This is a genomic window from Serratia sp. 25CWL12 (assembly GCF_055790885.1).
On the sequence record NZ_CM147698.1, the window covers coordinates 1,901,299 to 1,958,969 of the forward strand.

General features: G+C 48.4%; 45 protein-coding genes and 8 pseudogenes (2 of these 53 only partly in view). 27 read left to right on the forward strand and 26 right to left on the reverse strand.

Translation table 11 applies throughout. The features are described 5' to 3' along the window. On the reverse strand, positions 1-597 hold the beginning of the coding sequence (locus ACX9GV_RS08255) for a formate C-acetyltransferase/glycerol dehydratase family glycyl radical enzyme (protein WP_473197699.1). It extends 1,836 nt beyond the left edge of the window; 597 of the gene's 2,433 nt are visible here — the first part of the coding sequence; its start codon is at positions 595-597; its stop codon lies beyond the left edge, outside the window. 4 nt (positions 598-601) lie between these two features. Continuing rightward, complete coding sequence (locus ACX9GV_RS08260) at positions 602-1,504, reverse strand: glycyl-radical enzyme activating protein (RefSeq protein WP_473197700.1); 903 nt, start codon at positions 1,502-1,504, stop codon at positions 602-604. 157 nt (positions 1,505-1,661) lie between these two features. On the opposite strand from ACX9GV_RS08260, the gene fsa reads away from it, so the two are divergent. Further along, a complete protein-coding gene (fsa, locus tag ACX9GV_RS08265) occupies positions 1,662-2,327 on the forward strand; it encodes a fructose-6-phosphate aldolase (protein ID WP_023491674.1) in 666 nt (221 codons plus the stop codon). A gap of 71 nt (positions 2,328-2,398) precedes the next feature. Here the strand turns inward: fsa and ACX9GV_RS08270 are convergent, their stop codons facing one another. From ACX9GV_RS08270 to pspF, 7 genes and pseudogenes are all read right to left on the reverse strand, one after another. After that, positions 2,399-4,333, reverse strand: coding sequence for an exoribonuclease II (locus ACX9GV_RS08270; protein ID WP_473197701.1), 1,935 nt, complete (start codon positions 4,331-4,333; stop codon positions 2,399-2,401). 184 nt (positions 4,334-4,517) lie between these two features. After that, positions 4,518-5,330, reverse strand: coding sequence for a putrescine export ABC transporter ATP-binding protein SapF (gene sapF / locus ACX9GV_RS08275; protein WP_473197702.1), 813 nt, complete (start codon positions 5,328-5,330; stop codon positions 4,518-4,520). Position 5,331: 1 nt separating this feature from the next. Beyond that, the gene (gene sapD / locus ACX9GV_RS08280; RefSeq protein ID WP_023491677.1) at positions 5,332-6,324 is read right to left on the reverse strand and encodes a putrescine export ABC transporter ATP-binding protein SapD; all 993 of its coding nucleotides are present in this window, start codon (positions 6,322-6,324) and stop codon (positions 5,332-5,334) included. Then, entirely contained in the window at positions 6,324-7,214 is an 891-nt protein-coding gene (gene sapC, locus ACX9GV_RS08285; protein WP_023491678.1) for a putrescine export ABC transporter permease SapC, read from the reverse strand. The genes sapD and sapC overlap by 1 nt, the downstream gene beginning before the upstream one ends. Next, positions 7,201-8,166 (reverse strand): putrescine export ABC transporter permease SapB, encoded by a 966-nt coding sequence (gene sapB / locus ACX9GV_RS08290; RefSeq protein ID WP_023491679.1) that lies wholly within the window; start codon positions 8,164-8,166, stop codon positions 7,201-7,203. Before sapB ends, sapC begins: the two co-directional genes overlap by 14 nt. Continuing rightward, positions 8,163-9,823 (reverse strand): annotated as a pseudogene (gene sapA, locus ACX9GV_RS08295) (ABC transporter substrate-binding protein SapA). Before sapA ends, sapB begins: the two are co-directional and overlap by 4 nt. A gap of 142 nt (positions 9,824-9,965) precedes the next feature. Further along, positions 9,966-10,967 (reverse strand): phage shock protein operon transcriptional activator, encoded by a 1,002-nt coding sequence (gene pspF / locus ACX9GV_RS08300; RefSeq protein WP_473197703.1) that lies wholly within the window; start codon positions 10,965-10,967, stop codon positions 9,966-9,968. A gap of 333 nt (positions 10,968-11,300) precedes the next feature. On the opposite strand from pspF, the gene pspA reads away from it, so the two are divergent. The 7 genes from pspA (at position 11,301) to ycjG (ending at position 17,994) form a co-directional block, all read left to right on the forward strand. Then, positions 11,301-11,966 carry a phage shock protein PspA gene (pspA, locus tag ACX9GV_RS08305; protein WP_473197704.1) on the forward strand — a complete coding sequence of 222 codons (666 nt, stop codon included), beginning with the start codon at positions 11,301-11,303 and terminating at the stop codon, positions 11,964-11,966. 59 nt (positions 11,967-12,025) lie between these two features. Continuing rightward, on the forward strand, positions 12,026-12,253 hold the full coding sequence (gene pspB / locus ACX9GV_RS08310; RefSeq protein WP_473197705.1) for an envelope stress response membrane protein PspB: 228 nt from the start codon (positions 12,026-12,028) through the stop codon (positions 12,251-12,253). After that, a complete protein-coding gene (gene pspC, locus ACX9GV_RS08315) occupies positions 12,253-12,693 on the forward strand; it encodes an envelope stress response membrane protein PspC (protein WP_473197706.1) in 441 nt (146 codons plus the stop codon). The genes pspB and pspC overlap by 1 nt, the downstream gene beginning before the upstream one ends. 148 nt (positions 12,694-12,841) lie before the next feature. After that, a complete protein-coding gene (locus ACX9GV_RS08320) occupies positions 12,842-14,239 on the forward strand; it encodes a YcjX family GTP-binding protein (protein WP_473197707.1) in 1,398 nt (465 codons plus the stop codon). Next, positions 14,236-15,297 carry a TIGR01620 family protein gene (locus ACX9GV_RS08325; protein ID WP_473197708.1) on the forward strand — a complete coding sequence of 354 codons (1,062 nt, stop codon included), beginning with the start codon at positions 14,236-14,238 and terminating at the stop codon, positions 15,295-15,297. Before ACX9GV_RS08320 ends, ACX9GV_RS08325 begins: the two co-directional genes overlap by 4 nt. Positions 15,298-15,442: 145 nt before the next feature. After that, entirely contained in the window at positions 15,443-17,026 is a 1,584-nt protein-coding gene (gene tyrR, locus ACX9GV_RS08330) for a transcriptional regulator TyrR (protein WP_473197709.1), read from the forward strand. Positions 17,027-17,028: 2 nt separating this feature from the next. Beyond that, complete coding sequence (ycjG, locus tag ACX9GV_RS08335) at positions 17,029-17,994, forward strand: L-Ala-D/L-Glu epimerase (protein WP_473197710.1); 966 nt, start codon at positions 17,029-17,031, stop codon at positions 17,992-17,994. Between the two features lie 51 nt (positions 17,995-18,045). Here the strand turns inward: ycjG and mpaA are convergent, their stop codons facing one another. Next, positions 18,046-18,753: a murein tripeptide amidase MpaA gene (mpaA, locus tag ACX9GV_RS08340; RefSeq protein ID WP_473197711.1), complete on the reverse strand. Its 708-nt coding sequence runs from the start codon at positions 18,751-18,753 to the stop codon at positions 18,046-18,048. Between the two features lie 165 nt (positions 18,754-18,918). Here mpaA and ACX9GV_RS08345 point away from each other — a divergent pair, with 165 nt between their 5' ends. The 4 genes from ACX9GV_RS08345 to ACX9GV_RS08360 all read left to right on the forward strand — a co-directional run bounded on the left by ACX9GV_RS08345 (position 18,919) and on the right by ACX9GV_RS08360 (position 24,403). Next, positions 18,919-20,553 (forward strand): peptide ABC transporter substrate-binding protein, encoded by a 1,635-nt coding sequence (locus ACX9GV_RS08345; protein ID WP_473197712.1) that lies wholly within the window; start codon positions 18,919-18,921, stop codon positions 20,551-20,553. A gap of 168 nt (positions 20,554-20,721) precedes the next feature. Beyond that, positions 20,722-22,056 (forward strand): vWA domain-containing protein, encoded by a 1,335-nt coding sequence (locus ACX9GV_RS08350; RefSeq protein ID WP_473197713.1) that lies wholly within the window; start codon positions 20,722-20,724, stop codon positions 22,054-22,056. 99 nt (positions 22,057-22,155) lie between these two features. Continuing rightward, positions 22,156-23,649 carry a sensor histidine kinase gene (locus ACX9GV_RS08355; RefSeq protein WP_473197714.1) on the forward strand — a complete coding sequence of 498 codons (1,494 nt, stop codon included), beginning with the start codon at positions 22,156-22,158 and terminating at the stop codon, positions 23,647-23,649. A 52-nt stretch (positions 23,650-23,701) separates the two neighbouring features. Continuing rightward, positions 23,702-24,403, forward strand: coding sequence for a response regulator transcription factor (locus ACX9GV_RS08360; RefSeq protein ID WP_023491696.1), 702 nt, complete (start codon positions 23,702-23,704; stop codon positions 24,401-24,403). A 148-nt stretch (positions 24,404-24,551) separates the two neighbouring features. Here ACX9GV_RS08360 and ACX9GV_RS08365 read toward each other — a convergent pair whose 3' ends face one another. The 6 genes and pseudogenes from ACX9GV_RS08365 to ACX9GV_RS08390 all read right to left on the reverse strand — a co-directional run. Then, on the reverse strand, positions 24,552-24,776 hold the full coding sequence (locus ACX9GV_RS08365; RefSeq protein ID WP_023491697.1) for a helix-turn-helix domain-containing protein: 225 nt from the start codon (positions 24,774-24,776) through the stop codon (positions 24,552-24,554). 10 nt (positions 24,777-24,786) lie between these two features. Continuing rightward, entirely contained in the window at positions 24,787-25,380 is a 594-nt protein-coding gene (locus tag ACX9GV_RS08370) for a DUF2975 domain-containing protein (RefSeq protein ID WP_473197715.1), read from the reverse strand. A 640-nt stretch (positions 25,381-26,020) separates the two neighbouring features. Next, complete coding sequence (locus ACX9GV_RS08375) at positions 26,021-26,428, reverse strand: VOC family protein (RefSeq protein ID WP_023491700.1); 408 nt, start codon at positions 26,426-26,428, stop codon at positions 26,021-26,023. A 234-nt stretch (positions 26,429-26,662) separates the two neighbouring features. Beyond that, positions 26,663-29,776, reverse strand: a complete 3,114-nt coding sequence (locus ACX9GV_RS08380) for a sialate O-acetylesterase (RefSeq protein ID WP_037383288.1) — start codon at positions 29,774-29,776, stop codon at positions 26,663-26,665. Positions 29,777-30,157: 381 nt separating this feature from the next. Further along, the gene (gene ttcA / locus ACX9GV_RS08385) at positions 30,158-31,090 is read right to left on the reverse strand and encodes a tRNA 2-thiocytidine(32) synthetase TtcA (protein WP_023490898.1); all 933 of its coding nucleotides are present in this window, start codon (positions 31,088-31,090) and stop codon (positions 30,158-30,160) included. Between the two features lie 48 nt (positions 31,091-31,138). Beyond that, positions 31,139-31,462, reverse strand: a pseudogene (locus ACX9GV_RS08390) (tyrosine-type recombinase/integrase); the annotation flags it as partial. On the opposite strand from ACX9GV_RS08390, the pseudogene ACX9GV_RS08395 reads away from it, so the two are divergent. The 4 genes and pseudogenes from ACX9GV_RS08395 to ACX9GV_RS08410 form a co-directional block, all read left to right on the forward strand. Further along, positions 31,460-31,782 (forward strand): annotated as a pseudogene (locus ACX9GV_RS08395) (NlpC/P60 family protein); the annotation flags it as partial. The pseudogenes ACX9GV_RS08390 and ACX9GV_RS08395 overlap by 3 nt on opposite strands. A gap of 130 nt (positions 31,783-31,912) precedes the next feature. Then, positions 31,913-32,320 (forward strand): hypothetical protein, encoded by a 408-nt coding sequence (locus ACX9GV_RS08400; RefSeq protein WP_037383304.1) that lies wholly within the window; start codon positions 31,913-31,915, stop codon positions 32,318-32,320. A 53-nt stretch (positions 32,321-32,373) separates the two neighbouring features. Next, positions 32,374-32,959, forward strand: a pseudogene (locus tag ACX9GV_RS08405) (tail assembly protein). A 318-nt stretch (positions 32,960-33,277) separates the two neighbouring features. Further along, positions 33,278-33,448, forward strand: coding sequence for a hypothetical protein (locus tag ACX9GV_RS08410; RefSeq protein ID WP_473197716.1), 171 nt, complete (start codon positions 33,278-33,280; stop codon positions 33,446-33,448). A gap of 481 nt (positions 33,449-33,929) precedes the next feature. Here ACX9GV_RS08410 and ACX9GV_RS08415 read toward each other — a convergent pair whose 3' ends face one another. From ACX9GV_RS08415 to ACX9GV_RS08430, 4 genes and pseudogenes are all read right to left on the reverse strand, one after another. Further along, positions 33,930-35,255, reverse strand: coding sequence for an McrC family protein (locus ACX9GV_RS08415; protein WP_473197717.1), 1,326 nt, complete (start codon positions 35,253-35,255; stop codon positions 33,930-33,932). Further along, entirely contained in the window at positions 35,255-35,917 is a 663-nt protein-coding gene (locus tag ACX9GV_RS08420; RefSeq protein ID WP_473197718.1) for an AAA family ATPase, read from the reverse strand. The genes ACX9GV_RS08415 and ACX9GV_RS08420 overlap by 1 nt, the downstream gene beginning before the upstream one ends. Before the next feature lie 211 nt (positions 35,918-36,128). Next, positions 36,129-37,148, reverse strand: coding sequence for an IS110 family RNA-guided transposase (locus ACX9GV_RS08425; protein ID WP_473195432.1), 1,020 nt, complete (start codon positions 37,146-37,148; stop codon positions 36,129-36,131). Positions 37,149-37,228: 80 nt separating this feature from the next. Beyond that, a pseudogene (locus ACX9GV_RS08430) lies at positions 37,229-38,740 on the reverse strand (AAA family ATPase); the annotation flags it as partial. 946 nt (positions 38,741-39,686) lie between these two features. Here ACX9GV_RS08430 and ACX9GV_RS08435 point away from each other — a divergent pair. Next, positions 39,687-39,854 carry a YnfU family zinc-binding protein gene (locus tag ACX9GV_RS08435; protein WP_255351343.1) on the forward strand — a complete coding sequence of 56 codons (168 nt, stop codon included), beginning with the start codon at positions 39,687-39,689 and terminating at the stop codon, positions 39,852-39,854. 74 nt (positions 39,855-39,928) lie between these two features. Here the strand turns inward: ACX9GV_RS08435 and ACX9GV_RS08440 are convergent, their stop codons facing one another. After that, a complete protein-coding gene (locus tag ACX9GV_RS08440; protein WP_473197719.1) occupies positions 39,929-40,528 on the reverse strand; it encodes a nitroreductase family protein in 600 nt (199 codons plus the stop codon). Between the two features lie 337 nt (positions 40,529-40,865). Then, a pseudogene (locus ACX9GV_RS08445) lies at positions 40,866-41,053 on the reverse strand (thiamine pyrophosphate-dependent enzyme); the annotation flags it as partial. Between the two features lie 198 nt (positions 41,054-41,251). Between ACX9GV_RS08445 and ACX9GV_RS08450 the strand changes: the two are divergent. Both ACX9GV_RS08450 and ACX9GV_RS08455 read left to right on the forward strand, forming a co-directional pair. Continuing rightward, positions 41,252-41,584, forward strand: coding sequence for a DMT family transporter (locus tag ACX9GV_RS08450; RefSeq protein ID WP_023490893.1), 333 nt, complete (start codon positions 41,252-41,254; stop codon positions 41,582-41,584). A 200-nt stretch (positions 41,585-41,784) separates the two neighbouring features. Then, complete coding sequence (locus ACX9GV_RS08455; protein WP_023490889.1) at positions 41,785-42,039, forward strand: putative hemolysin; 255 nt, start codon at positions 41,785-41,787, stop codon at positions 42,037-42,039. A gap of 154 nt (positions 42,040-42,193) precedes the next feature. Here ACX9GV_RS08455 and ACX9GV_RS08460 read toward each other — a convergent pair whose 3' ends face one another. Beyond that, positions 42,194-42,622 (reverse strand): hypothetical protein, encoded by a 429-nt coding sequence (locus ACX9GV_RS08460; protein ID WP_473197720.1) that lies wholly within the window; start codon positions 42,620-42,622, stop codon positions 42,194-42,196. A 105-nt stretch (positions 42,623-42,727) separates the two neighbouring features. Between ACX9GV_RS08460 and ACX9GV_RS08465 the strand changes: the two are divergent. The 4 genes and pseudogenes from ACX9GV_RS08465 (at position 42,728) to hrpA (ending at position 49,888) form a co-directional block, all read left to right on the forward strand. Next, positions 42,728-45,336, forward strand: a pseudogene (locus ACX9GV_RS08465) (YdbH family protein). Between the two features lie 5 nt (positions 45,337-45,341). After that, positions 45,342-45,530 (forward strand): YnbE family lipoprotein, encoded by a 189-nt coding sequence (locus tag ACX9GV_RS08470; protein WP_369794318.1) that lies wholly within the window; start codon positions 45,342-45,344, stop codon positions 45,528-45,530. 8 nt (positions 45,531-45,538) lie between these two features. Beyond that, on the forward strand, positions 45,539-45,862 hold the full coding sequence (locus tag ACX9GV_RS08475) for a YdbL family probable chaperone protein (protein WP_023490885.1): 324 nt from the start codon (positions 45,539-45,541) through the stop codon (positions 45,860-45,862). Positions 45,863-46,000: 138 nt separating this feature from the next. Further along, positions 46,001-49,888 carry an ATP-dependent RNA helicase HrpA gene (gene hrpA / locus ACX9GV_RS08480; RefSeq protein WP_473197721.1) on the forward strand — a complete coding sequence of 1,296 codons (3,888 nt, stop codon included), beginning with the start codon at positions 46,001-46,003 and terminating at the stop codon, positions 49,886-49,888. An 89-nt stretch (positions 49,889-49,977) separates the two neighbouring features. Here the strand turns inward: hrpA and ACX9GV_RS08485 are convergent, their stop codons facing one another. Next, the gene (locus tag ACX9GV_RS08485; protein ID WP_473197722.1) at positions 49,978-50,796 is read right to left on the reverse strand and encodes a trypsin-like serine peptidase; all 819 of its coding nucleotides are present in this window, start codon (positions 50,794-50,796) and stop codon (positions 49,978-49,980) included. 177 nt (positions 50,797-50,973) lie between these two features. On the opposite strand from ACX9GV_RS08485, the pseudogene ACX9GV_RS08490 reads away from it, so the two are divergent. Continuing rightward, a pseudogene (locus ACX9GV_RS08490) lies at positions 50,974-51,186 on the forward strand (autotransporter outer membrane beta-barrel domain-containing protein); the annotation flags it as partial. Between the two features lie 111 nt (positions 51,187-51,297). Here the strand turns inward: ACX9GV_RS08490 and folM are convergent. Both folM and ydgH read right to left on the reverse strand, forming a co-directional pair. After that, positions 51,298-52,020, reverse strand: coding sequence for a dihydromonapterin reductase (gene folM / locus ACX9GV_RS08495; protein ID WP_023490881.1), 723 nt, complete (start codon positions 52,018-52,020; stop codon positions 51,298-51,300). A gap of 218 nt (positions 52,021-52,238) precedes the next feature. Then, entirely contained in the window at positions 52,239-53,189 is a 951-nt protein-coding gene (ydgH, locus tag ACX9GV_RS08500; RefSeq protein WP_473197723.1) for a DUF1471 family protein YdgH, read from the reverse strand. A 389-nt stretch (positions 53,190-53,578) separates the two neighbouring features. Here ydgH and pntA point away from each other — a divergent pair, with 389 nt between their 5' ends. The 3 genes from pntA to pfkB form a co-directional block, all read left to right on the forward strand. Continuing rightward, entirely contained in the window at positions 53,579-55,105 is a 1,527-nt protein-coding gene (gene pntA / locus ACX9GV_RS08505; protein WP_023490879.1) for a Re/Si-specific NAD(P)(+) transhydrogenase subunit alpha, read from the forward strand. A 12-nt stretch (positions 55,106-55,117) separates the two neighbouring features. After that, positions 55,118-56,506 carry a Re/Si-specific NAD(P)(+) transhydrogenase subunit beta gene (pntB, locus tag ACX9GV_RS08510; protein ID WP_473197724.1) on the forward strand — a complete coding sequence of 463 codons (1,389 nt, stop codon included), beginning with the start codon at positions 55,118-55,120 and terminating at the stop codon, positions 56,504-56,506. 291 nt (positions 56,507-56,797) lie between these two features. Continuing rightward, positions 56,798-57,671, forward strand: the 5' portion of a protein-coding gene (pfkB, locus tag ACX9GV_RS08515; RefSeq protein WP_473197725.1) for a 6-phosphofructokinase II. The gene runs 59 nt beyond the window's last position; 874 of the gene's 933 nt are visible here — the first part of the coding sequence; its start codon is at positions 56,798-56,800; its stop codon lies off the right edge, out of view.

Sequence of the window (57,671 nt, forward strand, 5' to 3'; positions counted from 1 at the left end):
GTCATCCCAGTCGGTAAGCTGAAGGCGTTCACGGCGTTCAGATACCTTCTCACGTAGGCCATCCAAGCCTTTCGCCAGTAACAATGGGAAGTTAACCGCCAAGTGAGCATCACCGGAGGTCATATTACCTTCTGCTTTGATGATCCCGGTTGCCAACAGGGCTTTTTGCTCATCAGTGAACATCCCGTAGCAGCGATCCTGAACGGTTTGACCACGCCACCACGGGCATAAGGCATGTAATACTTGTTTGTTCTCTTCGCTCACCGAGAAGCCCGCACCGGGGCGATCTGCCAGTTCGTCAATCTCACTTTCAATCCAACTGACGGTATATTCCGGGAAAATTGGGGCGGCACGTAACTGACTGGCCTGATTACCGATAATCAACTCATCGTTTTTGATCCAGATGGTGCGTTTAGCCAGGTGATTTGCCAGTGCTAGCGCACGTCTGATCGGCAGCGGTTTATCTTGTTGCTGCTGGTAGACTTCCGTGTAATGTTGCGCACGTTCGGTGCAGACCGGGGGTTTGACGATATGAATCAGCGCAAGTTTGTGTGCCCGAGTGCGCTCGGTCAGGGTAGTCAGGTCGAGTGTTGTCATGGTGTTATCCTCGTAAAATAGCAGTCAGACCTTTGTCGTTGGCATAATTTTCGGCATAGGTCAGCAGTTCAGGATCATCAAGAGGGGTACGGGAAGCGTAATAAGGTGCGCCGAGCAGATGGTACTTATTGATACCTAAGGTGTGATAAGGCAAAAAGTGGATTTCTTTGACACCCACTTCGTCAGCGGCAAAGTCGGTAATGGCACGGATAGAGTCGCGGTCAGCATTGAAATCAGGGATCAGCGGGACACGTATGGTGATCTGAGTACCTGCCGCCGCCAAACGGCGGAAATTGTCCATTACGCGCTTGGCTGAGCCATCTGTCCATTGCTTGAAACGCACTTCGTCCACATGCTTGAGGTCTGCCAGCATCAAGTCTAGCCAAGGTAAAGAGGGCGCAATATAGGCCCAAGGGGTGTGCAAGCAAGACTCTACCGCGGTATGGATCCCGGCTTCGCGCCCACGTTTGAGCAACTCAGCGGCGATCTCGGGTTGCATAAAGGGTTCACCGCCTGACAGCGTTAGGCCGCCGCCGGTACGTAAATAGTAAGGCTTGTCTCGCATGACTTCAGCCATAACGGCATCAATGTCGATGAGCGAACCACAGACGCTTAACGCACCGGTTGGGCAGCAATCGGTTAATGCATCATAATCAGCCACAGTCAATTGTGAACGTTGTAACGCTAACGATGTTTCATCAAGGCGGGTAATGGCGTGGGGACAGCACTCACTACAGAGTGTGCATCCCGCAAGGCACAAGCGCTGATCGAACAGTAATTCCTGTTGCCGAGAACGGCTCTCCGGGTTTTGGCACCAACGGCAACCCAGCGAACAGCCTTTCAGGAATACCACACTACGGATGCCTGGGCCGTCATGGGTTGAATAGCGCTGTAGATTAAATAGCATGGGTCACCTTTATGAATGTAGGTCGCTTGGGATCTTCTTACGTAAATTTAATATCTTTCGAATGAAAGTTGGTTTGATTTTAATCAACTAATGAGAGGTTATTTCCATTATCATGTCCACAGCTTGAATTCATCCACAAAAGACTCAGGAGAACGATATGGAGCTTTATCTGGATACCGCTGATGTGACAGCGGTTAAACGTTTGGCGCGTGTGTTGCCGTTGCACGGTGTAACGACTAACCCCAGCATTGTTGCCAAAGCGGGTAAGCCTATTTGGGAAGTTCTTCCGGCACTACGTGATGCCTTAGGTGGCACCGGTAAGTTATTTGCTCAAGTGATGGCAAACAATGCAGAGCAAATGGTTGCGGAAGCCGTGCTGTTAAATCAGCGTGTATGCGGTTTGGTGGTTAAAATACCGACCACCGCGGAAGGGTTGGCAGCTATCAAACAGTTGAAATCCATGTCGATTCCAACACTAGGCACCGCGGTCTATGGTGCCGGGCAAGGATTATTAGCCGCGCTGGCTGGGGCTGAGTATGTCGCGCCTTACGTTAATCGCCTGGATGCTCAAGGGGGTGATGGTATTGAAATGGTACATGAATTGCAGCAGTTACTGACACTGCATGCGCCTCATGCCAAAGTCTTGGCTGCGAGCTTTAAAACTCCCCGTCAAGCGCTGGAGTGTCTGCTGGCTGGTTGCCAGTCCATCACTTTACCGGTGGATGTGGCGGAACAATTCATTACTACACCTGCAGTGCAAGCGGCAGTAGAGAAATTTGAGCAGGATTGGCAAGGGGCTTTTGGTTCGATGCAACTGGGTTAAATAACCTGACAATCAGGGCTCTGTGTAGCGCCCTGATTGTCAAACGACAGGCCTGTCAGCTGGCAGGCTTGTCAGCTGACAGGCTTGGCAACAACGCTGCGGGTTTCCATACGGACTTCAGCAATCTTGACCTGTAAGGTATCACTCTGGCGATAAATGACTTCGCCTTTTACCTGAACCGTGCCAGCTTCCTGGCTACAAACCATTTCATCGCGTACTGCGTGAATAAAAGAGGCGGGAATAAAGGCAACGGCCCCGTTTTCCAACAGACGTACACGCAGGCCACCACGAGTCACATCGATAATTTCCGCATTGAAACGCTGGTCACTACCGGCTTTATCTTTCAAAAAGCGAGCATATAACCAATCACCCACATCACGTTCAGCCATGCGGTTCAACCGTCGACGCTCGGTCAACTGGGCGGGTAGTTCATCTTGTGGTTTTTCAGTCACTTGTTCAGTGATAATACTTTTCAGCAAACGATGGTTGATCATATCGCCATATTTACGGATTGGAGAGGTCCAGGTGGCATAGGCCTCCAAACCTAAACCGAAGTGCGGTCCTGGTGTGGTGGATATCTCGGCAAAAGTTTGGAAGCGGCGGATACGGCCATCAAGAAACTGCGTTGGTTGTGCATCAAGTTTGCGACGCAGTTCGCAGAAACCTGTCAGGGTAAGCAGTTTTTCCCCTTCAGCGGCAATATTATTGGCCTGCAGAACCGTGACCGCTTGCTCGACCAGGGCAGGGTCAAAGCCGTTATGGACGTTATAGATACCAAAGCCGAGATGATCACGCAGGACTCGCGCGGCACAAACGTTGGCCGCAATCATGCACTCTTCAACAATCCGGTTGGCGGTACGGCGTTGCTCACTGACAATCTCCAATACATCGCCTTTCTCGCCTAAGACGAAGCGATAATCTGGATGATCTTTGAACACCAGGGCGTGTTGATGGCGCCAGCTATTACGGCGATCACACACCTGCTTTAGCAAGGTGACCTGCTGGGTAATCGCTTCATTAGGTGGTTGCCAGCCAGCAATACCATCCAGCCAGTCGGAGACCTCGTCATAGACCAATTTGGCTTTGGATTCGATCTCAGCAGCGAAGAAGCGGATATCATCACACAATGCGCCATCTGCGGCTATTGTGACACGGCAAGCCAGCACTGGGCGGCGCTGGTTAGGGCGCAGTGAGCAGAGATTGTCTGATAGATCCCGTGGCAACATGGGAATATTGAAACCAGGAAGGTAATTGGTGAAAGCGCGCTTGCGGGCGATATCATCCAGAGGACTGCCTGGCTCGACATAAGCGGTAGGGTCAGCAATGGCGATAGTTAATTGCAGTGATCCGTCACCGTTATCCTGTACCAATAGCGCATCATCCATATCCTCGGTACTGGCGCTGTCAATGGTAACAAAGTTCAGTGCGGTCAGGTCTTCTCGTGGCAGTGTGCGGTCATAATCACCGATGGCGACCATTTCTGGTGCTTCTTTTTCAAGATTATGACGCGCCAGCGTGACCCACCAAGGGGCGAAGTGGTCTTCACCGTCAGTGATAAATTGGGTTACATCTGCGTAAAAACCCCGATCACCTCTTAGCGGGTGACGGCGCATTTCGGCTATTACCCAGTCACCGGTTTGCAAATTATGCGTCAATTCACGTACTGGACGGCACTGGATGGCTTCTTTCAACAACGGGTGGTCAGGGATGATAGCGAGGCGATCATCTTTTTTCTGTATCCGACCAACAAAGCGCGACAGGAAAGGTTCAACCAGTGTTTCCGGTTCGGCGATTTCACGTTCTTTTTCCGTATGTAAAGTGGCGACAATACGATCACCGTGCATCACTTTTTTCATGTGCGGTGGCGGAATAAAATAACTTTTTTGGCCATCAGCTTCTAAAAAGCCAAAACCTTTCTCAGTCCCTTTTACTACGCCTTCAACACGTGGGGTTTGAGAGTGAAGTTGCTGTTTAAGCTGCGCCAGCAGCGGATTATCTTGAAACATATCGTCCAGTAGATAGGTTGTAAGTGGCAATATTTGCGGCAGACATTTTTACGCGAATCATCAGCTGCGGGCAAGTTTAACCTGTCGGTTTTCTCATGTTAATAAACAGACGGCAAAACCGACTTAACCGTTCATTTAATGGTGTTGGCAAAGGCGTGCGGTGACCACGCCTGAAATGCCGTATTTAAAACCGGGCGCCATCACGCCGCCAGGCATCTGCCGTTAATGCCTCACCAAAATGACCGGCAATCAGTCGCTTAGTAAGATCGTGTAACGGTGCAGCCAAGACTTCGGCGGTGCTTCCACGCTCTACCACTTCACCTTCATGCATCACCATCACCTGATCGCTGATATGTTTCATCATTCCGAGATGTTGCGTAACGTAGATATATGAAATCCGATGTTTTTCTTGCAGTTCCAGCATCAGGTTAATGATTTGCGAACGCATCGACATATCTAGCGAAGCCAAGGCTTCATCGGCAATAATCACTTTAGGCTGTAGGATCAGGGCCCGGGCCAGCGCCACACGCTGTTTCTGCCCCGAGGCGAGCATATGCGGATAATAGTAGGCATGATCGGGCAACATGCCCACTTGACGCAAAGTTTGATTGATACGCGCCTCGCGTTCGATGGCATCAAACTCGGTATTCAAACGTAATGGTGCATCAAGGATTTGGCTGATACGCTGGCGCGGGTTGAGCGAAGTACTGGGATCTTGGAAAATCATGCGGATCCGCTGGCTACGGTAACGATAATCACCAAATTCTAGCCGGTGGTCATCAATCAGCAATTCACCGGAAGAGGGCTCAACCATACCGGAGAGCATTTTTGCCAGAGTGGATTTACCGGAACCATTCTCTCCAATAATCGCCAGCGTCTGGCCTTCACGCAGCGTAAAACTGACCGGTTTGACGGCTTCAACATGTTGGCGGCGGAATAACCCGGTGCGGTAACGATAGGTTTTTGCCAGATTGCGCACTTCCAATAGTGTTTCCATATTACTGCTCCTCCATGTTCAATGGAAAGTGGCAAGCAAAGAGACGACCTCTTACTGAGCGCAGGCTGGGGGTTTCAATACATTTTTTCTGTGCGTAAGGGCAACGAGGCCCGAGTCGGCAACCTATTGGCAAGTGCTCCAGCGAGGGAATAGCCCCTGGCAAGGTGTTCAGGCGACTTTTATGAGGCAGTGAACGGCCAAAATCTGGCATGGCACGGATCAGGGCTTGTGTATATGGGTGATGCGGCGCAGCAAGCAAGTCTTCGCATTGCGCGCTCTCAACGGTTTGACCGCAGTAGAGCACATTGACCCGATCCGCCCATTTACTCATCATCTGCAAATCGTGACTGATCAACAAAATGGTGGTGTTATTGTTCTGATTCAATCCAGCCAGTAGGCGGAAGATCTGTGCCTGGGTCGTTGGCTCCATGGAGTTGGTTGGCTCATCGGCAATCAGCAATCTGGGTTGATTGGCTAACGCGATGGCGATCATCACTTTTTGGCATTCACCTTCGGTTAACTCATAAGGAAAACTCCCCATAATATCTTTATGGTCCTTAATACCTACACGATGCAGCAACTCAATCGTCCGGCGTTTACGCCAGTTAAACCGTTGCCACCAACGGCCCTTATAAGTCCAGCGTGGGATCGCCTGCGCTATCTGGCGACCAATGCTTTCAGAGGGATCGAGACAGGATTGGGGTTCCTGAAAAATCATCGATACATCGCGGCCAACCAGCTTGCGTCTTTCCCGCGGAGTAAGTTTCAACAAGTCGATATCGTTAAAGCGAAAGCGGTCGGCAGTAACGTGCCAGTTATCATTGGTGACGCCGCAAATTGCTTTGGCGATCAAACTTTTTCCTGAACCGGATTCCCCGACCAGACCGCGGATCTCACCTTCGGCCAGTGTTATGCTGATGCGATCAACCGCTTTAACCGGCCCTTCAGCCGTCATAAATTCGATGGTTAAATTGCGAATATCAAGCAGCGCCATTATTTCACCCCCGCATTAATTGCACGGCGCATACCGTCACCCAATAGGTTGACCAGCAACACACTGAGCATAATAGCGGCACCCGGTAACATCACGGCCCAAGGAGCCACGTAGATGAGCTCCAGGGAATCGCCTAACATTGCCCCCCACTCGGGGGAAGGGAGTTGCGCACCGAGATCAAGGAATCCCAGCGCGGCAATATCGAGAATAGCCATCGATAGCGCACGGGTGAATTCAGTTGTTAGCACAGCGGCAATATTCGGCATAACGGCATACCACAGGATTTGTAATGTGGAAGCGCCATCTAAACGTGCAGCCACCACATACTCTTTTTCCAACTCATCATGCACGGCGCTGTAGATGGTACGTACCATGCGAGGTAACAGCGCCAGCCAAACCGCCAACATGGCGTGCTCAAGCTTTGGCCCGATAAATGCGACTACGATAATTGCCAATAGTAAGGAAGGGATAGACAGTAATGTATCAAGAATATGGTTCAATACTGCTGAGAGCAGGCCACGGGTCACCCCAGCGAAAACCCCCAGAATAACGCCAACCACAGCCGCGGCGAGCGTGACCAACAATGCGGAGCCGAAAGTGGCAGCGGCACCATTTAGCAAGCGGCTGAGAATATCGCGCCCCAAATCGTCGGTACCCAAAAAGAACGACACATTGCCGTAACGGGACCAAGAGGGCGGCAACAATTGAGAACCTAAAAACTGTTGATCCAGCGCATAAGGTGCCAACAGGCTGCCAAACAGGGAAAGCAGCAACAGGCTAATCACGCCATACAAACCAATCATCGCCAAGGTATCAGCGTAAAAAATCCGCCAAGTGTAAAGCGCCGGACTCGGCATTTTCTTTTCGCGATAGACATTATCGAAGGGCATACCATTCCTTATGTTTTAGCGGGTTGGTGGCAGCACCAAGAATATCGGCCAGCACATTGATGGTAATCACCAGTGTACCGATAACCATCACTCCAGCAGAGATAGCCGCAAAATCTTGTTGGCGGATAGCGCTAATCAACCAGCGGCCCAAGCCAGGCCAACTGAAAACGACTTCGGTGATCATAGCCAGTGTGAGCATGGTAGAAAACTGCAATCCAAGTTGTGGAATGATGGGGGGCAAAGCATTATGCAGAACATGACGATGAATAATGGTAAACCGCGATAGCCCACGAGTTGCCGCAGCTTTGATATAGTTTTGGCCGAAAACACTGTCGGTACTGATGCGCATCAGACGGATCACTTCGGTAATCGGCGCAACCGCCAGTGCGGTAATCGGTAACACCATATGGCGCAATGCGCTGGCGATCATCTCGCTGCGATAAGGTGAATCGGAGAGCCAGGCATCAACTAGCGCCAAGCCAGTGACATGATCTACCTGATAGAGCATGTCAAAACGCCCAGAAACCGGCAACCAACCCAGGTGTAGTGAAAAGTACAGCATTAACAGCAAGGCCAGCCAAAATACAGGGATTGAAAAACCCAGTAGTGCAAAGGTACTGATGGCGGTATCTTGCCATTTGCCACGCATCACCCCCGCAATAAGCCCCAAAGGGATCCCGATGAACAGTGCCATGGTAAAGGCCAGAAAACACAATTCCATGGTGGCAGGGAACACTTCTCTTAATTGCTCGCTGATGGCCTGACCATCGATGCTGGAAATACCGAAGTCGCCATGCAGCAAGCTGGATAAATAGAATTGATAGGCATCCAGCAGAGCAGCGCCATTAAGTGGCGCTCGCGGGGTAAAATAGCTTAGGCTGAAGCTGACCAGGGTCAGTAAGAATAAGGTGATCAACAGCAGCAACAGGCGGCGTAAGATAAAGATTATCACTTTTTCACCTCTTCCGTTGTTGACTCACGGTATACCCCAGCAAATGACGCATTACCAAATGGGCTCAATACCAGGCCTTTAATGTCATAACGGTAGGCTTGTAGACGTAAAGAGGAGGCCAATGGCAGCACCGGTAATTGCTGCTCAATAATTTTTTGCGCCAATTGGTACTTGTCGATACGTTGCGACAGTTGCTGTGATAGCAATGCTTGTTGGAGTAATTCATCAAAACTGGGGTCGCACCAATGAGCGTAATTGGTCTGTGAGCGAATTGCCGCACAACTGAGCAATGGGCGGAAGAAGCTGTCTGGGTCATTACTGTCAGTGGACCAGCCTGTCAGCGTCAGATCGTGATTCATCTCCATCAGACGAGCTTCCTGAAAACGACCTTCTATCGGCACAATAACCAGATTAATACCCACCTGGGCCAAATCTGCCTGCAACAGTTCTGCCATTTTTAATGGGCTTGGGTTGTAAGATTGAGAGGCAGTGGGGACCCACAGTGTCAGATCCAGCGATTCAATGCCTGCTTCGCGCAATATTTCACGCGCCTTGGCTGGGTCGTATCCGGTTATATGGGTATCGTTATTATATGCCCAGGAGGCTCGCGGCAATATGGAGGCTGCGGCTTCCGCGGTGCCATAGTAAATTGACTGCATCAAACGCTGATTATTGATGGACAAGGCAATCGCCTGGCGAACTTTCAGATTGTCGAGTGGCGGTTTGCGGGTATTAAAAGCCAAGTAGGCGATGTTCATACCGGGTCTCAGGGTCAGGCGCAGGCGAGGGTCGTCACGCAGAATTGACAACTGACTGGCGGCTGGGTAAGCCAGTACATCACACTCACCGGTGAGTAACTTGGATAAGCGGCCAGTCCCCCCACGCCGGTATCGATCACCACCTGGGACATCCGAGGTTTCCCTTTCCAGTAGAGATCATTGCGTGCCAGACGGATGTATTGCCCGGAGCGGTACTCACTCAGCAGAAAAGGGCCGGTACCAACAGGTTCACGGTCAATCATACCGGGTGTATTGTTCAACATCAGTTTTGTGGCATATTCCGCTGAGAGCACTGGGGCATAATGTGTTGCCAGGTGCCAGAGGAAAGAGGCATCAGGGGCTCGCAGGCGGAATTCGACGGTATAGTCATCCAGTTTCTTTACGCTTTGTACCGAGTCCACAAACTGCAAACTGTCGAAATAGGGGTATTCACCGCCATTGACGTTGTGGAAGGGATGCTCAGGGTTAAACACCCGCTCAAAGCTGAACACCACATCGTCAGCATTCATTTTACGTGTCGGTTGGAACCAGGCTGTGGTCTGGAAAGGCACGTCTCTACGCAGATGAAAACGGTAGGTTGCACCGTCATCCAGTATCTCCCAGCTCTGTGCCAGCTCCGGGATCAAACGATAGGTATAGGGGTCAACGCCTAATAACCGGTCATATAATTGGGCGGCTAGAGTATCAACGGTCAAACCGCTACTGGCCATCTGGGGGTTAAAGGTATTCAACACCCCGTTGACACAATATACGAAACCGCTCTGGCGGATATCCGCTGGCGCTGATGTTGTTGCTGGTGTTGTTGCAAAAGCAGCGGTTGCAAAAGCAGAAGTTGCCAGGCAACTCAGCGACATTATCCAAAGAGGTAAAGCACGCATAGACGTTTCATGGGTTATTAAGCAATAGTGTTATTGTATCGCACTATGGCGAACAGCCCAAACCCTTGAATAAAATGGTTGCGATTTCTACGACATTAAACGTGAGTATGAAACGCGCCCAGTCCTCAGGCTGGTATCGTTATCAGGTAGCTTCGTTACCCTGTAACAAGGCATGTTTTTTTAAAAGGCCACGCAGTTGGTGATAAGTTAACCCGAGCAGGTCGGCCGCTTTGCGCTGGTTAAAACGCGCTTGTTTCAATGCCACTTCCAGCATGGTTTTTTCTTGCTGATGTTGCCAAGTCTTCAAGTCCAATGGTAAGGCGGGTAAATCAGCGGTTGGTTGAGCCGTCATGTTATCAATCCGTTCCGCACGCTGAGCAAAGGGGTTGATAATGATCTCATTGAGCTCATGTTCACTTGAACTGTGCCGATACACTGAGCGCTCCACCACGTTTTTCAATTCACGCACGTTACCCGGCCAGGGGTAACCCAGCAGCACGTTACGCGCATGTTCACTAAACCCAGGGAACAGAGGTAGCGACAGTTCGCGACACATCTGAATAGCGAAATGCTCAGCCAATAACATGATATCTTGCTGGCGCTGACGTAATGGGGGTAATTGCACTACGTCGAATGCCAGGCGATCCAAGAGATCAGGGCGGAATTTACCGGCTGCAGCCAGAGCAGGGAGATCATCATTAGTGGCGCAGACCAGACGCACATCCACATGCAGCGACTGACTGCTACCGACCCGTTCCAGATGACCATATTCGATCACCCGCAGTAGCTTTTCCTGTACCAGCATCGGTGCAGTCGCCAATTCATCAAGGAATAGGGTGCCCCCGTCAGCTCGCTCAAAGCGACCAAGATGGCGTTTCTGTGCGCCGGTAAAGGCACCCGCCTCATGACCAAAAAGTTCAGAATCCAGCAAATTTTCATTGAGGGCGGCACAATTGAGCGAAATAAACGGCCCTTGCCAACGATTGGACAGGTAGTGCAGGCGGTGCGCAATCAACTCTTTACCGGTCCCCCGCTCGCCAATCACCAGTACAGGTTTGTTGAGTTTCGCCAATTGCGAAACTTGCTCTAGCATCTCAACAAAGGAGTTTGCCTCGCCTAGCAGATTCTCTAACGCGTCACTCATGATTAAATTGACCAATATTTAGTGAAAATACTCACTTTACAGTAAATACAAAGAGAGTCAAAAATAAATAATCATTACTTTTCAATCAATTAAAAGTTGGCACGTATCTTGATAATACAATGAGGTAAGACAGCAATGAGGCAAGACAGCAATGAGGTAAGACAGTAATGGGGCAAGACTGTAATGGTGCAAGACAGAATTGGATCAATACAGTATGGAAGCCATGTCGTATCAAGGTAATTATGTTTTATGGCGAGTAATTTGACTTAACTCGGCGCGTTATGACCCCAGTTGATGCAAATTTAAGCCAACAACCCGAAGAGGACGTAAATTATGAGTATTTTTTCTCGTTTTGCTGACATCGTGAACGCCAACATCAATACGTTACTGGATAAAGCTGAAGATCCACAAAAGTTGGTGCGTTTGATGATCCAGGAAATGGAAGATACATTGGTTGAGGTGCGCTCCACTTCAGCGCGCGCTTTGGCAGAAAAAAAGCAGTTGCTGCGTCGGATTGAGCAAGGAGAAGCCCAACTCAATGAGTGGCAAGAAAAAGCTGAGCTGGCACTGCGTAAGGATAAAGAAGATCTGGCGCGTTCGGCGCTGATTGAAAAGCAAAAAGTTTCGGCATTGATGACTAAGTTACGTCAGGAAGCAGAGACGATTGACGAAACGTTGGCACGCATGAAGAGTGAAATTGGTGAGTTGGAAAATAAACTGACCGAAACTCGCGCACGTCAGCAGGCATTGACCTTGCGCCATCAAGCTGCTTCATCTTCTCGTGATGTGCGCCGCCAACTGGATAGCAGTAAGTTGGATGAAGCCATGGCGCGTTTTGAACAGTTCGAGCGCCGTATTGATCATATGGAAGCTGAGGCAGAGAGTATGAGCCTGGGTAAAAATAAAACGCTGGACCAGGCCTTTGCCGAACTCAAAGCAGACGATGCCATCAGCGAGCAGTTGGCAGCCTTGAAAGCCAAGATGAATCGTTCTGAATAATTTGCTAATGCGGTTATCTTTGTATGGCCGCACTTACTGGTCAACAAGAAGGAATTGAAATGAGCGCGCTATTACTGGCCATTCCATTGACAATATTTGTGCTGTTTGTCGCCCCGATTTGGCTATGGCTGCATTACAGCAATCGGCAGCAGAGTGGTATTCAATTAAGTCAGCATGAAATGCAACGTCTGGCACAACTGGCGCAAGATGCTGCACGTATGCGTGAACGTATTCAGGCGCTGGAAGATATTCTTGATGCGGAACATCCCAATTGGAGGGAGTCGTAATGAGAAAAAATCAAGAAAGAAGGAATTATGACCAAGGGAGTGACTACCAAGCAGGAACCTCTGGTGAGAACCGCTGGCAGCAGACCGGCGCAACAGGCAATAAAAAATTATATCGTGTTCCTGAAGAAGGGATGGTGAAAGGGGTTTGTGCCGGCTTGGCACACTATTTAGAGGTGCCGGTACTGTTGATCCGCGTGATTGCTGTGCTGTCAGTGTTTTTTGGTTTGTTTGCTTTTACCGTAGTTGCCTATATCGTTCTGACCTTCACGTTGGATGAAGCCCCAGCGAGCAGCTATCAGGAGGCACAAACCGCTACACCACGCCAGTTGCTTGATCAACTGACGTATCAACTTGGCAGTGGGGAGCAGCAACTCCGCCAAATTGAGCGCTACGTCACCTCTGACACCTTTGGTGTACAGAGCCGTTTTCGCAAACTGTAACCTTTTATACCCAAGTTCAATGGAGTTGCAGGTAGGCGGCAAACGAGAACGTCCCGATGAGCTTACTCAAGTCAGTGATTCGGGTGAACGAGCATAGCCAATACTGCTACAGCTTCATTGATGACGGGTAAATATTCGTTGGAGAGCAATGAAACGATTGCAACATGAGCTTACTTCGCTGCTCAACCGGGGCATGGACCGCCATTTACGTTTGGCGGTAACCGGGCTGAGCCGCAGCGGTAAAACAGCGTTTATCACCTCGTTTGTCAACCAACTGCTGAATATTCACAGCGGCGCTCGTCTACCCCTATTTTCGCCAGTGCGAGAAGAGCGCCTGCTGGGGGTTAAACGCATCCCTCAACGAGACTTCGGGATCCCGCGCTTCACCTATGACGAAGGATTGGCACAGCTCTATGGTTCACCGCCAAGCTGGCCAACACCAACGCGCGGCGTCAGTGAAATCTGTCTGGCGTTGCGTTACCGCTCAAGTGACTCTCTGTTACGTCATTTTAAGGAAACCTCGACGCTGTATCTGGAGATTGTTGATTACCCCGGTGAGTGGTTGCTGGATTTACCGATGTTGGAACAGGACTATCTGGCGTGGTCACGGCAGATGGGTGGGTTACTGCAAGGGGATCGGGCCAAATGGGCGCAACCTTGGTTAACCTTGTGCCAAGCACTTGATCCATTACAGCCGGCTGATGAAAACCAATTGGCAGAGATTGCTCAGGCCTATACCGATTACCTGCTACAGTGCAAGGCACAAGGGTTCCACTTTATCCAGCCGGGTCGTTTTGTATTACCCGGGGAATTGGCTGGCGCGCCTGCGTTGCAGTTTTTCCCTTGGCCAAATATTGCCGAGCTGGAGGACCCTCGCTTAGCGCAAGCGGATAAAAACAGCAATATAGGGATGTTACGCGCGCGCTTTAATTATTATTGCCAGTCGATCGTCAACGCCTTTTATAAAGAGCATTTTGTTCGCTTTGACCGCCAGATTGTCTTGGTAGACTGTTTGCAACCTCTCAACAGTGGTCCACAAGCGTTTAATGATATGCGCTTGGCACTCACGCAACTGATGCGCAGTTTCCACTATGGTAAACGGACCCTGTTTCATCGTCTGTTTTCACCGACCATTGATAAACTGATGTTTGCTGCCACCAAAGCGGATCACATTACTGCTGATCAGCATTCCAATCTGGTTTCATTGTTGCAGCAACTGGTGCAAGAAGCTTGGCAGAACGCCGCATTTGAAGGTATCAGTATGGATTGCCTCGGCTTGGCTTCGATACAGGGGACAGAAAATGGCACCGTTGAACACCATGGGCAACGAATGGCTGCACTGAAAGGCCACCGGCTAAGTGATGGTGAACCATTGACGGTATTCCCCGGTGAGGTGCCAGCCCGTTTACCTGGCCCGGCATTCTGGCAGCAACAAGGTTTCCAGTTTGACCAATTTCGCCCAGGTGTGATGAGCATTGAAAGTCCATTGCCGCATATTCGCCTAGATGCCGCGATGGAATTTTTATTGGGAGACAAATTACGATGAGTGAACCGCTAAAACCGCGTATTGATTTTGAACAGTCGTTGCAGCCGCCACAAGAGCCAGTGCTGCGCGCTAGTATGGCATTTGATCAACAACAGGCTGAGAATTTTTACCCTACCTCGCCGGAGCTGGAACAGGAAGAAGAAGAGGGGCGCGCGGAAGGGATCATCAATGCGGCATTGAAACCCAAGCGTAGCCTATGGCGTAAAATGGTGAATGCGGGCTTGCTGCTGTTCGGCATCAGTGTGATAGCCCAAGGTGGGCAGTGGTTGCATAGCTCTTGGGTTCAGCAAGATTGGATTGCCCTCGGTGGTGGCGTCGCCGGGGGATTAGTGGTATTTGCTGGAATTGGTTCGTTGGTGGGCGAGTGGCGGCGGTTATATCGTTTGCGCCAACGAGCGCAAGAGCGTGATGAGGCCCGCGAATTATTACACAGCCATGGCTTGGGTAAAGGACGCCAGTTCTGCGAACAGTTGGCGCAGCAGGCGGGGTTGCCAGCAGGTCACCCGGCATTACAACGTTGGCAGGCTTCACTGCATGAAACCCAAAACGATCGAGAGGTGGTGGTGTTGTATGCCAAGCTGGTACAACCGGTACTCGATAGCCAGGCTCGGCGGGAAATTAGCCGTTCGGCCGCCGAGTCAGCACTGATGATTGCTGTCAGCCCACTGGCGTTGGTGGATATGGCATTTATTGCCTGGCGCAATATTCGGCTGATTAATCGTATTGCGACCTTGTATGGCATCGAATTGGGGTATTTTAGCCGAATACGGTTATTCAAGCTGGTGTTACTGAATATCGCCTTTGCTGGTGCGTCTGAATTGGTGCGGGAAGTGGGGATGGATTGGATGTCACAAGATATTGCGGCTCGTCTTTCAGCTCGGGCAGCGCAGGGAATAGGTGCTGGACTGTTAACGGCGCGCTTAGGCATTAAAGCGATGGAGCTTTGCCGCCCTTTGCCTTGGCTAGAGGGGGATAAACCCAAACTTGGCGATTTCCGTAAACAACTTGTCGCACAGTTAAAAGAGACAATGAGCAAAAGTGGCTCTCGGCCGCAATAAATCCTGGTTCAATCGCTTTTTGGTCGTCGCTGGAATAAGAAAACAGAGTTCTGTCAACTTTTGCTGACAGATGACTTCTTCTGTTCGGAGGGAGGGAGTATCATGGTGAGATATTCCCGCACCTGCAGAGATAAGGTCAATACTGATGCGTTTGGAAGTATTTTGCCAAGACCGTCTCGGTCTTACTCGAGAATTACTCGATCTTTTAGTATCCCGCGGCATCGATTTACGTGGTATTGAAATTGACCCCATCGGCCGTATTTATCTGAATTTTTCCCAACTCGATTTTGATGTTTTTCGGGCCTTGATGGCTGAAATCAGGCGAATCGATGGGGTCACTGATGTGCGCACGGTCAACTTTATGCCTTCAGAACGTGAACACCGGGCATTACGCGCGTTATTAAAATCAATGCCGGAACCGGTATTTTCCATTGATATGAAAGGCAAGGTAGAGCTTGCCAATCCGGCTGCACAGATATTGTTTAATTTCAGTGAAGATAAAATCCGTCATCAGACCGCCAGTCAGCTGATTAGTGGCTATAACTTTGGCCGTTGGTTGGAGAGCGAGAATATCGCGTCTCATTCCGAGCGTGTGGTGGTCCACAGTCAGGATTTCCTGATGGATATCACCCCCATTTATCTGGAAGATGAGCAGCAGCAGGGGGCCCCGGTGGGTGCCGTGGTGATGCTAAAATCGGCTGCGCGTATGGGGCGCCAGCTACAGAGTCTGGCAGTCAATGATGACAGTGGTTTTGAGCAGATTGTCGGTGTCAGCCCGAAAATGCGCCAGGTACTGGAACAGGCGCGTAAATTGGCGATGCTGGATGCGCCGTTGCTGATTGTCGGCGACACCGGAACGGGTAAAGATATCTTGGCACGTGCCTGCCATCTGCGTAGCACGCGCGGAAAGCAACCTTTCCTGGCATTAAACTGTGCGGCATTACCCGATGATGTGGTTGAGAGTGAACTGTTTGGGCATGCTCCTGGGGCTTATCCCAATGCGTTGGAGGGGAAAAAGGGTTTCTTTGAGCAGGCGAATGGCGGCTCAGTGCTGCTGGATGAGATTGGCGAGATGTCGCCACGCATGCAAACTAAACTGCTACGTTTCCTGAATGACGGTACTTTCCGCCGTGTAGGGGAAGAGCATGAAGTGCATGTGGATGTGCGGGTGATCTGTGCAACTCAGAAAAACCTGGTTGAGCTGGTGCAGCGTGGAGAATTCCGTGAAGATCTCTATTACCGCCTTAACGTATTGACGATATCTATTCCTCCTTTACATCAACGCCCACAGGATATTTTGCCACTGACGGAACTGTTTGTGGCGCGCTTCGCCGATGAACAAGGGGTACCAAGACCGAAGCTGGCGAGTGATCTGAACAGTTTCCTCATCAAAAACAGTTGGCCGGGTAACGTTCGGCAGTTGAAGAATGCCATCTACCGTGCTCTGACACAGACGGATGGCTTTCAACTGCGCCCGCAAGACATCATCTTGCCGGAATTTGAAGTGGAAATGTCATTGGCGGATGAAGTGTTGGATGGGTCGTTGGATGATATCAGCAAGCGTTTTGAACGCTCGGTGCTGACACGTCTTTATCGTACTTACCCCAGCACACGTAAACTGGCCAAACGCCTGGGGGTTTCACACACCGCCATCGCCAACAAATTGCGTGAGTATGGGCTGAGTAGCCGTAAGCTCACTGATGACAGTGAGGATGTTATTCAGGAGTAACGATGAGAAGCATGCGTTTTTATTCTGAATCCTGGCCGTTGCATACCGCTTTTGTGATAGCGCGTGGTAGTCGCACACAAGCCAATGTGGTGGTGGTAGAGATTGAACAGCAAGGCCACTGTGGCATCGGTGAATGCACGCCTTATCCCCGTTATGGTGAGAGCGAAATTTCAGTAATGGAACAGCTTGCTGCGGTCGCTGATGCTGTAGCACAAGGGGCAACGCGGCAAGATTTACTGCATCTGATGCCTGCGGGTGCGGCACGCAATGCTGTTGATTCTGCGTTATGGGATTTGGAATGCCATCTTACTGGTCGCGACCGCTGGCAGCTTAGTGGTGTGGTGGCACCAACCCGTGTAGTGATGGCGCAAACAGTCAGTATCGCAGCACCTGAAGCCATGGCATTAGCGGCTAAAACGTTGCAGCAGCAGGGCGCCACCTTACTGAAAATCAAACTGGATAATGATTGGGTTGATGAAAGGATGCGGGCGATCCGTAACGCTGTGCCACAGAGCACATTAATTGTCGATGCTAATGAGTCTTGGCAAGAGCAACAATTAGAAGCTCGTTGCCATTTGTTGGCAGAGTTGGGGGTTGCCATGCTAGAGCAACCGTTACCTGCCAATAATGACCTTGCCCTGCAAAATTTTGTCCATCCACTGCCGATTTGTGCTGATGAAAGCTGCCATACCACGGCTGACCTGCCGCATTTGGCGAATCGTTACCAAATGGTCAATATCAAGTTGGATAAGACCGGGGGCTTGACCGAGGCACTGAAACTGGCTGCACGAGCGCGAGAGCAGGGGTTTGATATCATGCTCGGCTGCATGTTGTGTACTTCTAGAGCGATCACTGCGGCATTGCCGTTGGTACCAGGCTCACGTTTTGTTGACCTTGATGGCCCAACCTGGCTGGCAAAAGATGTGGAGCCAGGTCTGGCCTTTGAGTGCGGAGCCATTGCGCTGTAGCCATCGAATTGTAGGTGCTGAATTGTAGGTACTGAATTTGTAGGTACTGAATCAATCACCATAGGTCAGTAATTCCACCATGGCATCCAGGTAAGTTTCACTGGCGGCATCAGCAGAGATGGGTGGCAATTCAGCGGTGATACAGGGTAAAGATAAATCCGCACACCAACTGCCAAAAGAACCGGGTGTTTCATAACCGACGCTGGTGACCAGTGGCAGAGCAAACTTATGGGCAAGCCACTCTCCTAATCTGGACTTTTGCGGGTCTTCCATGCAGGCCAGGGGTTCATGGAATGACACGACCCAAACTGGTTTTAAGCGATAAATGAGATGGCATAATCCCTGGGTTTCAGGTTCGGAACCGGGCCTCCCGCCGGTAGATAGCCGCACATCGCGTGTTTTGGCGCTACTGTTCCAACGATAAACCGTCTCCCCGGAACGCCAATTGGCGGCTGGAAAATTGCGGTTTAGATCAACACCATTGGCATTGGCGCGTAGCCCAAGCTGGCAACCATCGGGGTTGACCGCCAGGATCACATGATGACGCAACTGATTAGGCTCAATACTACGTAATGCGCAGGATAGGGTGACCACCGCAGCAGTTTCATCACCATGGGTGCCTGCTATCACCAATCCGGTGTTCGGGCCCTGGATGGCAGCGGGGAAGTAGAGTAACGGTGCATCTAGCACTGATTTGCCATACTGCTCACCAGCAGTGGTCAGTTGGCCTCGTTCACTCCGTGGTCGGTGTTGGATCATGCTGTGATTCCTTCATGCCAAAATAAAGAAGCTGTGGTGATGCTCAGTGTATTATGCTTTAACTTAATTTTCACAGTCTGTTAGGCGAATAAAGCGCTTCTGGCCGTCTTGTGGCTTGAAAGGCGATAGGAATGCATGATAAAAATTTTGCATGGTTAATCAATAATGGCGGGAAGAAAAATGCAGCAGAGTTTTCGTTTGGCACTTTGTGCGCTGGCGATCAGCGCAGTGATGGGTAATGCAATGGCCGCCCAGGTTCCTGCTGGTACTTTGCTGGCGGAAAAACAAGAAATTGTCCGTCATATTAAAGATGAACCGGCATCACTGGATCCCATTAAAGCCGTGGGGTTACCAGAAGCGCAGGTGGCGCGTGACCTGTTTGAAGGTCTGGTGAATCAGGATGCGCAGGGCAATGTGATCCCTGGTGTTGCGGTGAGTTGGCAAAGCAATGATAACCAAACCTATATTTTTACCTTACGTAAAGATGCCCGCTGGTCAAATGGTGACGTTGTCACGGCAAAAGATTTTGTTTATAGCTGGCAACGGCTGGTTGACCCCAAAAATACATCGCCATTTGCCTGGTTTGCCCAGTTGGCAGGTATCCAAAATGCCGAAGAAATTATTGCCGGTAAAATGCCAGTGGATAAACTCGGGGTAGTGGCGTTAGATGACCATACGCTGAAGGTACAGTTAAATAAACCGGTACCTTATTTTGCTAGCCTGACGGCGAATTTCAGCCTGTTCCCAGTGCCTAAAGCCACCGTTGAAAAATATGGCAGTGACTGGACCAAAGTCGGTAATTTGGTGGGGAATGGGGCGTTCAAATTGCAAGACCGCGTGGTAAACGAAAAGTTGGTTCTGGTACCTAATGAGCATTATTGGGATCACGCACAGACGGTACTGACTAAAGTTACCTTTGTGCCGATTAATCAGGAATCCAATGCCACCAAACGCTATTTGGCTGGGGATATCGACATCACAGAATCCTTTCCAAAAACCATGTACCAAAAGTTGCTGAAAGATATTCCTGGTCAGGTCTATACACCGGATCAACTGGGCACCTATTACTACGCATTTAATACCCAACGGGCACCTACCAACGATGTCCGGGTACGCCAAGCATTGTCATTCGCGATTGATCGGCAAATTATTGCCGAAAAAGTGCTGGGTACCGGTGAAAAACCTGCCTATCATTTTACACCGGATGTCACCGCTGGCTTTAAACCACAAGCTAATCTATTGCAACAACAGACCCAGGAAGAGCTGAACGCTCAAGCCAAGGCATTGATGCAGGCCGCGGGTTATGGTCCGAATAATCCGTTAAAACTCACTCTGCTCTATAACACGTCCGAGAGTCATCAGAAGATAGCGATTGCGGTGGCCTCAATGTGGAAGAAAACATTGGGTGTTGATGTCCAATTGCAGAATCAGGAGTGGAAGACCTATATCGATAGCCGTAATACCGGTAATTTTGATGTGATACGCGCTTCCTGGGTGGGGGATTACAATGAGGCTTCGACTTTCCTGTCGTTACTCACCTCTTCCCATACTGGTAATATCGCCAAATTCAAAAATCCGCAATATGACCAGTTACTGGCGCAGGCCAGCCGTGAAACAAATCCGACGCTGCTCACCGCCGATTACAATAAAGCGGAACAGATGATTGCGGAAGAAGCACCAATAGCGCCAATTTATCAATATACCAATGGTCGTTTGATTAAACCGTGGGTGAAAGGCTACCCAATCACTAACCCGGAAGATGTCGCTTATAGCCAGCAGATGTATATCTTGAAACATTGATTTACTGTGCTGTTGATACTCTCAATCATTCGAGTTGCTGTTTCTGCAACTCGAATGAAGAGCAGGAGAGTAACTTTTACGATTTTTTGACATCTTTATACAGCAGAAAGACATCTTGTTGTTCAAGATAGGCAAGAATGCATTGGATTATTTTACTGGAGTATCACCATGAATCTAAAATGTATTCTTGCGCTATTCGCGTTATCGGTATTACCTTGGGGGGCCCAGGCTGAGAGTACGGCCCCAAATAAAGTCATCGTCAAATCTCAAGTGGCTTCTCCCGTTGTTCTGGAAAACAGCCAAGAAAAAAACTACCTGAAAATTTCGCTGGTGGGTTACCCGCAGGCCATTGCACAGCGTCACCCGATTAATCTGGCGCTGGTGATTGACCGTTCGGGATCAATGGACGGTGAGAGGATCATCAATGCCAGAGATGCGGCCATTACGGCAGTTAATATGCTCGACAGTAATGATACCTTGTCGATAGTGGCTTATGACTCTGAAGCTGAAGTGATATTGCCAGCGACGAAAGTAAAAAATAAGCAGCAGATAATTAATGCAATAAGACGTAGCATTGAATCAGGTGGCAGTACCGCCTTGTTTGCTGGGGTTAGCAAAGGGATCCAGCAGGTGAGCCATCATCTGGATAAAGAACAGATAAACCGTATTATTCTGCTTTCTGATGGTCAAGCCAACGTCGGGCCAACCTCCAATAGTGAATTAGCCGAGCTGGCCAGAGTCGCTGCCAAAAAAGGTATCGCCATTACCACCTTTGGTATTGGTGAAGATTATAACGAAGATCTGATGACCACCATTGCCAGCTATAGCGATGGAAATCATGTGTTTGTAAAAAATGCCAATAATCTGGAAGGAATATTGGCCCATGAATTTAATGATGTGATGTCAGTGGTAGCACAAGATGTCGAGGTGGTTATTACCACGCCGGAGCAGGTGACACCCGTACGTTTGCTTGGCCGCGATGGCACTATCAGCAAGAACAAGGTGAAGGTAAAACTTAACCAACTGTATGCCAACCAGGAAAAATATGTCTTGTTGGAAGTAGTCCCAGCAAAAGGGCAGCATGCGGAAACCAAACTGTTGGCTGATGTGAGTGTCAGTTATGCCAATCTCAGTAGCAAACGGGTTGATACGGTTGATGAAAAGGTGAATGTCAGTTACAGCCAGTCCGCACAAGAAGTGAATTCAGCCCAAGTGGATGATGTGATTGTCGATTCAGCTATTCAGAAATCAGCCATTGAAAATGAGCGCGCGATACAGTTGATGGATAAAGGGCAAATGGAAGAAGCTAAAGCGGTCATTAGCGGCAATGCAGCGGAATTACAAAGCTTGAAACTCAAAACACCGGAAGCCAGGCAGAAAGCGGAATCCAGTGCGCAGATGAACAAGAAGATGGTGGAAGAGTTAGATAATGAAAGCAAGGCTTCATCGCGTAAGGCGGTAAAAGAACAAAATTTCAATATTAAAACGCAAAAGAATCAATAATCGTTTTGATTGCTGGCTGCAGGCAGTTGCAGCCGGCATCAACAGAGTCTAAAGCAGAATTCCATTGGTGACGGTGTCACCAACCCTCCTAGGAGCCAGATGTTCAAGCGCAGAAGTTTAATCATTTTTGTCATGATGACGCTGGTGATTTTCAGTTTGATCACTTATCTGGGTGTGCGCACCATCGAGCACGAGGTATTGCAGCGTCACTACCAATCCAAGATATTGGCACAGACGCGCGCCGCGCAGATGAGCACCAGTATCATGGATATTCTACAGCAGAAAGCGACACGTCTGGACGCCATTATGGATTATGTCCAGCGCGATGATGACTCCTTTAAAAAGCTGATTGAGCAAGACAGTGATGTTAATGCAGTTTTTGTATTGCAAAAAGGTCACTTGCTGTATCCCAAGGATAATGAGCCACTGAGTCAACAAGAGCATGCCTGGTTGCAGATGATCGCCCCCCTGGTGGATGACCCTTCCTTGCTTTACAGCCACAGTCTAAAAAACGAGCATGCGGCGCCACAATCAGGCTGGTTTATCGGCGGAGAGCTTCAGGATGCGCTACTTATTTATTGGCGTAATAAAGGTAGCGACACGCTAGGATTTCGCGTTTCTTATATCAATTTACTCTCTGATGTCATCAATGCTGCCCAAGTGGATTTTGGCAACGATACGTTGGTCGTCAGAGAGAATGGGCGGGTGCTGTATCAGAGCAACCCCTATCGGCTATTAGATGAAAAACGACTACTGGAACAGCAAAACCTGCCATATCCACTTTCGGGCTGGCAGGTTAGTTATTATGGTCAGCCAGTCAACACATTGGCGGTATACCTCTGGAGTGGGATATTTATTCTGCTAATGCTGGCCAGTATTGGGTTTATTCTCTTCCGTCTATACCGTGAATATACGCAAAAAACACGCTTGGCACGTCAACAGGTGAATTTTGTTAGCCAGGTATCCCATGAGCTGAAAACCCCACTGACCAATATCACACTCTATGCTGAGCTACTGAAAGAAGAATTGACTGATCAGCATGGTGGTCAGCTAGGCTATTTGAATGTGATTATTGGCGAGAGCCAGCGCTTATCCCGTCTGATCCAGAATATTCTCACTTTTACGCGTGAACCCAAGTTGTATCTTCAGTCAGTGGATGTCAGCCAATTAGTCACACAGATTGCGCATACCTTTACACCTTCCCTGCAGGCTAAGGGAATGGCGCTGGTCGTCACAGTGGCTGAAAATGCGCTGGTGAATTCTGATGTAGACCGTTTGACGCAAATTATCAACAACTTACTCAATAACACAGAGAAATATGCCGCTACAGGGAAGCAAGTTGACCTACAAGTGGTTGCCCATGCGGACTATGTTGATATTCATGTACGGGACTATGGGCCAGGTATTGCTGATAAAGAGTTTGAAATGATTTTCATGCCTTTTTACCGGGTAAAATCAAACATTACTGAAGGGGTCTCAGGCACAGGTATTGGTTTGACGATCGCTCAGCAACTGGCGCACAGTTTAGGTGGCAAGATCTCGGTGACAGCACTGTCTCCGGGGGTGCGTTTCACACTACGGTTGATGCGCTAAGCGCCCGCTACGGCGGCATAACGCTCCATCGCGATAATCTCAAGGGAGAATGATGAAAATACTGGTGGTTGAAGATGATACCAATATTCGACAAGGATTGGTTGAAGCGCTTTCCCGCGAGGGATACACACTGATTGCTGCGGAAAACGGCAAAGTGGCGCTGGAAAAATACCAGCAGCAAAAACCAGACTTTATGATTCTGGATATCATGATGCCAGAGATGGATGGTTATCAGGTATGCCGTGAAATCCGCAAACAGGATGAAGATATCCCGATTATTTTTTTATCGGCCAAAGATGAAGAGATTGATCGTGTGGTGGGGTTAGAACTGGGTGCCGATGACTATATCAGTAAGCCATTTGGCATTCATGAAATTCGCGCCAGAATTAAAACCATCGCTCGGCGTTGTTTGCGTAGAAATAACCCTCAACCGGATACCCGTTTCTGCTTTGGCGACTTGACCGTCTATCCCAATGAGTTGTGTGCACTACGCCAGACAGAACGTCTGGAGTTATCGCTGCGTGAGATAAAAATTCTGGTTTGTCTTTATCAGCATAAAAATCAAGTGGTAACTCGGGAAATGTTGTTCGACGCAGTCTGGGGTTATGACTATTTACCCAACAGCCGTACACTGGATCAGCATATTTCTAAACTACGCAAAGTGATTGAACAGGATCCCAACAACCCATTATTGATTCGCACGGTACATGGGGTAGGCTATCGTTATCAAGTGACGTCAGATTCACCGCGATAACCCCACGCTAAGACGATATCTGGTGGAATAGCGGGGGAATGGCAGTTCGTTGGTATGCTGTTGGGGATTAAGAAACCTCATCCCTGAGGTTCTCACTTGCTGATAAAACGGACGAACCATATTTATGATCTAGCTGCTCTCCCGGCAGCTATTCATTGTCTGGCTTTGTTTCATCAGAATAAATTAATATATCTCCGGGCTGACATTCTAAATAGCGACAAATTGCATCCAGAGTAGAAAAACGTAACCCTTTCACTTTACCTTGTTTTAGCAGAGAGACGTTTTGTTCTGTAATACCAATGACTGACGCTAAATCTTTAGACTTCATTTTTCGCTTGGCTAACAGCACATCAAGTTTCACGATGATTGTCATAGTAATACCTTTAAATAAACTCTTGATTTTCTGTGTATATCATACTTGCCTGTTGCAATATGTGAGCAATGATGGTGATGCAAACAGCGAGGAATAAGGCAACAACATCTTGTACGGTGAAACTAAACGAGATGAATTGCTGACCTTCAGGCGCTAGCATGGTCAACCAAATGCTCAGTAAAGGCTCACAAATAAAAGTTAACAGCGTCCAGATGGCAATAGATTTACCCACTCGTCCCAAATGTTGTGCGGCAGTGACGGAAAAATAGGCTTTTTGTGCATAGGTTTGAAAAAGCAGACGCAACTGATAGAGCCCAAACACCAGTGCAAGCAGTGGAATGCTGGATAAAATAATAGCGCCGGCAATTTGCCATCCTGGCAGGGAGGCTACATTAACTTTGCTGTCACTGATAAAGGTCTCCGTCAGAGAAAACCCCAAGCCATGCCCGGCAATATTACCAGGAAATAACCAAGCGACCACGTTCAGCAAGATCATCATGATAAGAAAAGCGAGAGTGATGGTAGCCATCCGTTTGCTTAGGACTGAAATACGTGTTGTTGACATAAGAACCTCTGTTTTATGAGTATCAGGAAGTGCAATCATGCCAATAAAATTATCGTAAAACAATAATAATTTAATGTTTAACGTTGTTTTATTATTGTTTTATTTAAATTCAAAAGCTTATCTTTTGATGAGCAACACCAAAAGGTCAGCAGACTTGGCGATTGATGTGAATAGCGTGTCGCTTGGCAAGCCCCCCAGTCTGTAAGGCCAGATTTTTGCCAACAACATAAGTTCACTGGTCATCTGTTATCAATAGGAAGAACAAATTTCCCATAACCAAAGACAATGTTTTACTCGGGTTAGCCAAAGTCACTACGACAGTATGGGTATGTTTGCCCAATCACATGTGGCCCTGATGGGCGGTTGCTTGTGGTTGAAGCGTACGGCGAGCGGGTTATAAGCAAAATTCTTACGGAAAAGGTCATTTAAATTGAGCAGCATCAACATATTTTTATTATAAATGCGGCATGCTTTTAAGCGCAGGTGAATGCAACGTCGAGCGATGGGCGTTGCGCTCCATAATTGTTTTATTTTAGAATTATGCACATAGCAGATTTGATTCAATAATGCCGGTTTAATCACCGGCATTTTTTTATCGATATTTCTTTGAGTGGTGCAGAGCTAGCCAACGTTTTATCAGTATTACTGTGGCAAGACAGGGTGGCTGAATGGCCAAGCGCTAGCAGCAGCCGGCGACACTTTCGTTCCAGAAACTGGCTTCTATTTTGTGGCCATCCAAGTCACGAACAAAACAGCCATAATAAGCATCACCATATTCAGGGCGAAGGCCTGGTGCGCCTTCATCTTGTGCCCCTGCGGCCAACGCCTGCTGATAAAATGCATCAACTTGTTGTTTACTGGTGGCAAAAAAACCAACATGAACGCCATTGGCGGTGCCAGCAGGTTTACCATCTATAGGGATTTGCAGCCAGAACTCTGGGTACTCATGGCCATAGCCAATGGCACCGGGGAAATCATGCACTCTCCGGCAACCTAGCGCACTGAGTACCTGATCATAAAATTGTGCGGCAAGATCAAATTTATTGGTTCCTAACGAGACATGTGAAACGCAAGGGGTAATATCCATCAGTTATCTCCTATTTACTGTATAAATAAACAGTAATGCATAGAATTAATGCTGTCAGGTAGCCAATGCGATAAGTGTGATCAGGTTCACAACCAAAATAGGGTAGACAATCGTAAAGGCGTTAAATCGATGGGCTTGCCCTGTGCATCTTCGTCAGAAGTATTTCAATCAAAGATGGAAAAACTAATGACAACAATGGGATAGTCCCTTGTTGTCATTAGATAAATGAAAGGATCAGAAAATAAACAGGTTTTCTTCAATATTAACGATTGCAACTCCTCGCAGAGTAATCTGGCTGTCAAAATAAGACACTATCGTGTCGTTATTCACCGCCTTGAAGTGCAGATCGTCAAAGCTCAAAGCTGAGTTGCTGAACAATATCTTGTCATCTTTAACATTGAAGTCCGCAATAATGTCCTTACCCGCACTGTCGCTGAAAATAAACAGATCGTTGCCCGTGTAGCCGTATAAGGTATCATCACCATACCCACCGATAATGGTATCTTCACCCTGTGTGCCATGGACCGTATCGTTACCTGCTCCAGCGTCAATATAATTCTCTTTATCTTTGTCATTATTACGGTCGAGATCAAAGGCAAAAATCATGTCATTGCCACCACCAGACTCAATGATGTTATTCCCACCGTAAGCATGAATAATGTCATTCCCGTTCCCGGTCACGATATAGTCATCTGTTCTACTGGTGTGGATCACATTATTGCCATCACCCGTCTGGATCGTGGTTTCGTTGCCACTACCGGCGAGGCGACTTACAGCAGTATCAATGTAATTATTACCGTTACCCGTGGTAATGCTGTCATTACCGCCGTAGGTGAAGACCGTTTTCTGGCCATCGCCCAGAATCACTGTATCATTACTATAGGAAGTATGAATTACGTCGCGGCCACCATCGCTGATCACGGTTTTACTGTGACCGATGTCGTCATTGCGGTTACTGGCATTGGCATGGATATTATCGTTCCCGCTGCCTGTCTTGATATAATCATCACCGCCGTAACTGAAAATGGTGTTGCTACCATCACCGGAATCAATCAGATCATTGCTGGCCCCAGTGTGGATCACATCGTTACCACTGCCGGTGATAACCTTAACGGTATTGCCGCTGCCTTCATTGCGGTTTCTGGCCGTATCAATATAGTTATTACCGTTACCCGTAGTAATGGTGTCATTACCGCCGTAGGTACGGATAATTTTATTACCGTTGCCTACCATGATTTTGTCATTGCCGTAGGATGTATCAATTATATCTCTGCCATTACCGCTGATGATGGTCTTAGTGACATTGATATCATCATTGCGGTCTGTGGCGTAAGCCCTAATCGTATTATCGCCGTTACCAACCTTGATACTGTCTGTTCCGCCATAGGTGTAAATACGTTTATTGCCATCACCACCTACGATGGTATCGTCGCTGTCCGAGGTTTCGATATAGTCATTGCCTGCACCGCTGTTGATCTGCTTGGTGAAGCCTTTGTCCAGTTGAAGGTTATTGGAAGCAGCAAAGATATTGTCATTGCCATCCCCAGCAATGATTTCATCATTACCACCGTAACTGCGTACGGTATTATTGCCTTCACCCAGGTCGATAAAGTCGTCCCCTTTGGCGCCATAGACCGTATCAGAGCCCTCGCCAGCATAGATAATATGACGCGCCTCAGCATCCTCGGTATTGCCGTTTTTGGCCGCATAGATAATGTCATGGCCTGCACCGGCAAATATAATTTCGCTACCGTTATTGCCATAAATAACGTCATTACCTTCATAACCGTAGATAATGTCATTCTGGTCACTGCCAGTCAGGACGTTATTGTTTTGATTACCATAAATAGTGGTATGTTGATCGGCAGGGCCTTGGCCGTAAATCACCAGCTGCAGTTGGGCATGATTGGTCAACGCAGCTTCATCGCTGATCTGATAGTCGATGGCAATCCGCACTGATTCACCAAAGGCCAGATCGGCATAGGCACCTTGATGCTCAAAGATGTATTTCCCATTGGCGGAAATCTGGATGCGCCCCCCTTGTTCCAGGTTAATCCATTCGCCAACGGCGTCCATGCGGTTGCCAACGGCTGAAACATGAATAGCCTGCGGGTTATAGTCACTATCATTGAGCAGAACATTACCGGTGTCATCCGTGAGGCCTGCGATCACGGTGACACGATCGTCATTGGCCTCAGGGGCTACAGGCCGCAGCCACATAGGGATATAGCCGGTAATATCCTCCTGTGATACGGGACTACCCATTAGATCTTTCAATAAGTTGACGGCAAACTGATACCCCATGTAGGAATATCCTTCCGCATCAAAGTGTACCAGTCCGTTAGACGACTTCTGGAAGTGTTGCATGCTGAAAAACTCAATACGATCAGATGCATTAGCAGCCTGTTGCAACTCGGCTTCTATTTGTGGTCCTCCTAGGTAAGGAGAAGTTCCACTTGCTATCAATTTGAGGTCTTCCATGGCAAATTCGGTTTGCATACGGGCAAGCAAGGTGAGCAGCTTCTGGTCATAGTCACTGTGTCGGCCGTAATCATGTTCCCCCTGAGTCCAACCAACGCCACCGATAAATGGCGCATATCCCTGATCGGCAATCGCCTGTGATGACTTGAGTGTGTTGGTAAAAATGTGGGTGAGCATATCGCCGTTCAGCCAACGAACGATAGAAGTACCGCCGGATGTGACCTTGGTGAGATAGACCTCTGAGCCTAATGCCTGTGTCAGGTTAACACCAAGAGACAACTCAGAACCCGCCCAACTCTTGGCTGGGGCGGCGCCAAATTCCAGTGGATTAGTATTTTTATTCGGCGTCAAGCTTTCAAACTGTTTACCCGTCCAGATTTTAACCTGCTCCTGTACGCTACGGAGTTCAGGATCAAAATCAGCCACATTTTCCCAACCCGCCATGTTCGACTGGCCAGACAACACAAAGTTATAGCGTGTTTCTGCAATAATCCCCGCATTATTTACCCCACCGCTGGCCGTTACGCCTACCACGGCAGGACCTTCGGTATGCATATTGGTGCCAACGACGGCGTTATATTTTGATATGCCGTTTAACAGGGCGCCACCTGATCCAGGGGCGGTATAATTCTCAGTGGTGACACCATCGGCGTGATACACCACTGCGCTGGCTCCTTCACCTAGAATATACTGGTTTTTAAACAGCGCCACGCCAGATGTTTGAATTGCCCCAGCGGAATTCAATAGGACAATAATGCTATTTTCGCCCCCAGCATAAACAGCAGTAGCCAAATCCATGGGGCTATTCTCGGTTCCCAGCGCATTTTTAGTGCCATTAGCACTTACATAGATAACATTTAACGACATAATTCCCTCTACGTTACAACCAACACCATCATGGTGCCGACCTTATTAATCAGTTTGAAACAGCGACAATAAATACAGGCTAAAAAGTATACGGAGAGGTGAGCGTTTTTTCAACGTTTTTTCAAAGAAAATTCTTAGTCAGGGCGTAATTAACGATAGCCCGCCTGCGCAGATGCCTCAGACGGGTTCCGAACGTGCCTGTTGATAAACCCTCGGCTTACCAGCGCAGAGCGTAAGTCACGGTTACACATTAGCATTGCTGGAAAGCAGCATTTTTACGCCGAACACGCAAGGTAGAAGCAGGGTGTGTTAGTCGCGGGAGGCCGATCACTGCCTTCCTACCGCGACCCAATAATCCGCCTGCAGACGGGCGGAAGTGTGCTATTTAATTTCCAATACGTTCAGGCGTTCAAGGGTTGGCGAGTCCTCATCTTCAGGCTGCCAGCCCATCGGTTGTAGGGGCAACTCTTCACGATCAAAAGCCAGATCCCCTCCATTGATAACTTCACTGCCGTGGTGAATATTTTTAAAATCGAACAGTTCGGTATCACAAAGATGGGAAGGCACCACATTGCGCATGGCACTGAACATGGTTTCGATGCGGCCAGGATAGCGTTTATCCCAGTCACGCAGCATATCGCCAACCACCTGACGCTGCAGGTTGGGTTGTGAACCACACAAGTTGCACGGAATAATGGGGAATTGTCTTGCCTGGGCAAAACGCTCAATGTCTTTTTCGCGACAGTAGGCTAAAGGGCGGATCACAATATGTTTACCATCATCACTCATCAACTTTGGAGGCATACCTTTCAGTTTGCCGCCGTAAAACATATTCAAGAACAGCGTCTGTAAAATGTCGTCACGGTGATGGCCGAGAGCAATTTTGGTGGCACCAAGCTCAGTGGCGGTGCGATAAAGAATGCCACGGCGTAAGCGAGAACAGAGAGAACAGGTGGTTTTACCTTCAGGGATTTTCTCTTTAACGATAGCGTAAGTATTCTCTTCAACAATCTGGTATTCAATGCCTAGGCTTGCCAGATATTCTGGCAAAATATGCTCAGGGAAACCGGGTTGTTTTTGGTCAAGGTTTACAGCAATCAGTGAAAAGTTGACCGGTGCACTTTGCTGCAGATTGCGCAGGATCTCCAGCATGGTATAGCTGTCTTTACCACCTGACAGGCAAACCATGATGCGATCACCTTCTTCAATCATATTGAAATCCGCGATCGCTTCCCCGACGTTACGGCGCAGGCGTTTTTGCAATTTGTTCAGGTTGTACTGCTCATTAGGTTTAATTACTTGATTTTCATTCATTTTGTTACTTCTCAAATCTCAAAAGGGGCAAAATTGGGGCAAAACGTATTACTGAGCAAGCTTGGCGTTGAGCATGTTCACCTGTTCATTATTCAGTTCTTCGAACCATGTTCCGTAAATCTCGTACACCATCTGCGCGTTATCATGCCCCATCTGATTAGCGATAAAAGAGGGGTTTGCACCGGCCGACAATAACCAGCATGCGAAAGTATGTCGTGTATGGTACGGATTACGCCGCCGAATACCAGCGTGTTTTACAGCGGCATTCCATCTGGCACCAATCGATGATAATGAATAATACGGTTTTTGTTCCCCTTTAGCCTGCCGCGGCATAAACACAAAATGGAGTTTCTGTTTTTCCGTATGCCCATACATGGCTTCTGGGATTGTTACGCCATCATCCGCGATTGGTACCAGCTTGAGCGAGACGCAACGTTGCAAAACTTCAGCGGGCAGACGGGTGGTGGATCCGGGGTGAAAACCTCTACATGCAGCACTATGCCGAAGCCGGTTTTGTACCGACTGCCGATGATCTGCAGATTGGCGATGTAATCATTATGCAGATACGAGCGGATGAGCCGAACCATGCCGGTGTTTACATCGGTGATGGAATGATGATCCACCATATGTACGGCCAGCTTAGCCAGCGCGTGCCGTATGATGGGTATTGGCAATACCGGACAATTATCTAACTTCGATATTATCGGTCCGTATCGGGTGCGGATACCGCTGTTATAGACGTGTTCAGCACCCCATCGAATAGTGTTTCTGTCGTCAAGCGGTGATATCATGTAGCAGATTATGACCAATAGGGATAGGGATGTGAAAAAAATACTTCTGGCTCTGACTGCTCTGACTTTGGCTGGTTGTGCTCGTCCATATGGACCAGCGGAAGAGATTCTAAATAAAGAAATAGTCATACCCAAAAATGGTACGCAACAAACAAAAGTTACCGTGACAAGAAATAAACAATTTATTGGCGCGGGGAGCGGGGGAGTGTGTAAATTCCTTATTGCTATCGATGATGAAAATGTTGCCGTTTTGAAACAAAACCAGTTTGTTACGGCTTATCTTGCTAATGGTCCTCATAAGCTTCGTGTCAGTAATGAATGTAATGTATTAACTATGGGAATGAGAAAGACCCTTGATTTAGTAGCTGACGGAACACCTCAGGAATATATAAGCGAGGTGGGTTTCTGGGGGCAATACAGAATGTGGCGAGTTAAATAAATATAACCACTCAACTATAGGTCACTTAGGTGGCCTTTTTTATTGGATTAAATATGAATTCCACCACACATGAATATCGGATGGTCAGACTTTACGGTGTCCTCGACGCAACATTTGGACGTGTTCATAAGTTGGTGGTATCTACACCGAAGGAAGCCATCAAGGCGCTATCTGTCACTATCCCAGGGTTTGAAAAATTCCTACAGACCGCCAAAGATCGTGGCCTGACATTTGCTGTTTTCAACGGTAAGCGCAATATCGACCGTGACGAGCTACAGTTCTCTGGCTCCGATGATATCAGGATCGTACCGATCATTATCGGCAGTAAAAAAGGGGGGGGTGTTTCAAACAATCCTCGGTGCGGTACTTGTAGCGGTTGATGCGGTCATGACGATTATGTCTGGTTGAACAGCGACGCCATTCACTATGGGGCTAATGATGTCCGGGGCATCAATGATGCTTGGTGGCGTTATCCAGATGCTATCCCCGATGCAGGGCGGGCTGGCAATGCGAGAGAGTCCTGATAACAAACCCTCGTATGCATTCGGCGGCCCGGTGAATACGATCGCCCAGGGCAATCCTGTACCGATTCTATACGGCAAACGGCGAGGCCCGTGTCCGGGCGATAAACCCGGTTGAGATTTCGAGCGTGTGGGCTAATGCCCCGGAACAGAAGCTCTACGGCAAAATCGGCGAGTCACCCGCGCTGGCCAGCTTTACGATCACAGGGCAGGTGTTTGGCATCGTGTTGAACTGGGCATTCCCGCCCGGTGCTGAAGACACCCAACGCACTGAAATCTGGTACAGCACGCAGCCAGACGGCTCAGGCGCTATGCATTTGGGCGATTACGCCTACCCTCAACGGAGCCACACCATGACAGGTCTAGCCGCTGGCGTGCAGTTCTGGTTTCAAGCTCGACTTGTCGATCGTCTAGGGAATTCCGGTCCGTTGACTGTATGGACGCTATTCCTGCCGGGCGCTGGATTGATCTGCGCGTAGAGATGCCAGCAGGTGACGAACCTGAGCCGGTGATTGAATCCGAATCAATCCAGCAGCCCGAGGTAGAAACTGATCAGCTTGCCGAGCTGGAACAAGGAGATACGCCCAAGGCCGAAACCAAGAAGTAAAACTTTATGCACCCCTGGCGGTTTTCGTCGGGGTTTTTACCATGTTAAAACTATGTACATATAAAAAGCTGGTCGGCATGAAAGGATTTGAACCTTCGACCCCGACACTTTCTGGTACAACGGCAAATACCGGTTCAGGTACAGCGATATCGATAACCAACGCCTTTATTAAGTTAATGGGCTGGTATAGAAGCGCGTAACCAGATACGTCTGGCTAAATATCAGCCTTGAGCTGGCATTGTCACAGGACAGGGTTTAACCTAATCTGACAGGCAGCTCTGTGCCAAAGCGGACGTTAACAATTTACGCTTGGTAATGTAGTCTCTTGGTCACCCGAAAGCATTTACCCATGCCGTTCACAAACTATGCAGCAGCTATCTGGTCTTGTCAGTCAAAAAGGATGAGCAAAATGACTGACCAGAAAAAATCCTACTGGAACTGCATAGTTCCCGAACTGACCATGATAGATTTTCCCACTTTCCTATATTTCTATGCAGCTTCCTGCCATCAATTCTCGCTTGGAGAGGTTAGGAAAATATTCTTGCCAGCTGCCCGGAATCAATTGCTGGCTATCAAGACAAAAGGGAACAGCCCAGACCTTCAATGCATTCGAGTAGTGGAAGGGAGGTAATGATTGATTAAAAGATAAATGTTTGGGATAAATCAACATCATATGTCCCTGCCCATTTTGGTACTTATGCCCATATGCAAACATCTGATAAAGGTCGGATTGGGCGATGTTATATTTTTTATCTGCCTGCCAAACTAATTGATCAATGAGCTTCCATTTCGTATCCAGAGTCTGAGCACCATTCGAGATGCTCAGTAAAAGATCTGGTTTAAGCCGGAACATGGCTTGTGGCTTATCACTATTGCCTACCGTGTGCTCAAGCAGATATTGATAACGGGCTTGTGATACAAGTTGGCTTCCTTTTCGTATATGCGATCTGAGTGAAACCTCAACGTATTTTTCGAACAGCTGTTCCATCGGGAACAGGAGCGATACACCTTTGTGATTGCCTTGCTGAAAATTCGGGTTCATTTTCTCAAGGATTAACTCACACCAGGGGCGTACGTCATTGTAGACCTGCATCAGCTTGCTATTGTTCCAATGACGCAGTTCGCGATGCGGGTTTGTCTGTAAAGGAATTTCAGCCATACGATGTGAGAGCTCATTCGCTAGTCGCCAGTTTTCACTGTTCTTGCAAGTTGCCAACACATAGTTTAGTGCGGTTTTCAGCAGGCGATTTTCCAGACGGTCCGGAGAATAAACATCATGGCTGATATGGAACAGATGCTTATGTGCCGGAGATTGCAGTTGCTGGCGCTGGATTTGTAATTGGCCACGTATAAAGCGGCTTTCTTCATCTACACGGCGATAGTCAAAACGCAACCCTCTGGTGACCAACATCTGCAACTCAGACAGGAACTGGCTAAAAATCCATTCGTGTAAAGGAACATTCATCCACATCAGTTCAGCTGGGCCAGCTACCCGTGGTCGAATATTTAAAGCGGCCAGAAGCATGCGCTGTAAGACCTTCCGTGTTTGCTGAGGATTATCATACCCAAGGTTTGCCTTGGGTAAAATTTCTATCCCTTCGCCATCCGGACTTTGCAAGTATCCGACATAACTGCCTAATTTCAGTGCGCGATAACCACCAGACAATAACAATGGTTCCTCACCTTTCCAGTTTACAGCCAGTTCCTGCAACCATTCTAATGTCGCTGATTTTATTACTGCACAGTCCAGAGATGATGTTGCGCGTTCATCCGTGGTCAGGCAGGCGTACTCACGCACTTGTATCATCAGCTGGAAACTCCACCTTTGGGCATAATCCCTTGATAAGATGCGGTATTCAAGAAAGCACTTCGATTAATCCGGTATCTGCGATCGTTTAATTGGCTTGCAATGGACTCGGGGAACAAACCTTCAATGGCACGTTCGATATTACCTGTCTGGATAAATCTGTTTTCAGGTGCTTTCTCGCTATCGTTCAGTACCCAACTGATGCGTTCCCAGTCTGCAAAAAAATACTCTTGCAGCAGGGGAATGATGCGTTTCTCAAAAACATCAGCAGCCAGTTTACGTTTTTCATCCTCAGATTTAACATTCATCAGCGGCCAGAAGTACGCGTGCCCTAAGGTATGATCACGATCGAGTAAGACTTCTATGCGTTGATTCATTACTGTCAGCAATTCACCGACATTAACGCCAAATACTGAGATGCCAGACAGTAAATCGGGCTGTGGCATGAGTTCTACAAACTCAAAGCGGCGGCGTAACGCCAGATCAAGCTGGGCTAATGATTTATCTGCCGTATTCATGGTGCCAATGACATACAAGTTGTCAGGTACAGTGAACAATTCTTTGGAATAAGGCAGGATGACTGTGCGTTCATCAGAACCTATATGGACGCTCCCGATAATGCGAGTGTTTTCTTGAAAAAAGTGAACAGGTATTGCAGCCATATATCCGGTTTCTTTCTGGGTCTTGTTGTGACCCGAACCATGATGAAATCCGCCAGGTGAGTTCCTTACATCCCTACGGGTCAAAATACCCTCGTCTGTATCGGATTGTCTCACCTGCGGTCTTACCTGTTTCGCCATCTTCTTGATTACACATGCAACTACCGGACTGCGTTTTACTCTTGCTGACCCGTTATCACCCTTTGAGCTTGTCTCAATGGGTGATAACGGGTCGATATTCTGTTTCTTTCACCAGCATTGACCACAGAATACGTGCCGTTTTGCTCGCCTGCGCCACCACCGCTACGTTGTAGTTTTTCTTTTGCAGCAAGGCGAATAACCACGGCATGTCTTCTTTATGGCGTTCAATCACCGAGGCTACAGCACGGGCACCGTGTACCAGCAAATATCGAAAGTAGCCATCGCCTCGTTTGCTGATGCTGCCTAGCCGCTGTTTACCACCGCTGGAGTGTTCACGTGGTGTCAGGCCCAGCCAGGCGGAAAACTGTTTCGCACAATGAAATTGCTGTCCGTTACCAACCGACGCAACCAGATAGGTCGAGGTCAGCAACCCGACACCCGGCACTTTCATTACCCGCTGACAGGCTGGCTGGGTCTGCGCCCACTGGCTGAGCTCTTGCTCAATCAAGGTGACTTGGTCTTCCAACGACTGGATATGCTCAAACTGACGAGCAACACTGCGTCGAATAAATGGCGATAGCTCGATATCCCCATTTTCCAGAATATCGGGAATACCTTGATTAAACGCTTTCCGACCAACTGCCATAATGAGGCCAAACTCGGCCAGTATAGCCCGTAGGCTGTTTACACAGGCGATACGTTCCCGAATGAGGATGTCTCGCTCGGTATGCAAAGCAAGAACTGCCTGCTGCTCAGCGGTTTTTACCTGCACAAAGCGCATGTTGGGACGTGTAACTGCTTCACAAATCGCTTCGGCATCAGCAGCATCGGTCTTGTTGGTTTTGACGTAGGGTTTGACATATTGCGGTGGCATCAATTTGACCTGATGGCCAAACTGAGTCAGCACCCGAGCGAAATGATGACTCGAAGCACAGGCCTCCATCCCAATAAGGCAAGGTTCCAGTTGCATGATAAAAGGCACGAATTTATCGCGAGTCAGTTTTTTCTTCAGAACCGTCTTGCCATTGTGATCAACGCCATGAAGCTGGAAAACATTTTTTGCCAAGTCGATACCGAGGGTAGATACTTTCATTTGGACGCTCCTTCTTTTGAGTTTTCACGCTCACATTTTGGCACTTTGATGCCGTAAAAGTTGGAGCGTCCATCTCATTATCCCTGCCGCTTGTCTGGTTCCAGCAACGTAATTAACTCCCCGAAGATACGGGAAATATTGCCACGATTCACCTCATCAATAATCAGAATATAGTTCTGGCGCTCTCTAACGTTGCTTACTTCATTAAATGAGGCCGGCAGGGAAATATGTTGTTTATCTAACTCAGCAATCAAAGCATGCCAACTGATCCGATAGAGTGGATACAATGTCTGCTGAACCATTTTTGTACTGCCATTAAGTGCAAGGATGTTCAGTTCAATATCCTTTAACACCCAATTTACCTTGCGCACATGAGCATACTCACCCGACTTTTCAGAGTCTTCATCAAATGAATAGCCTGAGGTGACAATACCAACTGCCTGAACGGTTTCCGCATTTTTCAGGCACAACAGAACATCCCCAATCTTTACATCATGCGAAAAGGCGTTAAGGGCATTGTGGTTAGGATTACTCAATGAGTCCCAGTAATCCTGCTGTTCCTGTGTCTTTTGCTCAAAGCTCTGGGTTAAATCACCAGTTTCATTCCAGCCAATACGTGCTTCACCTGCATTGAGATAGCGATCACGCATTTCTTTTTCATGGGCGCGACCAATAGAGATTTTCCAAATATCTGGAGCTTGAGAGAGTCCGATCTCTTTTGCTGCAACAGCCTTAGCAGCACGGTCGGCAATTTCTTTGAAAACACCTTTCTCGATCTTGTATTTTATGCCCTGATGTTCCTCTGCTACCTCAGCACGGATCCCCTCAATAAAATCCTCGTACGAAAAACTTTGATGGAAGGTGGTAAACGCGATGCGTTTGTCTAGACACAACGTTTCGTATTTGTTTTTGATTTCCTGTCGATGCTGCTCAGGACTAAGATTCTGACTTTTCAGATCGCCATACCAAGAGGGTTCTGCCAACAAAACTGCTCGTTCCAGCGTAGAGTAGGTTTTACCAGTTCCGGGCGGTCCAAAAAGAATCTGATTCAGTGATGTGTAATTTTTTACTGATTTCTCTTTATTTTCCATGGCAGGTAGGTCCTTCGCTGGCACCGAAGAGAATGCACTGCTCTGATTTTCATACCAGGCTTCATAAGATATTTCGTAATATGATTTTGACTGAGTACTGTCCAGCCATGACAACAACTCCTGATAGGATTGCCAGTTCTCTTTAGGCAGTTCACGCCCTTTTTTCTTGAGCCAGAGCTTCGTCTGAGCGTCTACAGGGAAATATTCCTCCGGTGATAAATAAAACAAACACTCAGTGAGTTTGGCGAAACCGGTATGAGGGATATTTAGAATTTTGTCGAATAGTTCACCATTGATTTGTCCCGCACGCATCTGATGAAACAGTGCCCAAAGACTGGGCACCATGTCGGCAGAACGTTCTCTCTCATAAGGAAAGAGCCAGACTTTTAGTGGCTGTGCATTTGGAACACCGTTGAAATCGCTTGGTGCGGAGATTGGTAATCCAGCTCTTTCCAGCAGAGCGGCAAAGAGCTCAGTACGTTTGACCACGCCATACTTCATAAATGTGGCAAAGAAAGTGAAAGGATCTATCACTTTCAGCGGTTCTCTGTTTCCATCCGAAAGTTCGTCTTCCAGACCTTTATCAACGCCTATTTCTCGTAGAATTTGGACCAATACTTGCTGTTTATTCTCGTAGTCAGCAATCCAGTTGCAAACGTTTTTAAATACAGGGATCCAGCTATACTCAGACACCGACTTTCTCCTCGATGAAGACTCTCCATTTGGCGGTTTGATGCTGTTGCATTATGGCTATTTTATTGGCCAGACGTTTGTTCGCAACAGCTGTAGCTCTATCTCGTGTGAGTAAAGGACTTTGTTAATGCTTTCCTGGCGGGTTAGGTCGTTCATAGAAGCCTTTTGAAAATCAATTTATCGGTTAATGCAAAGTGTGGTTCCATTGTCGCACATCAGCCAAAGGGGTGGGGAACATTCTTCCTGTGCAAATACCCAAACACCTTAGCAGAATACACAGTTCATGATTTAGTCTGCTAAAGGTCCACCGAAGGCTCATCAGCACTACTCAGCTAGCGTTGTTGACGCAGGCCTAAAAGAACTGACTTCCTCGTTGATCAACACACTGCGATGTAAGTAATGCCTTGCTAACTTCCGCTCTTCGCTCAAAGCCGCCTGTCATTTTTGAGCCCGTGCTGCAAGAGATTTGCAAGTAAAAAACTATAGGCTTTAAGAGCAATAAAAAGGGGCAATGCGTATTATACCTAAGTTGCTGCAAGTTGCAGTCTCTGCCCGATGCAGATAGTAGGATGGGCGTTAAAGGGATAAGGTGTGGCTGTTAAGTCCCCTTGTTTTGATCATTCACAACCCCTATTGCGGATTGATTGCAAAAAATGGCTTGGCAACACTATGGGAGCAGAAAAAAAAATTGAAAAGCCTAATCATCAGCATTTAAGCGTACACTGGGATCCAACGTCTCTACTGGATAAAAGATATGTCAATCTTTGATAGTTTTAAGATGTTTGGTAGCAAATCAGTAGATGTTAGATGTCCTAAATGTTCGCGCACTGCTCAACAGAGTACGCATAAATCAAGAAAAAATATGACGATGATTTGCCCCCACTGTGGCTATTACTTTCGACGTGGAGACGATAAGCCATAATTTAAGGCTCCGTTTGTTAAACGGAGCCAAGCTAGGTCTCCCCGCGCACTCAATTAGGGCAGGGAGGGAGTCAATTATTTGGCAACGATAAAACGCTGAGCATCATCCATAAACGCTTTGTCTCCTGCAGGCGCTTCGATGGAACCAAAGTTCATTTGTGCGCGCAGTTTCCAGCTTGTAGGTACATTCCAGGTGCTCTGAACATCGCTATCAACCAGCGGGTTATAGTGTTGCAGGTTGGCACCAATGCCTTTTTCAGCCAAAGCCAGCCATACGCCATATTGCGCAATCCCAGAACTGTGCTCTGACCAAACAGGGAAGTTATCGGCATAGGCTGAGAACTGCTGTTGAAGACCTTGGATGACATCCTGATCTTCAAAAAACAGCACCGAGCCAGCAGCGTTACGGAAGCCAGCAATTTTATCAGCGGTGGGCTGAAAGTTTGCGGCAGGCACAATTTTGCGCAGTTGTTCCAGGGTAAGATCCCAGAATTTTTCGTGCTTATCACCCAGCAGAATCAATGCGCGGGAGCTTTGTGAGTTAAAAGCTGAAGGTGCCTGACGGATGGCTTCCTGTATGGTATTAATGACGTTTTGCTCGGAAACGGGCAAGTTTTTCCCAAGGGCATAAATAGTTCTGCGTTTTTGTGCAAGAGCAATAAAGTTATCTGACATGAAAGACTCCTGAAGCAATGTGATTTATCTTTGCGCCATGATCACTGGCATTGGCTCAGTGATGTTGTTGGTCATATTGGCGTATCAAGGTGCGATAAATAATGGAACAATCATAAATCAATTGAAATCAAAATAAACTGCAAGAATGGTTCAATAAAATAGAATAAAAATGGACGCGAAGAGGTTGCGCTAGAAGAGCTTACGCCGAGGTCTGTTAACTCGCCAGTAGACTAAGAAAAGGGTGCTTTTCTTGCAACTATTGTTCGGCAATCTTGTACAGTACAGCTGCGACTTGCAGTTTTTACGTACTCAGGCGGGTAAAACGCGGTTATTAGTTCAAAATATTTGCTAGCTCCTCATTGGGTGGGCGAGAGTCTAGCATCAATGCCGCCATGCCGTCATGGGAACGCGGGGATCGAAGTGGTACAGCGGCCAAAATCCGCTTGCAGTCAACTGCATCGTCTGTTCATGGCTAAATGCCAAGTCGTCACCGTGCACTTCACAAGGGCTATACGCGATATTTAACCTGTTTGTATGGCGGAGATAACGGGCTCATTCATAAAGTGATGGTGACAATAGGGGCACTGCGATACCCTATTGTCTGGGGTTAATATTAAATTAATCGTTACGTATCATCCTGCCTATCTTAACGCCAGAGAGGCGGGAATCTGTGCCAGACGCGACTATTGGCAAGGCGACCAAGACAGAAAGAAGAACAGAATTATGACTGGTTTGATGTATTTAATTATGGCGATTATCGCTGAAGTGATTGCGACGACAATGTTGAAAGCAGCGGACGGGTTTACCCGCTTATGGCCTTCGTTAATTGTTATCGTGGGCTATGTTATTGCATTCTGGGGGCTGTCAATGGTCGTGAAAACCATGCCATTAGGCATTGTTTATGCCATCTGGTCCGGAATGGGGATTGTGCTGGTTTCTATTGCGGCAATATTTATTTACCAGCAAAAATTGGACTTACCCGCAGTCATTGGGATTGGGTTGATTCTTGCCGGGGTATTGGTGATCAATCTATTGTCAAAGGCATCAGCTCATTAATTAGGGGTTATTTATTACCTGCATGGATAGGTCGATTCTAATATGCCCAAAGATTATGGCTAAAAAACATACGCGTCGGACAGAATGCTGAGTATAATAAAGGGGCTATGAGAGGTTCAGCGTAATAGCTCTCTCGCAGTTATTAACGTAAGTTATCAACATCAGTTATCAGTATAGTTACAGTCTTATGGGGAGATATCATGTTTAAAGCAAAATGGTGGCTTGTCGGTGCCGTACTCTCTTTGGCTGCTTGCAGTAGCAACCACGAAGAACCCGCACAGCTTGCCACAAGCGCCAATATTGGCGTGATTCCGACCAGCACGAATTGTGCCAATGTTGGCGGGGTGACCACCATGACCCACACACTTAATGGTGACGCGATCAGGATGTGCCAATTGCCAAATGGTAAACAGTGTGAAGACTCAGCGCTCAGCATGACTGCTTGTGCCAAATAATCTCACTTAGCTGACTACCGGAGCTGGATTGGTGAGATAAATTGGCCAGAATAATCGCCTTGGCTCCGGTCATCTTTCAGTATAAGCCGCCAAGAGAAAACCACGGTATCACCGCCAATGGCTTGGGGCTTAGTGTTACAAGGGTTAAGTGCGGTTATTGAGTTGATTGAGTGGCCTGCCGATAAAGTTGGCGAATATAAGCGCCCACAATTGCCCCAGTCAATGCCCCTAAAATCACTCCGAAAAAGGCAAATTGCATACCCCCCACTAGCCCGCCGAAAAGAACACTGGCTGCTATGGCTAACAGATGATTTTTAATATAAGGATTGATAACAAATTCTAATATCACAGAGTAAACAATGGATTGAAGCCCAACCGCATAATAAGCAAACAATGGGAACATCAGCATCCCTTTGGCAAAGATTGCCAGTTCACCAGTGACGAACACCCCCAAGATGGACATCAACATGCTGCCTACCAAGGCAGGTAACAAAGCGGCAAGCACCACGCGTTTAACCTGTGCTTTGATGCGTTCGTTCTTATTAACCATGTGAGTGTTCCTTACTCCGGTCATCTCTTTCATCCTTGTACACCGCGTTAGCCATTTCTTCACCTGGCAGGTGATTCATGCCATCATTAGCGCCATGTAGATGTAGATGATGTTTATCAAGGTTAAAGTCAGTATTTGATGACAAAAAAATTTAAAATAGCCATCGGGATATTAGCAGGAATCGTGCTACTGGTGGTGACATTATGGCAAACCTTACCGAGCTGGTTGCCCCGAGTGGTAGCGCCTTGGTTGCCCCAAGGTAGCCAACTGGTGTTACAAGGGCCTTTACGTTGGCAGCATGGGGCGTTGCATCTTGCTAATGTCCGTTTTAATGCCCAGGATTGCAGCCTGGTCACTGTCAACGCGCTCAGTTTGTCTTATCAACGCGGCAAGTGGCAATTGAGCAGTGACCAACTCAATGTGGATACAGCCTGTTTGTCGAAACTCCCCGTAGAGACAGACAGCCCTCCGCTGGCGCTGGATCGCCTACAAAACCAATTGCCAGCATTTAATCTCAGCATCAATCTATTGACACTCACACCCTGGCAAACCTATGCCGGTAAAGTACAACTCGCTTCATCGGCCAAACGCTTCTCCCTGGATTATCAGGGGGATAATCTTACTGTTAAAGCGGAACTGGATGAACATCAGCAGTTAACGCTCAACCAATTCATTATCCAGCCATTCGCTGGGGGGAGCCGTTACAACTGACTGGGGAAATGACTCTGCCCATCGCGCTGGATAGTTTGCCGCCGCAGGGCTCTCTGCAAGGCGAAATACAGACCACCTACTTTGAAAAACCGTTGTTGTTGGATTTACACTGGCAACAGCAGCAGGGCCTGTTGACGTTAACCGAACAGGGGAGTCCACGCCCCTTGGCAAGCCTGCCCTGGCAAGTAACCCCTCAGCAGATTCGCATTGAGCAAGGTGAATGGCATTGGCATTATATTGATCAACCCCTTAGTGGTGGCCTGAGTGTGGCATTAGATGATTGGCGCAAAGGGCTGGCTGACACTCAAATTACTGCTCGCCTCAATGTCATCACTACTGGCCATAATGGTAAAGGTAATGCGGTACTCACCTTAGGCCCAGGTAAGGTAGATTTAATCAACAGCAATCTCAATTTCCAGCTTACAGGTCAGGCTAATCTTGCTGATTTTTCTGCTAGTGCTTCCATTCCGGGCATGATTAATGGTTCGATCCTTAACCCCACGTTGACGTTACTCCCTGGCTCGCTGTTACGTGCGTGGGGGGAGCCGGCGGATGGCATCCGGTTGGAAGAGGCTCGTCTGCCACTTGCAGGGGTAACGGTGACGGCAGCGGGAATTACTGGCCGTTTACAGGCGATTATTGCTGTCAGCGATAATTACTGGGGGCAATCCAATGTGCATCTGGATGGTCAGGCAAAAGATTTCTGGCCCGATAAGGGCAACTGGCAATGGCGCTACTGGGGGAATGGCAAACTGCCACCGTTGCAGGCCACCTGGGATATCGCAGGCAGTGGGCGCTGGCAGGATACACGCATTACCTTAGAGAGTTTATCTACCGGGTTTAATCAGCTTAAATATGGCGAGGTGACTATAGCCGCACCACGTTTGACGCTTGAGCAGCCCATCATCTGGCAGCGTACGGCCATTGCGCCACAATTTGCCGGCAGCCTTAAACTGGTTACCGATAAAGTGAGCTTCAGTAAAGGTAGCTATCTGCCACCTACGGTGCTGGACCTGCAACTGAATGGCAAGGAGCCTGATAATTTCCAATGGCAGGGGCGTTTGTTGGCGGAGCAGATTGGTCCGATAAGCCTGCGAGGCCGCTGGGATGGTGAGCGCCTGAGGGGTGAGGGTTGGTGGCCGAAACAATCGTTAACGGTATTTCAGCCGTTATTGCCAGCGGATTTGAATATCAAACTGCGGCAAGGGGAGTTTTATGCCCAGTCAGCGTTTTCCGCAGCGCGCGGACAAGGTTTTACGGCTGGCGGCCATTGGGTGGTCCGTAATGGCGGCATGTGGCTGAGTGATGGGGAAATGAGTGGTTTGGACTTTGTGTTACCTTACCGGCTAAAAAACCATTTATGGCAATTAGGCGGCAAACGGCCAGTGATGCTGCGCATCAAGTCACTCAATAACCTGTTTGCCATACAGAATATTACCGCTGACTTACAAGGGAATTACCCTTATAGCGAGGCCAATCCCCTGACATTAAGTAACGTCAGCCTGGAAATGCTTAATGGGCATATCAGCCTCTCAGCCTTGCGTATGCCGCAGCATGAAGCTGCGGTACTCAAACTCGATAAAATCGACCTCAGCGAGCTGTTTACGGTGCTTAATCCGAAACAGTTTGCCATGTCAGGTCGCATTGACGGTGAATTACCCCTTTTCCTCAACCATCCTCAATGGTTGGTAAAGCAGGGTTGGATAGCCAATGCGGGGGTGCTGACGCTACGGTTGGATAAGGAGATGGCGGATGCTATCGGCGGTAATAATCTGGCGACAGGTGCCGCTATTGACTGGTTACGTTATGTCGAAATCAACCACTTAAAGGCTAAGGTTGACCTCGATAATCTGGGAGAACTGACGCTGAAAACGCGTATTGATGGGGTAAACACGCAAAAAAATGCCAAGCGTGCCATCATCTTAAACTATAGCCATCAGGAAAATGTGTTTCAGTTGTGGCGTAGTCTGCGCTTTGGTGACAATTTACAAGAGTGGCTGGAACAGGCCCTCTCTAAACCTGGGGTAACACAATGAATATCATGGCCAGGCCATCGCTGGTAGTTGTACTGTGCGCCACTTTACTGAGTGCTTGCGTACCGCGTATTGAGGTAGCAACACCCAAAGATCCGATTACCATCAATATGAATGTCAAAATTGAGCATGAAATCCGTATCAAAGTGGATAGCGATGTGGAAAATCTGCTGAAAACCCATAGCGGTCTCTTTTAGGAGTCAGGATGAAACGCCGATATTTATGGTGGCTAGTTGCCAGTTGGTCATTCAGCACGATGGTGCAGGCTTTGACTTTGGATGAAGCCAAGCAACAAGGACGCGTAGGAGAAACACTGAGTGGCTACATTGCGCCATTGAAGCAGGATGCTGAAACGTTGGATTTGGTGAAAAGAATTAACCAGGGGCGTTCGCAAAAATATCAGGAAGTGGCAGAAAACAATAATATCGCCCCCGATAGTGTCGCCCGCCTGGCGGGGCAGAAATTGGTGACACGCGCGCCGGCGGGTGAATATGTACGCGGCATTAATGGCCAGTGGTTGAAGAAATAAAAAGCGTTTTGCTACATGCGCCAAGTAGTAAGTAATAAGACATTGATATAGCAATGAGTTCTGCCAGTACGGTTTTTAATCTGTTTAAACGGTATGCGGGCAGCTCAAGCAAAGAATGAATAATAAGGAATACCCAACGTGAAATCTCCGCTCGCGGGATTGTCATCTAGACTGGATGACTTAATGCTCCGTGATCATGTGCGTCTGCAACGTCGGTTGCAAGGTGCCAAAAGAGTCAAGAATTTAGAGGCTCAGCAGGCCATTGCTGCTGAGATAGACAGTGATATCACCCGAGCGCTGCAAAAAGTGCAGTCGCGGGGTGCATCATGCCCGAAAATTACCTATCCAGAAAATCTGCCGGTCAGCCAGAAAAAACAAGAGATCCTCAATGCTATCCGTGATCACCAAGTGGTGATTGTGGCGGGTGAAACCGGGTCGGGCAAAACGACGCAGTTACCTAAAATCTGTCTTGAGCTGGGGCGGGGAATTAAAGGCTTAATCGGCCATACTCAGCCACGTCGTTTGGCTGCACGCACCGTTGCCAACCGCATTGCTGATGAGTTGGCAACCCCACTTGGCGGGAGCGTGGGCTACAAGGTACGCTTCAATGATCAGGTGGGGGAAAATACCTTGGTCAAGCTGATGACTGACGGTATTTTGCTGGCTGAGATCCAGCAAGACCGACAGTTGTTGCAGTATGACACCCTGATTATCGATGAAGCACACGAACGTAGTCTCAACATTGATTTTATCTTGGGCTATCTGCGGGAGTTACTGCCTAAACGCCCGGACCTGAAAGTGATCATTACCTCGGCGACCATTGATCCTCAGCGGTTTTCTCGTCATTTTAATCATGCGCCGATTATTGAGGTTTCTGGGCGTACTTATCCGGTTGATGTTCGTTATCGTCCGGTAGTCGATGATGCGGATGACAATGAGCGCGATCAGCTACAGGCAATTTTTGATGCGGTCGATGAGCTAGGGCGAGAAGGGCCTGGCGATGTTCTGATCTTTATGAGCGGTGAACGTGAAATTCGTGATACTGCCGATGCGCTGAATAAACTGAATTTACCGCATACGGAAGTGTTGCCACTCTATGCCCGCTTGTCCAACAGTGAGCAGAACCGGGTTTTTCAAAGTCACTCAGGCCGCCGTATTGTGTTAGCGACCAACGTAGCCGAAACCTCACTCACTGTACCGGGCATTAAATACGTTATTGACCCCGGAACAGCGCGTATCAGTCGTTATAGTTTCCGTACCAAGGTACAACGTCTGCCCATTGAGCCTATCTCACAGGCTTCCGCCAACCAGCGTAAAGGCCGTTGCGGCCGTGTGTCGCAAGGTATTTGCATCCGCTTGTATTCGGAACAGGATTTCTTGTCGCGCCCAGAATTCACCGATCCGGAAATTTTACGTACCAACCTGGCTTCAGTTATTTTGCAGATGACCTCGTTGGGGCTGGGGGATATTGCCGCCTTTCCGTTTGTTGAGGCACCCGATAAGCGTAATATTCAGGACGGTGTGCGGCTTTTGGAAGAGTTGGGGGCGATTAAAACCGCTGACAATGGCCACTACCAATTGACTCCTCAAGGCCGTCAATTAGCCCAGTTACCCATTGACCCGCGATTGGCACGGATGGTATTGGAAGCGCAGAAAAGTGGCAGTGTGCGTGAGATGATGATCATCACCTCGGCGCTATCGATTCAGGATCCGCGAGAGCGGCCTCTGGAGAAACAGCAGGCAGCGGATGAGAAACACCGCCGTTTTGCTGATAAAGACTCTGATTTTATGGCGTTTGTCTCCCTGTGGGATTACCTGCAACAGCAGCAGAAGGAGAACTCGTCCAGCCAGTTCCGTCGTTTATGCCGTAGCGATTTCCTCAACTATTTGCGTGTGCGTGAATGGCAGGATATCTACACCCAATTGCGTCAGGTAGTGAAAGAACTAGGCCTGCCAGTGAACAGTGTGCCTTCTGACTATCGCAGTATTCATACCTCGCTACTGAGTGGTTTACTTTCGCATATAGGGCAGAAAGATAACGATAAACAAGAGTATAGCGGTGCACGCAATGCGCGTTTCTCTATTTATCCGGGCTCAGGCTTGTTCAAGAAACCGCCAAAGTGGGGGATGGTCGCCGAATTGGTGGAAACCAGTCGCTTGTGGGGGCGAATTGCCGCGCGTATCGAGCCTGAATGGATAGAACCGCTGGCTCAACACCTGGTTAAGCACCATTACAGTGAACCTCACTGGTCTAAATCCCAGGGTGCGGTAATGGCCAGTGAAAAGGTGACCTTGTTTGGCTTGGCGATTGTTGCCGCTCGCCAGGTCAATTACAGCACTATTGACCCATTACTGTGCCGTGAGTTGTTTATCCGCCATGCCTTAGTCGAAGGGGATTGGCAGACCAGACATACGTTTTTTGCTGCTAACTTAAAGTTACGTGCAGAAGTAGAAGAGTTGGAGCATAAATCGCGCCGCCGCGATATTTTGGTGGATGATGAAGCCTTGTTCAGCTTCTACGATCAGCGTATTCCGAATGAAATTGTCTCTGGCCGCCATTTTGACCGTTGGTGGAAAACAACCGTTAAGCAACAACCTGATCTGCTCAATTTTGAAAAAGAGATGTTGATTAAAGAGGGGGCCAACCGGGTTAGCGCGTTGGATTATCCTAATTATTGGCATCAAGGTAACCTGAAATTGCGGCTGACCTATCAGTTTGAGCCAGGGACTGATGCGGATGGTGTCACGGTTCATATTCCCTTACCGATTCTTAACCAAGTGGCAGAAGAGGGCTTTGATTGGCAGATCCCCGGTATACGCCGTGAGTTGGTGATTGCGCTGATCAAATCACTGCCCAAGCCAATACGCCGCAATTTTGTGCCTGCGCCAAACTATGCCGAAGCCTTTATTGGCCGCGTAACATCACAAGAACTACCGTTATTGGACTCATTGGAGCGAGAGTTACGGCGCATGACCGGCGTGACGGTGTCACGAGAGGCGTGGCAATGGGATTCGGTTCCCGATCATCTAAAAATGACCTTCCGCGTGGTGGGTGAAAAGCAGAAAACCCTACGTGAAGGTAGAGACCTGGCGCTCTTAAAGCAGCAGTTGAAAGCAAACGTGCAGCAAACATTATCATCGGTGGCGGACGATGGCTTGGAGCAAAGCAACCTGCATATCTGGAGCTTTGGTAAATTGCCGGAATTTTACGAGCAGAAACGCGGAGGCTATTCCGTTAAAGCCTATCCGGCGTTGGTAGATGAAAAAGAGAGTGTCGCTATCCGCTTGTTTGAGAGTGAGCAGGAACAGCAGCAAGCAATGTGGCAAGGAACGCGCCGTCTACTGTTGTTGAATATCCCATCGCCAATCAAGTATTTGCATGAAAAATTGCCGAATAAAGCCAAGCTGGGGCTCTATTTTAATCCTTATGGCAAGGTGCTGGAATTAATCGATGACTGTATTGCCTGTGGTATCGATAAACTGATGGCCGAGCATGGTGGGTTGGTTTGGCAAGAGCAGAGCTTTGCCCGGTTACAGGAATCAGTGCGTGCCGAGCTAAATGAAACGGTGGTAGATATTGCCAAGCAGGTTGAACAGATTTTAACGACAGTATTCAACATCAATAAACGTCTGAAAGGGCATGTTGATATCGCGTTGGCACTGGCGTTATCAGACATCAAAGCTCAACTTTCAGGCCTGGTTTACCGTGGCTTTGTCACCAATAACGGTTGGAGCCGACTGCCGGATACCTTGCGTTATCTACAGGGGATTGAACGCCGCTTAGATAAGCTGTCGATCGACCCACACCGTGATCGGGCACAAATGCTGCGGGTAGAGCGGGTACAGCTTGCTTGGCAACAGTGGTTGAATAAATTGCCAGCCAAACGTCAACAGGATGAAGAGATGAAAGCGGTGCGCTGGATGATCGAGGAGTTACGCGTCAGCCTGTTTGCCCAACAGTTGGGGACGCCTTATCCGATTTCTGATAAACGCATCATGCAGGCTATCGATCAACTTTCACTATAAAATATCGACCTGCGCAGGGGGCTCCCGCTGTTATTCAAGCGACTGTGGTTGAATAACAGCGGAGCTGTAATTTGTGATCAAAGGGGAGTTCACTGACCCATTGACAGCTTGGTCAACGCATCTCGAATACCAGTAACAGCCAATGCCCGGTTATCCGCACGGTAGCGATCTTCTGCTGCTGGCGCAGAGCTTTGAATCGCGATTAATCGCCAGCCTTCGGCACTTTTTAACAACAGTGGTGAGCCACTGTCTCCCGGTAAAGTATCGCATTGGTGTGATAGCACCCCCTGCTGAGCCCACCCAGTCACTTTACACCCCAGATGGGCATACAGAGAGTCAAGATGGTCTTCAGGGTAGCCCGCCTGAGTGACCAGCCGTCTTGCCTGTTTTAGCACTTGCATTAATCCCTTACTGTCTCCTTGCCACAATGGCAAAGGCTTAATGGCGAGTGGTTGCTGATCTTTCAAACGAATCAACGCAAAATCATAAGCGGCGGCAGCCTTGGGAACAATCCACTTTTTGCCGTCAGCTTTAAGTTTTTTCCCTAACTTTTCATCCACCAAGGTTTCAATATTTTCAATCTGATAGGTCCAACTGTTGCTGCCAGCGATAAACCGTAATGCGACCGCCTTATCCAAATGCCCTGGTGGTATAAGAACACAGTGACCTGCGGTGAGGACCAAGCGGGGGGAGATCAAGGTCGCCGTACATAAGTTACCACTGGCGGTCTCTACTTGGCCGATAGCTTGCCACGGCCAATCAATGGTCTCATTGATTTTTACTCTGTCATCTTTACCAAAAAACAGGCGTTTCTGCTCTGCTTTTGAGGTATCAGAAGGCGTGGCTGCGTGAGCCAAATGAAGGGCAACAGCGAATAAAGATGAGCACAATAAAACCGGTATGCGCATAGGTTTTTACCTAAAAAATAGGGAACGACCAAACATTGAATGTGAGTAATATCCAGCAGCAAACAATGCGAAATATAACGACTATAAACTGACTTATCGATGATACCAATGACATCCGATTGACTTTTTTACATGACTTTCTGAAAGGAAGGTGGAAATTAAAAGTAAAAGAAAATGGCAACTCTGCACGCAGCCAACCATATGTTTGTCACCAGCCTGCATGACTGTGTGGGCGTGACGCAATATATTGACGCACTGACGGGGGAGCGAAAAGTGATCAGTATGTTGATGCGTAACGAAGGGGGCCATAATCGTTTCCGTGATGATCATGACCAGCTAAAGATGCAAGCCAACCGTTATGTCTTGCAATTAGGTAGCGATATTGCCCAGTAGCCCTATAAAGGTCAGGACCATTTTCACCTAGGGTGATGATTGGCGACGCTTTTATAATAAAAATGGCGCCCAGCATAGCGTGCCCCATCCTATTACGCTATGCCCTTATCAGCATAACGGTCGGCCACCATCAACACTGTGAGTACGGCCGGTGACATAACGGCTATTCATCAAGTAGTCCACCAGATTCACCACCTCGTTTTCCCCGGGGGCTATTTTCATCAATGACTTTGCCAATGCTTGTTGCCGGTACTGTTCATCGTCATCGCTATTAAACATGATCAGTGCAGGGGCAATGGCATTCACTTTGACTTCTGGGGCAAACTTGCGGGCAAAAGAGCGAGTCATATTATCCAGCGCCGCTTTGCTGGCGGCGTAAGCGATATGTTTATCACTGCCTTTTTCTACCACATAATCAGTTAGATGAATAATATCAGCACCAGCCGGGCCCTGGTCACGCAGGCAAGGTTCGAGTAATTGATTTAACAGATAGGGTGTATACACATGAATTTGCAACATGGACGCCATCACTTGTTCTGGCGCGATCTGGTCAGACTCAGCCAACCAGGCGCTGGCATTGTGGATCACTGCGCGCAATTTGGGGGCAACCTGCTTTACTTGTTCGGCAAAACCGTAGATCCCTTCATGGGTAGAGAAGTCACCTTGCAGGCACACTGCCCCGAGGCTTTTCAACTCAGACAAGGTGGGGTAAGTACTGCGGTAGGCAATAATCACCGGCACATTGCGTTGTAAGAACGACTTGGCCAGTGCCAGTCCAATCCGGCGCGCACCGCCAGTAATCAGTACTGGGGCTGAGTGGTGAGATCCCATGGGTTTAAACTCCAAGTCAAATTGACAGACATGAAAAGAATTATGCCATGATATGTCAAAAAGTCGTTAACAGCTCTCAGCAATCAGTGCGATGCCGTGAAGCCCATCCGACTCTAACCATCCCGCACTATTCGCACCATAAGAAAAGGGCAGCTAACGCTGCCCTATGACTCAATGCTTAAATATAAACCTGAAGTATAAATCTGAAGTACAGGGGATTATTTAAACAGATCAGCGCTGACCGTCAGGTTACCGCCACTTTGGTTCTGCCATTCACGGGTGATGTGATAGTACTTGGCACCTTTAGCTGCTGCGCGTTTTGCTACTTCATTGGAAACGTCAGTCATGCTGGCGAAATGACCGGTAAATGTTACGGAATCGAAGGGGACCATTTGTGCAGCAGTCACCTTATTCACTTCCTGAATCTTGGTACCATCCGGCAAAGTGACAGTGTAGCGTTGGCCAGAAGAAGATTGCGTTTCAAAGAAACGACCCACATTTTGACTTGGTGAGTCAGAAGAGGCGACCCCAGGGATCTCAACCTTGGCGGCTTCAGCTCCTCCAGCAGCCAACAAGGCTCTACCAGCGTCAGAATCAGCAGGAACAGCATCTGCGTTCTGCACTACACGCTTAGGGGCATCAGCTTTATAGATATAGGCTGTAACGAGTTGGTTACCACCCTGGTTGGCATCAACCTGACGAACGATAAAGAAAGAGGCTGCACCTTTCTTTTTTGCCTCTTTGGCGATGGCATCGCTGATGTCTGGTTGGCTGCGGTAAAAACCGGTGACAGTCACGGTATCGTAGGGCTCATACAAGAACGCTTCGGTTTTAGGAAGTTCTTTAACACCATTAAAGAGGCGGTACGTTGTCTCTTTGCTCGCCTCTGGGGCATCTTTATGATAGAGGTCGGCAGTAACGCGCGAGTTGCCGCTGTTGTTACCTTCACTGATATCCTGAATATAGAAAGCGTCCGCACCCAGTTTATCTGCACGGCGTGATACCGCATCAACTGCTTCGTTGATAGCATTAAAATGACCAGTAATGGTGATGCGATCAAATGGTTTGATAGCCGCGGCTCTTTCAGGTGTTAACTCTTGTGCGGCATGTGCAGACAGCGCAGTGAGTGATAACAAGGCTGATGCAATGATGGTGGTCTTCAGCTTCATAAAAAATCCTTTCGCCTAGCGCATAAATGTATATAGCGTACTGAACGGTTTAAGTGTATTCAGCCGATGATTATTACATGTAATCTCGCTATGTGTCTCAGCATTTTATGCGCTGCAACCAGGAATATATTGGTTTAGCAGGTCATCATGCAAACATTGCTCTAAACATCTTTTCGATGCAAACTTGCGATTTGTCATATCCTTATGTGAGTTTTTATGTAAAAACTGTCAGTTAATCGTAAGCAATCATGGATTATCGATCACATTTTCAGTAGCTTATAAAAGGCATTCTGCTTTGCTTACTGGCGAGGTGGGGGAATCTTGTCGGCTGGTGCTATCGCTAGAGAAGATAACAGACGTCATTAAAGACAGGTAAGAAGGGAATAATTATGCGTATTGGTGTACCAAGAGAACGGTTGGCCAATGAAGCCCGTGTTGCAGCAACGCCGAAAACGGTAGAACAGTTGCTAAAATTGGGCTTTACCGTCGCTATTGAAAGTTCGGCGGGTAAATTGGCAAGTTTTGAGGATGCTGCGTATCAAGCCGCAGGGGCAACGATTACTGATACTGCCGATGTATGGCAATCAGATCTGATTTTAAAAGTTAACGCGCCACTAGAGGACGAAATCGCGTTAATGCGTGAAGGCAGTACGCTCGTCAGTTTTATCTGGCCAGCACAAAACCCAGATTTAATTGAGAAGCTGGCTGCCCGCAATGTTACCGCCATGGCGATGGATTCAGTGCCGCGCATTTCCCGCGCACAATCGATGGATGCCCTGAGCTCCATGGCTAACATCGCCGGTTATCGTGCCATCGTTGAAGCTGCCCATGAGTTTGGTCGTTTCTTCACTGGTCAAATCACCGCTGCCGGTAAAGTCCCGCCAGCAAAAGTGATGATTATCGGTGCGGGTGTGGCAGGGTTGGCGGCCATCGGTGCGGCAGGTAGCTTGGGTGCCATTGTGCGCGCCTTTGATACCCGCCCGGAAGTGAAAGAACAAGTCCAGAGTATGGGGGCTGAGTTCCTTGAGCTGGATTTTGAAGAAGAAGCTGGCAGCGGTGATGGCTACGCCAAGGTGATGTCAGAAGCCTTTATCAAAGCTGAAATGGCTCTGTTTGCCGCGCAAGCAGAAGAAGTGGACATTATTGTCACCACGGCACTGATCCCAGGTAAACCGGCACCAAAATTGATCACCAAAGAGATGGTCGCCGCCATGAAGCCGGGGAGTGTGATTGTTGACTTGGCCGCTCAAACCGGTGGTAACTGCGAACTGACTGTTGCTGACCAGATTACCGTGACCGAAAACGGCGTGAAGATCATCGGCTATACCGATTTGCCAAGCCGTTTGCCAACACAGTCTTCGCAACTTTATGGGACTAACCTGGTTAACCTGCTCAAGTTGCTGACAAAAGAGAAAAACGGTGAAATTGATATCGATTTCGACGATACCGTTATTCGCGGTGTTACCGTGGTGCGTGCAGGGGAAGTGACCTGGCCAGCGCCACCGATTCAGGTTTCAGCACAACCTAAGCAGGCAACAGTGGCACCCGCCGCACTGGTGGAGAAAAAGCCCGCATCCCCTTGGCTCAAGTATGCCTTGATGGCGCTGGCTATCATCCTGTTTGGCTGGTTCGCTGATTCAGCACCGAAAGAGTTCCTGTCTCACTTTACTGTGTTTGCGTTGGCTTGCGTGGTGGGATACTACGTGGTGTGGAATGTCAGCCATGCGCTGCATACCCCGTTGATGTCGGTCACTAACGCGATATCAGGGATTATCGTGGTAGGTGCGTTGTTGCAGATTGGTCATGGTGGCTGGGTGAGTTTCCTCTCCTTTATCGCCGTGCTGATTGCCAGCATCAATATTTTTGGTGGATTCACCGTCACTCAGCGCATGCTGAAGATGTTCCGCAAAAACTAAGGGGTAGCAAAAATGTCTGGTGGATTAGTTACAGCTGCATACATTGTTGCCGCTATTCTGTTTATCTTCAGCCTGGCGGGTCTTTCACGCCATGAAACGTCCAAGCAGGGTAACCTGTTTGGGGTCGCCGGGATGGCGATTGCCTTGATAGCAACCATCTTAGGGCCAAATGCCGGCAATGTAAGTTGGATCATCATTGCCATGGCCATCGGTGGTGCTATCGGGATCTATCTGGCGAAGAAAGTCGAAATGACAGAAATGCCGGAACTGGTGGCGATGCTGCACAGTTTTGTCGGTTTGGCTGCGGTGCTGGTGGGTTTCAACAGCTATCTGGATCATGGTAAGGCCATGGATCCGGTCATGGAGAATATCCATCTTACCGAAGTGTTCTTGGGTATCTTCATTGGTGCGGTGACCTTTACCGGCTCTATTGTGGCTTTCGGCAAATTACGCGGCCTTATCTCCTCTACGCCGCTGACGCTGCCTCATCGCCATAAAATGAATCTGGCTGCCATAGTGGTTTCCTTCCTATTGATGGTGCTGTTTGTCCGTACCAACAGTGTCGGTTGGGAAGTGTTCGCGCTGTTGATCATGACGGCCATTGCCTTGGCGTTTGGTTGGCATCTGGTGGCGTCTATTGGTGGCGCAGATATGCCAGTTGTGGTCTCGATGCTGAACTCTTACTCGGGTTGGGCAGCGGCAGCGGCAGGCTTTATGCTGGACAACGACCTGTTGATCGTGACCGGTGCGTTGGTGGGTTCTTCTGGTGCGATCCTCTCTTACATTATGTGTAAGGCGATGAACCGCTCCTTTATCAGCGTTATTGCCGGTGGTTTTGGTACCGATGGTACCTCAACCGGTGATGCCGAAGATATGGGTGAGCACCGCGAAACCACAGCAGAGGAAGTGGCAGAACTGCTGAAGAACTCAAGCTCGGTGATTATCACCCCAGGCTATGGAATGGCTGTTGCGCAAGCACAGTATCCGGTGGCAGAAATCACTGAGAAATTGCGCAAACGCGGTGTCAAGGTGCGTTTTGGCATTCACCCGGTTGCCGGGCGTTTGCCAGGGCATATGAACGTGTTATTGGCTGAAGCCAAGGTACCTTACGATGTGGTATTGGAAATGGACGAAATCAATGACGATTTCCCAAATACTGATACTGTGCTGGTTATTGGTGCCAACGATACGGTTAACCCTGCAGCGCAAGAAGATCCACGCAGCCCAATTGCGGGTATGCCAGTGTTGGAAGTGTGGAAAGCGCAAAATGTTATCGTATTCAAGCGTTCAATGAATACCGGTTATGCCGGGGTACAGAACCCGCTGTTCTTTAAAGAAAATACTCAAATGCTGTTTGGTGATGCCAAGAGCAGTGTAGAAGCGATTTTGCGCGCACTGTAATCAGCCATGTCAGTAAGTAAAAATGTCAGTCACCCAAGGTGGCTGGCATTTTTTTTCAGGCGATTGTGTTATAGATCGTGTTATAGATCGATCATGTTATAGATCGGTGGTGTTATACCCGTGGCATAAAGTCTGCTGATAAGCCTTATTCCCGAGGTTCCTTTCTGCCAACCTGCAGGTAACTCGTCTTATTTAAAGCAGATGTGCTTTACTTAAAACAGCTCAATAAAAGCATCCATTTCTGTTTGTTAGCCAAGTAGGCGAAATAATATTCATGAGGAAGATTGCATCATGACTCAAATTTTCACGTTAACGTTATCTCCATCGCTAGATAGTGCAACGACGACGGCAAAAATGTATGCAGAAGGGAAGCTGCGCTGTACCACACCGTTATTTGAACCCGGAGGTGGGGGGATCAATGTCGCCCGCGCCATTACTTATCTCGGGGGCCGTGCTCATGCCATTTTCCCTATTGGTGGCCCGACTGGGGATCATTTAAAAGCGTTACTGGATCAGGAAGGCGTCGAAACAGAAACATTGAAAACTCAGGACTGGACCCGGCAAAATCTGCATGTTCATGTAGACAGCAGCGGTGAACAATTTCGGTTTGTTATGCCAGGTGCCCATCTTAATGAGACTGAGTTTGATCAACTGGTAGAGCGAGTAAAAAAAATCCCTGCTGGTTCCATCCTGGTGATTAGTGGCAGTTTGCCCCCGGGAACGGCGATTGAAAAATTAACGTATCTGGTCAAACAGGCGCAATCGATAGGTTTGCAATGTATCGTCGATAGTTCTGGTGATGCCCTGAAAGCTTGCTTGGATTTAGGGGGGTTAGCACTGGTAAAACCCAATCAGAATGAGTTATCCGACTTGATTGGTCACCCCTTGGAGCACCCGGATGACGTGCGCAATGCGGCTCAAGAACTGGTGCAGAGGGGAGCAGCAGAACGCGTGGTGGTTTCACTCGGGCCGCAAGGGGCGCTGGCGGTTGATGGTCACCATTGTGTACATGTCGTCCCCCCACCGGTGAAAAAAAGAAGTACGGTGGGTGCGGGGGACAGTATGGTTGGCGCGATGACACTGAAACTGGCCAACGGTGCTGATCTACTCGATACTGTGCGCTTTGGTGTGGCCGCAGGCAGTGCCGCGACGCTAAATCTGGGAA

What these genes read in the sequence shown, in the direction of transcription:
- ACX9GV_RS08260 (WP_473197700.1), bottom strand. Translation starts at nt 1,504, where the DNA reads ATGCTATTTAATCTACAGCGCTATTCAACCCATGACGGCCCAGGCATC.
- fsa (WP_023491674.1), top strand. Translation starts at nt 1,662, where the DNA reads ATGGAGCTTTATCTGGATACCGCTGATGTGACAGCGGTTAAACGTTTG.
- ACX9GV_RS08270 (WP_473197701.1), bottom strand. Translation starts at nt 4,333, where the DNA reads ATGTTTCAAGATAATCCGCTGCTGGCGCAGCTTAAACAGCAACTTCAC.
- sapF (WP_473197702.1), bottom strand. Translation starts at nt 5,330, where the DNA reads ATGGAAACACTATTGGAAGTGCGCAATCTGGCAAAAACCTATCGTTAC.
- sapD (WP_023491677.1), bottom strand. Translation starts at nt 6,324, where the DNA reads ATGGCGCTGCTTGATATTCGCAATTTAACCATCGAATTTATGACGGCT.
- sapC (WP_023491678.1), bottom strand. Translation starts at nt 7,214, where the DNA reads ATGCCCTTCGATAATGTCTATCGCGAAAAGAAAATGCCGAGTCCGGCG.
- pspF (WP_473197703.1), bottom strand. Translation starts at nt 10,967, where the DNA reads ATGAGTGACGCGTTAGAGAATCTGCTAGGCGAGGCAAACTCCTTTGTT.
- pspA (WP_473197704.1), top strand. Translation starts at nt 11,301, where the DNA reads ATGAGTATTTTTTCTCGTTTTGCTGACATCGTGAACGCCAACATCAAT.
- pspB (WP_473197705.1), top strand. Translation starts at nt 12,026, where the DNA reads ATGAGCGCGCTATTACTGGCCATTCCATTGACAATATTTGTGCTGTTT.
- pspC (WP_473197706.1), top strand. Translation starts at nt 12,253, where the DNA reads ATGAGAAAAAATCAAGAAAGAAGGAATTATGACCAAGGGAGTGACTAC.
- ACX9GV_RS08320 (WP_473197707.1), top strand. Translation starts at nt 12,842, where the DNA reads ATGAAACGATTGCAACATGAGCTTACTTCGCTGCTCAACCGGGGCATG.
- ACX9GV_RS08325 (WP_473197708.1), top strand. Translation starts at nt 14,236, where the DNA reads ATGAGTGAACCGCTAAAACCGCGTATTGATTTTGAACAGTCGTTGCAG.
- tyrR (WP_473197709.1), top strand. Translation starts at nt 15,443, where the DNA reads ATGCGTTTGGAAGTATTTTGCCAAGACCGTCTCGGTCTTACTCGAGAA.
- ycjG (WP_473197710.1), top strand. Translation starts at nt 17,029, where the DNA reads ATGAGAAGCATGCGTTTTTATTCTGAATCCTGGCCGTTGCATACCGCT.
- mpaA (WP_473197711.1), bottom strand. Translation starts at nt 18,753, where the DNA reads ATGATCCAACACCGACCACGGAGTGAACGAGGCCAACTGACCACTGCT.
- ACX9GV_RS08345 (WP_473197712.1), top strand. Translation starts at nt 18,919, where the DNA reads ATGGCGGGAAGAAAAATGCAGCAGAGTTTTCGTTTGGCACTTTGTGCG.
- ACX9GV_RS08350 (WP_473197713.1), top strand. Translation starts at nt 20,722, where the DNA reads ATGAATCTAAAATGTATTCTTGCGCTATTCGCGTTATCGGTATTACCT.
- ACX9GV_RS08355 (WP_473197714.1), top strand. Translation starts at nt 22,156, where the DNA reads ATGTTCAAGCGCAGAAGTTTAATCATTTTTGTCATGATGACGCTGGTG.
- ACX9GV_RS08360 (WP_023491696.1), top strand. Translation starts at nt 23,702, where the DNA reads ATGAAAATACTGGTGGTTGAAGATGATACCAATATTCGACAAGGATTG.
- ACX9GV_RS08365 (WP_023491697.1), bottom strand. Translation starts at nt 24,776, where the DNA reads ATGACAATCATCGTGAAACTTGATGTGCTGTTAGCCAAGCGAAAAATG.
- ACX9GV_RS08370 (WP_473197715.1), bottom strand. Translation starts at nt 25,380, where the DNA reads ATGATTGCACTTCCTGATACTCATAAAACAGAGGTTCTTATGTCAACA.
- ACX9GV_RS08375 (WP_023491700.1), bottom strand. Translation starts at nt 26,428, where the DNA reads ATGGATATTACCCCTTGCGTTTCACATGTCTCGTTAGGAACCAATAAA.
- ACX9GV_RS08380 (WP_037383288.1), bottom strand. Translation starts at nt 29,776, where the DNA reads ATGTCGTTAAATGTTATCTATGTAAGTGCTAATGGCACTAAAAATGCG.
- ttcA (WP_023490898.1), bottom strand. Translation starts at nt 31,090, where the DNA reads ATGAATGAAAATCAAGTAATTAAACCTAATGAGCAGTACAACCTGAAC.
- ACX9GV_RS08410 (WP_473197716.1), top strand. Translation starts at nt 33,278, where the DNA reads ATGGACGCTATTCCTGCCGGGCGCTGGATTGATCTGCGCGTAGAGATG.
- ACX9GV_RS08415 (WP_473197717.1), bottom strand. Translation starts at nt 35,255, where the DNA reads ATGATACAAGTGCGTGAGTACGCCTGCCTGACCACGGATGAACGCGCA.
- ACX9GV_RS08420 (WP_473197718.1), bottom strand. Translation starts at nt 35,917, where the DNA reads ATGGCTGCAATACCTGTTCACTTTTTTCAAGAAAACACTCGCATTATC.
- ACX9GV_RS08425 (WP_473195432.1), bottom strand. Translation starts at nt 37,148, where the DNA reads ATGAAAGTATCTACCCTCGGTATCGACTTGGCAAAAAATGTTTTCCAG.
- ACX9GV_RS08435 (WP_255351343.1), top strand. Translation starts at nt 39,687, where the DNA reads ATGTCAATCTTTGATAGTTTTAAGATGTTTGGTAGCAAATCAGTAGAT.
- ACX9GV_RS08440 (WP_473197719.1), bottom strand. Translation starts at nt 40,528, where the DNA reads ATGTCAGATAACTTTATTGCTCTTGCACAAAAACGCAGAACTATTTAT.
- ACX9GV_RS08450 (WP_023490893.1), top strand. Translation starts at nt 41,252, where the DNA reads ATGACTGGTTTGATGTATTTAATTATGGCGATTATCGCTGAAGTGATT.
- ACX9GV_RS08455 (WP_023490889.1), top strand. Translation starts at nt 41,785, where the DNA reads ATGTTTAAAGCAAAATGGTGGCTTGTCGGTGCCGTACTCTCTTTGGCT.
- ACX9GV_RS08460 (WP_473197720.1), bottom strand. Translation starts at nt 42,622, where the DNA reads ATGAAAGAGATGACCGGAGTAAGGAACACTCACATGGTTAATAAGAAC.
- ACX9GV_RS08470 (WP_369794318.1), top strand. Translation starts at nt 45,342, where the DNA reads ATGGCCAGGCCATCGCTGGTAGTTGTACTGTGCGCCACTTTACTGAGT.
- ACX9GV_RS08475 (WP_023490885.1), top strand. Translation starts at nt 45,539, where the DNA reads ATGAAACGCCGATATTTATGGTGGCTAGTTGCCAGTTGGTCATTCAGC.
- ACX9GV_RS08485 (WP_473197722.1), bottom strand. Translation starts at nt 50,796, where the DNA reads ATGCGCATACCGGTTTTATTGTGCTCATCTTTATTCGCTGTTGCCCTT.
- folM (WP_023490881.1), bottom strand. Translation starts at nt 52,020, where the DNA reads ATGGGATCTCACCACTCAGCCCCAGTACTGATTACTGGCGGTGCGCGC.
- ydgH (WP_473197723.1), bottom strand. Translation starts at nt 53,189, where the DNA reads ATGAAGCTGAAGACCACCATCATTGCATCAGCCTTGTTATCACTCACT.
- pntA (WP_023490879.1), top strand. Translation starts at nt 53,579, where the DNA reads ATGCGTATTGGTGTACCAAGAGAACGGTTGGCCAATGAAGCCCGTGTT.
- pntB (WP_473197724.1), top strand. Translation starts at nt 55,118, where the DNA reads ATGTCTGGTGGATTAGTTACAGCTGCATACATTGTTGCCGCTATTCTG.